The organism is Rhizobium sp. N324, assembly GCF_001664485.1.
Taxonomy (GTDB): domain Bacteria; phylum Pseudomonadota; class Alphaproteobacteria; order Rhizobiales; family Rhizobiaceae; genus Rhizobium.
Window position 1 is genome coordinate 2,826,402 of the sequence record NZ_CP013630.1, and the last position, 56,490, is coordinate 2,882,891.

Sequence of the window (56,490 nt, forward strand, 5' to 3'; positions counted from 1 at the left end):
GTCCGACCAGTACGATCTCGGCCTGCAGGTGGCGGGACTGCCGCAGCCCACCCATCGAACCGTTCAACGTTCGGCCGCGGAAGGCGAGCTCGAATTTTACTTCGATGACCGGCGCCTCGTGGCAGCAGCGGGCCTTGGCATCGGCAATGGCCTGGCCAGGGACATCAAGCTCGCCGAGATGCTGATTGCCGCAGGCATCAGCCCCAGCCCCGCAGAACTGGCAGACCCGGGCGTAAACCTCAAAATGCTTCTGAAGAGCGCGCGGGCCGCATGACACAGAAGCTGCTGATCTTCCAGTCGCTCTGGGCCATGGAGCGCCGGCACACGGATGGGCTCGAGCGGACACCCGACGAGAACATCGCGATGATCTTAGAGGCGGGCTTCGACGGCATCAGCGCGCATTACACCAACCGCGGCGATGTCGTTGCCCTCAACAAGGCCATCCAGGGCAGCGGCTTGAAGATCGAAGGGGTCTGCTTCCCGCGCTCTGTCGACGATCTGCGTCTGCCACTGGAACTGGCCACGGAGTTTCCGGTCAGCCACATCAACCTGCAACCCGATATCCGCCCGCGCCGCGTCGATGCCTGCCTGCCGCTTCTCGATGGCTGGATGCGGCTCGCTGAAGATGCCGGCATTCCGGTGTTCATCGAAACACATCGCGACAGGATGACCGCGGACCTGTTCTTTACGCTGGATCTGCTCGATCAGCGCCCCGACCTGCCGCTGCTGGCCGACCTGTCGCATTTCCTGGTCGGCCGCGAGTTCGCCTTTCCGGTCGATGAAGAAAACCACGCCCTCATCCGACGCATCCTAGAGAACGCCCACGCATTTCACGGCCGGATTGCCTCACGTGAACAGGTGCAGATCGAGATCTCCTTTCCGCACCACCGGCCCTGGGTCGATCTCTTCCTCGAGTGGTGGGAGTATGGTTTTCGCCGCTGGCGATCCCGCGCCGCCGAGAACGCGGAACTGATTTTTACCTGCGAGCTGGGTCCCAAACCCTATGCGATCACCGGGAGAGACGGCAACGACTCGACCGATAGGTGGGCTGAGGCCCTGACGCTGCGGCAGCTTGTGCATCAACTCTGGCCTGCCACCGGCTGACATCAGCGTCCCGATCTGCAAATCCCCTGTTGGATCAGTGCAGTGTGCCCAAAATCGTAAGCCTGTCGGCAGAGGTTTGGGATTGTTAATCAGGGGTGCCTAATGTAAATCTTGACGTGCACAAGTTGTGCGACAGTTGATTTGCTACGATATCTGGTTAGGACACTCGACTCGGAGAGGCCCGAAGATGCGGAAAATTCGTGCGGCCAGCTCGGCCCTCGGACAAACACAGGCAGAAGCTTCGACTTCGATCGACCGGCTTTTGTTCTTTGACCGCGACTTCAATCCCGTCGAGAATTTGCTGGGCAATGAGCTGCCTGCATCCGTCAAACCGGCCACGTCCCTTTGGGAGCATTTTCCACAGCTGGACAAATCGGCGATTACGCTCGCTTTCCGCTCCTTGGATGACAGTGCCCAGCCGTTGCGAATATCGGGCGATCTGGGCGGGCCGGGCGCGCACGGGCTGACGATTTATCGGATCGGAGAGCTGTTTGCCGTCGTTCGCTCCGATGAGCTTGTCGACGATGAGCGGGCAACCCTTCTGCATCTGGCGACCCACGATCCGCTGACGGGACTGCCGAACCGACGCCAGTTCAGCGACGATCTTGCTGTGCTGCTGCAGGAGACCGCAGGCTCGGACGAGACCCTGTCTCTGATGCAGCTCGACCTTGACGATTTCAAGCCCGTCAACGACACGCTTGGGCATCCAGCCGGTGACAAGCTTCTTCAATTTGCCGCAAGGCGTATTCAAGACTGCCTGACCAGCGATGACAGAGCCTACCGACTGGCCGGCGACGAATTCACCGTCATTTCCAGGGGCTCGGGACATCCGGCCAAAGCGCATCGGTTGGCGGAAGCTTTGGTTGCCGCATTCAAGAAGCCTTTCACGATCGATGGCATCGCGGTGTTTGTCGGCACCAGCATCGGCATATCCACAGCTCCTCCGGATGGAACCAATCCGGAGCAGTTGATGAAGGCGTCCGACCTTGCGCTTTATGCCGCCAAGCAGGAGGGGCGCGGCCGGGCAAAAGCCTTCGATCCCACAATGCTTGAGTTGCTGGAGCAACGCGAATTGCTGCGCCGCAGCCTGCGTATGGCTTTGGATCAACAGCAATTCTTCGTCGAGTATCAACCCCTTGCCGAAGGCGGTCGCATCGTCGGGTTCGAAGCGCTGCTGAGATGGCACCACCCGCTGCTTGGAAAAATTCCACCGGCGGCATTCATTCCGATGGCCGAGGCCGATGGAATGATGCCTGACATCGGCGCATGGGTTTTGGAGCAGGCATGCCGCGAAGCGATGAAGTGGCCTGAGAATTACATCGTCGCCGTCAATGTCTCGGCGGCGGAATTCTTGACGAGCGGCCTCACGGATCGCATATCGCAGACGCTGGACCTGGTCGGACTTCCGCCCGAGCGTCTGGAGCTTGAGATCACCGAAAGCGTGCTGCTTGAGCGCACCGTCAATAACATCGACACCCTGAATACGCTCAACGTGCTGGGGATACGGATCTCGCTGGATGATTTCGGGACCGAATATTCTTCCCTCAGCTATCTCAAGACATTCCCTTTCGACACGATCAAAATCGACAAATACTTCATCACCGATCTGGAAACCGATCCGAAAAGCCAGACGATCGTCCGCTGCGTCGTCAACCTTGCGCATGGCCTCGACATGCAGGTGACGGCCGAAGGGGTCGAGACGCCGGCTCAGGCGGAATGGCTGCACAGTGTGGGCTGTGACAGGCTTCAGGGTTATCTGGTGAGCAGGCCGCTTCCGGTCGAGGCGATCGGCGAATTCATCGACCGGGCTGAAACATCCGTGAGCCACGCGCTGGTATAGCAAACGAGAGATTTTTGGCCGTGCTTTTTTGAGGGCATCTGACGCTCCAGACGAACTGATGGAGGCTGTATTGGAAGAGCAAGCATCTGGCTTCGATGACCATGCATTGGCGCCGATGGTATCACTGGAACTGAATGTTGCGACGTTCAAATCTCAGTGGCAGTTTTGCGACAGGATTACCGAATATCTCTCCGACATCCTCGGCCAAGGTCACAGCGACCCGGCTCGATATTCGAATTTTCTTTCCGTCGCGGCCAACGAACTCGTTGAACTTGCCTTCCGCTCGACGGGTGAGCCGGGAAGGATAAGTTTCAGTCTCTATCGCGGCGCGACGTCCAACCGGCTGAGAATTGCCTTTGCCCGCGAGGACCGTGAAAGCACTGGCATGAGGCCAAGTGAACGCCAGCCTCTCCCGGGCGCCGGGCCTGAGCTGAAGTCCGACGCGACGATTTTGCTCCAAGATCTGGCCACCATATTCCGCGCCGCTATCCGAATTGAGCAAGACGGTGCTGACGGGATGCAGATCATCGCGGATTTCCCCTCGGCCGAGGATTTCCAATGAACCTGCTTGCCCGCCCCTTCACCGTCCATTTCGATCCGACAAATCAGGAACTGCTGCTGTCCGGCAAGATGCGGCCCGAAAGCCCGAACGAGATTGCCGATGCTCTCAGGCTGGTGCGGCAAAGCTTGGAACAATACAGCGGCGTCATTTACCTGAACGTCAAACGTCTGACGCACATCAACATGACCGCCTTTACAGCCCTTTCCGATATTCTGACGGCACACTGCCGGACCAGGCCGGAACGGAAGATCGTCATCATTACGTCGAGCGTGGTGGCCTGGTCGACCTCATTGTTCCAGACATTGACCGCATCACAGCCGAACCTGTCGGTTGAAGTCTACGATTCGGCGTTTTATCCGGGCCAGACCTTTGTCGAGGATGAGAGCTTTATTCCCATTCTGCGCACCCAGACGAAGATGACATGGAGGCACGAACGCGAGCTGCTGCCGCGCCACGGCCTGCGCAACGGTCTCGTCATGGCGGATATCTGTTGCGGAATTGGTGATTTCGCCGCCCTCGTTCAACGGGAATTCAAGCCGGAAAGGCTGGTGGCGCTCGATCATTCCGTACGCAGCCTCGACTATGCCCGCAGGGTCGCTGCCGACTTCGATCTGCAGGGGATCGAGTATACCTATGGCGACGCCTCTCAGATGCTGCTTCGGGACAATCAGTTCGACTTTGTGACCTGCCGGCATTCGCTGCAGATTTTCAACCGTCCCGAGATGCTGCTGCGCGAGCTTTACCGCATCTGCAAGCCCGGCGGCCGTGTCTACATCACCAACGAGAAAAATTCGCATTGCCTGGGCGAGCCGCATGCGGAAACGATCAAATGGACGTACGAGGAAGTCGCCAAGCTGTTCAGGCACTTCGACATGGATGTCGAGATGGGGCCGAAAAGCCGGCATCTCCTTGCCGATGCGGGCTTCGATGCCATCAAGGTCGATTGCTTCATGGTGACGAACCTCGACGGGGATCCTCAGGACTTCGCCGACATCATCGAAGCCTGGGAAAATGTCTATGCCGGCGAGATGGCGGTCCGGCGCGGCGACTCGGTGGATTTTATCCGCAGGTTCCGGCAAGGGTTCAAGGATCACGTCTTTGCCGCCCTTCACCCCAAAGGTTATGCAGGCTGGCCGATCTGGGCGGCTTCCGGGCGAAAGCCACTGTGATGGGGGGACGATCACTGAAAAGACCGGCAGGAATAGGCTTTCGGGCAAAGTTCATCCTGGTCGTCGGCGGCGCCGTCCTCTTCGACCTGCTGGTCAGCGGCGGGCTGGCGCTTTGGAACGTTCAGAGGCTGTCGCGCGACGCAACGCTCGAGGTCGGCCAGGGTCTCGAAGCGGCAAGCCAGGAGTACATCCGCACCTATGCCGATTCGACCGCGTCCCAGGTGAGTTTGCTGCTGCGGCAGGTTCATAGCGACGTCAGTACGCTTGCCGGCGTGCTGCAGGCGCAGATCGACGATCCCGCGCGCAATGCGGACGTCGGCGCGGCAATCGCCCGCACATCTCCCGGCAGCGTCAGCCTTTCCTACGATCCGCAGGGGAAGTGGTCTCAGAACGCTCCGGGCTCGGTCTCGGTCGTCAGCGTTTGGGGGTACCTGCTCGGACAAGACCGGCAGCCAAGACCCGACGTCGAGAGCGATATCCGCACGAGCGCGGTTCTGGATCTTGTTGCGCCGAGCCTGCTGCAGCACGGTGCTTCGAAGCTGCAGATGTATTACATCGGCTCGAAAGAACGGCCGATCTTCAGAACGGCGCCCTATACCGACCAGGCCCAGACATTCGACCGCCTTTATCCCGGCCATAACGAGGCCAATTTCTGGGACTTCTTTTTCCCCGGACTTTACGAATCCTGGCAGGGCTGGGCCAAGGATATGAAGACGCGGCCGGTCGCCGACGACATCACCCAGACAGCGCCCTATACGGACGCCATTACCGGCAAGCTGATCGTCAGTTTCTTTCATCCCTTATGGACAGCCGACAGGCAAGATGTCGCAGGCACCGCCGGCGCCGATATCACGCTCGACCAGCTGGCGCAGACGGTTGAAAATGTCAAAGTCGCCCAATCCGGCTTCGGCTTTCTCGCCATGTCCGACGGCAATGTCGTCGCGATCAACAGCACGGGCGAAAAAACCCTCGGCCTGCGTTCCGCAAGCGATGCCAGCGGAACCGGCGTGACCGGCCTGGAGCGCTCGCTGAAGGGCAGCTCCCAGCCGGCGATCGCCAAACTGGCCCTCGACCGCGAACAGGGCATCCAGCACCTGCTGTTGCAGCAGGACGGCAACGAGGTTCCCTATATCGCCATCGTGAAGAAACTGCCTGCGACCAATCTCTGGGTCAGTGGCCCGGTTCGCCAAGAGGCGATGCTGCTTGGGGTGGTCGTACCCGAGCGCGAAATCGATGCCTCGCTTTATGCCGCCCAGGCCAAGATTTCCGAAGCGACGAACCGGATCGTCCTCTACCAAATTCTGGCGATCCTGATGTCGCTGCTGATCGTGACGATCGCGGTCTTTGCCGCATCGAAACGAATAACCAGCGGGATCAGCGCGCTGGCAGGTGCTGCCAAACGGATCCAGGCGAAGGATTATTCGGTCAGGGTGGCCATCTCGAGCAAGGATGAAGTCGGCGAGGCGGGTGAAGCCTTCAATCGCATGGCCGAAGAGATCAGCTATCACACCGAAAATCTCGAGCAGCTCGTCGAAGAGCGCACCGCTCAAATCGAAGATGCCAAGGAAGAGATTTCGACGCTGAACGCACAGCTGCAGCGAGAAAACAGACGTCTTGGAACCGAGCTCGCCGTCGCCGAAAGAATCCAGCTGATGGTGCTTCCGCTGGATCAGGAGCTCGAGGACTTTCAGGCGCTCGAGATCGCCGCCTATATGAGACCTGCGGAAGAGGTCGGCGGCGATTATTACGACGTCTTGAAGAACGGCAGCCGGCTGAAGATCGGCATCGGCGACGTCACCGGACACGGGCTGGAAAGCGGCGTGTTGATGCTGATGGTTCAGTCCGTCGCCCGCGCCCTGCAGGAAGCCGGCAACACCGATGCCGTGGAATTTCTGACAAATCTGAACAGCGCCCTGTTTAAGAACATCGTCAGGACGAAAATCGATAAGCACCTCACCCTGGCGTTTCTTGACTACGACGGAAAAGAGATGATCCTGTCGGGACAACACGAGGAAGTTGTCGTCGTCAGGGCGAATGGCGAGGTCGAACGCATAGACACCATGGATCTGGGCATACCGATTGGGCTGGAGGCCGATATCTCAGCCTTCATCAAAACCCGTGAAATCGCGTTCGAAAAGGGGGATCTCATACTCTTGCATACGGATGGCGTCACGGAAGCCGAAAACGACGCCGGAGAATTGTTCGGCATGGACCGGCTGTGCTGCGAAGCCGTTCGCCTGAGGAATCTGAGCGCTGAGAAAGTCGTTTCCGAAATCGTCGCGACACTCATGCTCTTTATCGGATCGCAGAAAATCTACGACGACATCACGCTTCTCGCAGTACGGCATAGGTGAGACATGGCGCCAACGGTATTCGGCATCGAATCTCTGACTGACATAAGCTTGGATTCGGGCACGCGCCTCACCTTAACCGATGGACCGCTTCAGCTTGGATGGAAGCACTCGGGCATGACGGCCGACTTCATCGCCGAGGTCATGGCGCTACCCTTTTCACGGTCGAGAAAAGACTACATGCAGGCGCATCATGATATCGGCTACCTCAGCAACGAGCTGATCGAAAACGCCGTCAAGTTTCGTCAGCCCGGCGAGATCCTCATTGAAGCCGGCATATCCGAAGGAAGCTTCCTGATACGAGTGCAGAACACCATCGACGGCGCGACAGCCTCGCGCTTTCAGCAACTGCTGCATCGCCTGCAATCGAAAGATCCCGGGGAACTTCTCCTTGAGCAAATCGAAACCAACGCCATATCGTCTGCAAGCGGTTCGGGCTTGGGTTTGCTGACCCTTCTCAGCGACTACGACGCAAAAATGGCATGGGCATTCGACGAAAATAATGGTGAACATATCATACTGACGACGACCGCAGCCGTGGCGATGCCGCCCTCCTCCAATCCGTGAGCGACGAATGGAAATCAGCGACGAAAACTTCCGTGTATGGGCGGAACAAAACGAAGTCTATTTCGACGGCGTCTTCCGTCTGGCAGGACCGGACGCCTATGCGCCGATCTATTCGTTGATCTCAGCTCTGCTCCACGACGGGCACAAACAGGTGACGTTCAATCTGACCGGCCTCGAATTCCTCAATTCCTCCGGCATAAATCTCCTGGCCAAATTGACCATCGAAGCCAGAAAAATGGGTGACCTGCTGCTCGTCGTCAAAGGCACGCATCAATACCCCTGGCAAGCCAAATCCCTTCCAAACCTGAAGAAGCTGCATCCGCTTCTCGATTTGCGCCTGGCGTGAGTTGAGGAGCCTCTTCGGCTCTGCGGCGTGAATAGCTGCTTTTGCCCGCTGTCATGCTCGGCCTTTGAGCCGGCATCCACATGGCGCCCGCCGGCGTCGTGGCATGGATCCTCGGCTCAAGGGCCTGGGATGACGGAGAGTGGGGTCGGCCTCTCACCAAACCTCGCCGGCGCACGAGGCATGCCGCATCTCGGATGCTAACCGGTGCTCCGCTGCCACGTTATCCTCGCCGCCCCAATCTGTGATCGCCTTTCGGTGGATCAGGAGCTTTTCCATGGAACGGCATGCTGCATCGCCGGCACGATCCCTCACCCAACCGGATGATTGCAATCACTGGTCCGGACTATAGTTTAGAGCAAGTTTCCGGCGACTCCACCCGAGAATGTCGCCGATTGGAGCTCGATCTTCGCGACGAACTCTTTGTTCAAAGAGCATGCCCGAGCAAGCAAATGTGGCTGGTGTAAAGGAACGTTCATGGCTGGCAGCCCTGATCGGTCCACAGGCTCATCGGACGATGTTCCAAGGGTAGCGACATGCGCAAAACGGTAGCAGTCGGCCTGGCCGCCTTGATCGCATTATATTTTGTCGGCGGCGTGAGCGCGAGACATGAGGTCTTTCCCTGGCCGCAGCTTTCGGCGCTGAGGAAAATGGTTGTCGCAGAGAAGGCAGCGGCTCCAAGCCGGTATACTTTCGACGACAAGGAGCGACTCATCGGGGATGAATCAAAAACGCCTGTGGCCTGCCCGGCTCAAACGGATCGCACGGCTGTCTTGCTGCTTCTTGGCCAATCGAACGCGGCCAACGACGGTGGACAACGGCACCGGTCAAATTATGGCGCTCGCGTCGTAAACGCTTTTGACCAACGGTGCTTCATCGCGGCGTCGCCGCTTCTTGGATCGACCGATACCAAGGGAGAGTACTGGACGCTTCTCGGGAACGAATTGATCGCGTCGGGACAAAATGACAGGGTCATCCTCGCACCGCTCGCATATTCCGGATCCGAGGTCGCCCGATGGGCGGCAGGCGGCGACCTCAATTCCGTGCTGGTCGAAACCATGAAACAGCTTCAGGACTCCGGCTATCGGGTAACAAGCGTCCTCTGGGTGCAAGGAGAGAAAGACCTCGTTATCGGCACGACTGCGGAGGCCTATCGGGAATATTTCCTGTCGATGGTCGACACATTGCGTCAGCACGGCGTCGAGGCACCCGTTTACATTTCGATCGCATCGAAATGCCTCGAACCGAGCAACGGCGGCTTCAAGGAGCATATTGCAGACAATGCGATCGTACGGGCGCAACTGGCCCTGTCAAAAAGCGGCCATGGTATTCAAGAGGGCGTAAATTCCGACGCGCTGCTCGATGGCGACGACCGCTACGACGATTGCCATATCGGGGGCAATGGCGCGGAGAAATTGTCGCGGGCTTGGCTGAACCTTCTGCGCGGCGATCACCTGGCAACCTCGCGATAGCCTGCCCCGAACCGGTTTTCGCGCCCACCAGATCGGCCAGCCCGCACGCCGGCGGCCCGGAGCGACCGGGGGGGACAAGGCCGAAGCCCGCGGTGCACAGCGGCACCTCTAAGACCATAGGCCGGGGCCTCTCACCGGACCTCAGTCCGATGTGCGATGCGCGATCCGCGTCTACTCTTTCAAAACTGCTTACGCCGTGCCGTGCACGACGCCTATTGATCTCATTCGGAGGAAATTATGCGGATAGCAACCTTAGCGTCCCTGGCCGCACTCTCGCTGGCTCTTGCCGCAGGCCCGGTCACGATTGCCGGTCTCGATATGGCCGCACTGGCGAAGGACGGCGGAAACGGTGGTGGCAATGGCGGCGGCAACGGTGGCGGCAATGGAGGCGGAAACGGTGGTGGCAATGGAGGCGGCAATGGAAACAGCGGCAGCCATGGCGGCGGCAACCACGTCAGCGGCAACCACGGCAGCGGTTCGGCCAACAGCGGCTCCAAATCGACAGGCTTGAAAGGCAAATCCTCCGAGGCGGCAGGCAAGTCCAAGTCGGCAAAAGCAGACCGGCTGGCCGCCGCGCCAAAAGAGAAAAACCTGTCGGCGCAGCTTGCGGGCCTGAACTCCTTGAAGCGAAATTACAGGGCGTTGATGCATACGTCGGACCCACGCATGGCCGCCATCTCGGCCTATGCCGTGGCCTACGCCCAATATGAAATCGACAACGGTATCGAGCCTGCGGCGACCGACCCTCTGCTGGGGGATGCGGCGCTGGAGGAGGCATTGTCTTCCGCAACGAAATCCGGTCAGGTAAGCCCGGCGGTCCTGGCAGAAGCCAAAAACATTCTCGGAGTGGGCGAAGCGAACGGCAAGATCGATCAGATCCGCACCTCACTTGAGGACGCCGCGCCGGCGACGTCAGACGAATAGCCACGAGTGGGTTGCGTGAGGTGCGCCGCCGTTTCGGTTACAGCTGCGCACCAGACTATGAGAGCATTTCCGTCTCTGTTTGAGTGACGGAATGCTCTCTTTTTTTGAGCAATTTTCGGGCGCAAGACGTGCTCTGAGAGATCGGCAGGGATGCCCCTCATCCACCTGCCGGCACCGACCGGAGTCGAGCCACCGGCCTCGACTCCGGTCGGGTTAGGGTAACGGGCAGTTACCTGACGCACCGTTCGGCGCACAGGCGGGGTGGCGTCTCAAGCCGCCTTGCTCGACGGAGACGTCCGCTACGACGATTGTCATATCGGGGCCACAGGCGCGGAAAAATTGGCGTGGGCCTGGCTGAACCCGCTGCGCGGCGATCGCCGCCTGGAAACCTCGCGATAGTCTTCCCTCAACCGGTTTTTCGCGCCTTCGCGAGTTTCGGCCTCGGGCTTGCGCGAGAAGCCAGGCGGTTTACGTGCCGCCTGGCTACGAAAATCAAAATAGCAGCTATTCCACCGTAAGCGTTCCGCCCCCCTTGGAGTATTTCTTCCCTCCAAGCGAATTGATCGTTGCGCATTTTTCCTTATCGAACTTCTCGCACATCTTGTTGCCTTTGATGCTCCATGTGCCCTTGTAAGTGGCCTTGCCCCCGTCGACAGTCGCTTCAATCGTTCCGTCTGGTTTATAAGTTGTGATGCCCGATTGCGTCTTTGACTTCCAGTGGATTGGGTGGCCTACCAACTCGCCTTTCAACTGCTCCCCGGTCAAGGTTGCGGCATATGCACCAGGTGCGAAGGCTAGCATAATGAGGCCAGAAACCGTGATCGCTTTCATCGTCCACTTCCTTCTTCCTAAGCCGCGTCTGCCGAAACCGCGATAGAGCACGGCGAACTCCCCGAGCGCGGTGAGCGTTGGACAAGGGTCGTTACTCGCACCAGTGATTCCTATGGTTAGGTCGCGTGAAGCCTTCCTGCGGTACGGGAGACCCGTAAGGAAATGCCCCGCCAGGACGGGGCATTTCGTATTACCTGATGCCGCTTTAATCAGCGATACCGCACGGAGGGGCGCGGCAGGTCGAAGGATGACAGAGTTCGGAAAATCTTCAATTTACCTGAACTTACTAATCCTGCTGCGGAGCCCGTTACCTTAGCCATGGCCGGATTGACGGGTCAACACAGAGGCGGCGCTCTCCGTAAATCCTTCTTTTTTAGCCGGAGAGATCGACCGAGACGATCGCCGCAGCGCGCTGGCGGTCAGGAGCGGCTGCGTAGCCTGGGACCATAGCCGAGGCCCCGAACCCGACCTCAGCCCGATGTGCAATGCGCGACAGCAATCTATCTTTCATCAGCTTAAAATGGCATGCACTTTGGGCGCCAAGGCAGCCGCCGACCAAGATCTTACATTTCGCCAAGATTATCTGAAATCGCTTAAAGAGACCGGCCGAGAGTTCGCATCTCGGCAAACACGTGAAAGAATTGCTCTCTCATGCTGTCAAAGCTGGACGGTAAATCGTCGCCGACCCTTGCCTCAAACTGATAGCCATCGGACGTATCCCTGGTGTGTCGCGTGAGCGAGCCCGAGATTTTCCTTCCACCGCTTTCAGCAGTGTAACTGCTTGACTGTTTATCGTCTGGGCTCGTGAAACGGTTTTTGATGAACTCGCATTGAAGTCCGATGAGTGCTGCCGGCACGAATTTTCGTCCCAAGAAAATTGCGACCTTGGTTCCGGCGACGGTCTGAATGAGCACCTCGTTGCTGCTTGGATGGACAAATATCTTGTATTCGAGACGCGGGGGCAGTGCGTTCATAGGTTCCGCCCATGCTCCGTAAACGGAGCGAATCCGTTTAAGACGCCGCATCCGGGATTCCCGGTCGTAACCTGGAATTTCGTGCTCATAGAAGCCAACATTGAAACGATGAACCGCCCTGGTGAACTCGATCCTATCGGCAAGGTCCGGGCTTCGCGTCTGCTGCCAACCATCGAACTTAAGATGGTTCTCGGCCGCACCTAGCGCTGACAACAAGATCTCCATTGCGCTTTCGAACACCTTTATCTCAGGTTCCGAGAGACCGTTATAGTCGGGGCGCTCGACAGAGGCCGGCCGATATCGCAGCACCGGTTCGAACGGCTTTCGACGCCTTTCCAGCTCACTCAAGCGCTGCAACAGCCTGTAGCCTTCTTGCCTATCTATCGGCACCTCCGCCTTTTATAGAACCGGCTTCGGTCAAGCCGCCTTCTCAACCACCGGCTCGCTCATCGCCTGCGGCTTGCCGAGCAGGTAGCCCTGCGCCTCGTCGCACTGTTCTTCGGACAGCGTATCGAGCTGCGCCTGGGTTTCCACGCCCTCCGCCAGCACCGGCACCTCCAGGCTGCGGCCGAGCGCCAGGATGGCGCGGACGATCGCCTTGGATTGGGGGCTGGTCTCGACCTCTGACATAAAGCTCTTGTCGAGCTTGATCTTGTCGAAGGGGAAGGAACGCAGCGTCTCCAGCGACGAGTAACCGGTGCCGAAGTCGTCGATCGCGATCGAGACGCCGAGCGCCTTGATCTCTCGCATCGTCCGCAGGGCCTTGTCCTTGTCGACGATGATCGAGCTTTCGGTGATCTCGATTTCGAGGCGACGCGGGCTCAGACCGGTTTCCAACAGGATGCCAGCGATGACGGTCGCCATGTCGGCGTGACCGAGCTGGATGGGCGACAGGTTGACGGCGATCTTGTGGCTGTTGTTCCAGCTCGCCGCCTCCCGGCACGCTTCTCGGAGCACCCATTCGCCGATCGGCAGGATCGCGCCGCACTCCTCGGCAAGACCGATGAAATCCATGGGCGGGATGTTGCCGCGTTCGTGATGCCGCCAGCGCAGCAGGACTTCGTAGCCGGTGATCTCGCCCGTCCGCACCGATTTCTGCACCTGATAGTGCAGATGAAGCTGGCTGCGGTCGATCGAGGCCCAGAGGTCCTTGGCAAGCGCGCGGCGGCGGCGCGCATGCTCGTCCATGGCAGCCTCGTAAAAGCAGACCTTCTGCAGCAAGGAATGTTTGGCGCGGTACATCGCAAGGTCGGCATTGGCGAGAAGCCCGTCGACGCTTGCCGCGTCGCTCGGATAGACCGCAACACCGAGGCTGGCGCCGGTCTTGATCTCGAAGCCATCGATGGCGACCGTCCCGGTGAGAGCGCTTTCCAACCGCGCGATGAAATCGTGCAGGCTGCTCAGTTCATCGAAGCGCTTGGTCGCGGCAAACTCGTCCCCGCCGAACCGGGCGATGAACTCGCCCTCCTGCCGCGCCTCGTCGAGCCGCCGGGCGAGCTCGACAAGCACCTTGTCGCCGGTCCCGTGGCCGTGCTGGTCGTTGATCTCCTTGAACTTATCGAGATCGATGCCGATGACGGCGACATTGCCCCTCACCCGGTCGGCGATCATCATTTCCTCCGAGACGCTTTCGCCGAACTGCAGCCGGTTCGGCATGCCGGTGAGGCCGTCATGCTTGGCAAGGAAGGCCACCTGCTCCTCGGATTTCAGGCGATCGGTGATGTCTTCGAAGGTGACGACCCAGCCGCCATCGGCGAGTATGTTGACATTCTGCTGGATGCATATGCCGCTCGGATATTTGTGAACCGCGGTGCCGGCGCCTGATCGGATCAGCGCCATGTTCCTGAGATAATGCGCCTCGGCCTGCGCGGCCGCCTCGGCCACGTCTTCCGCATGGGCGGCATAGCCGACGTCGACGATCTGCCGGTAGCCCATGCCGGGACGCACCGACCCTTCCGCAAATTTGAAGATTTCGAGATAGCGCTTGTTGCAAAGCAACAGGCGCTCATCCCTGTCGAACATGCAGATGCCCTGGCCGATATTTTGCAGCGCGACGTCGAGATTGCGGGTGACCTCGTCGATCCGGTCGGCATCCGCCTTCTGCTTGCTGTTGTCCTTGGTGATCTTGGCATAGCCGATCAGCGCGCCGGGTTCGTCATAGATCGGATCGATGACGACATAGGCCCAGAAGGAGGAGCCGTCCTTGCGGTAACGCCACCCCTGCGCTTCGAACTTGCCCTCGGTGTGCGGCGATCTTCCTCAGAATAGAACAGCGAGAAATCCTTGCCGACGATCTCATCGGCGCTATAGCCCTTGGCGCGCTCGGCGCCGGCATTCCAGTTGCTGACCTTGCCATCCGGATCGAGCATGTAGATCGCGTAGTCGGTCACCCCCTGCACCAGGAGCTTGAAGTTGCGCTCCGCCCCGGCGGTCCTGGCCTGCGAGCGCACGGCGAAGATGGCGGCCGCAAAACCGGCCGCCAGCAGCGAAAAGGTGACGGCGGCGATCGTCACCGCCATCAGCGCCGGCGAAAGCAGCATGTCGGGGTCGAGCGCGGTGATGCCGGGAATGACCGTCACCCCCGCCGTCGCGGTGAAATGCAGGGCGACGACGCCTGATGTCAGCAGAAGCGTCGGCACCAGCTTGGCCAAAATCGACCGGCCGCTCCTGTCGGCAAATCGAAAGGCGGCGATCGAAAGGGCGACGCCGAGAGCGACGGAGGCCATGATGTAGCCCGCGTCCCACGAAATCTCACCCGGGAATTCGATGGCCAGCATGCCGCTGAAATGCATCAGACCGATGCCGGCGCCGAAAAACACGCCGGCCAACATATTGGCCACCCACCTGCTATAGCCAATCTTGGCGGCGACCGCCACCGTCGTGGCCACGATCGCGACCAGCAGCGAGACCAGCGTCAAGCCGGCATGATACCCGACGACGACACCGGGGTCGTAGGCCAGCATGGAGATGAAATGCGTGGCCCAGATGCCGAAACCACCCGCCGCCCCCGCCGTCATCAGCCACACCCACCGAACCGCGCCATCGGACAACGTCGCCCGATCGAGCAGAACCATCGCGCAATGGCTGGCGAGAAAGCAGATCAAACCCGCAAGGCCGACCAGCGTGAGATCATGCTGCTCGGTGATGCACGTCAGGACGGTGAACATGGAAGAAGCCCTCGATTTGAGGGGCACGCTAATCAGCGGTCGCTTAAGGAAGGTTGAAATGGGTGGGGCGGCCGGGTGGGAAACGGGGCTGTTCGCGTGGGTTGTTCGGTGGGTTGTGAGATTAGGGTTTATGGTGGGTGTTTTGGTATGGTGAATGGATTTTCGACTGACGCGGAGGGCGAGGCCCCGCGAAATAGGACTTCCCTGTGGGCGAGCCCGAGCCGGCGACTTCGATCTCCCCAATTTCACCCAAGCACGGTGGTAGCGCCCTTGAATGAGGGGAATCTGGGATGTCGATCTTGCTAAGAAGTTTGTCGCTACTGGTTGGAATAACATTGGCGGTGCCGGCCTTCGGCAATTGCGTAACCGCCAATGAGACCAAACAGGGCGTGCTGCTGACCAGAGAAGCGCCTTTCTATTCCGTATTCTACAAGCCGGACGGCCCGGGTCTCGCCGAACAACGGCTGATGGAGCGCGACGGCTCACTGCAGCCGGTGTCGGCTGTCTATGTGCACCCCTTGCTCGTCGAAAAGAGAGTGAGTGCCAGCGGAACGCATGAGCTGAAATACGCGAATGCGATTGCGTTAGACGATCTGCCACAGAAGAAGAACTGGAAATCAGACACCACGCTTTTCATCAATGGCAAAAAATCCGTTTCGGGCACGACTTTTATGAGGTTCGACGGCTTGGGAGAGGAAAGGATTGCATCTTGTTCCTACAAAGTCTGGGCCATCAACAGCCGCCTGGAACTGACGGAATTGCCGCCGATCATTTTCGAACAATACTATTCCCCCGAGCTTCATCTCGTTCTTCGTTCGGTACGGCTGAGCACCGCCAACCGGCCGTTGAGCGAGGTTCGATTTGATCGGTTCCAAATTGGCTGGGGCAACTAGGCGGACGTCCCTCTATCATCCCAGAAAACCCGTTCTCTAAGGGCTTCTAAAGGGGTAGCGCGACTGGACAAAGACCACCGAAGGTGCCTCTGAGACTCAGAGGCTAGCCCCTTGGACAGACTGACCTGACGCAGAGCAATTCGAACGCCTTCTGGAGCAAAGCACACGTTCCACTTGCTGCCGCTGTCTAACGCGTTATTGCCTCAATGTCACAGCCGAAGGAACCTCTCAGCCGAGGCCTTCTCCAATCCCGCATTCACGCCAGAGCGACTGTTCGCTGCAAATCTACGATGTTGCCTCATCAATCACACGCCCCATGGCATATGACGGCTGGTAACCTGGCAACACATTGCCGGTGGGTCTGATGGAACGCATCAACGCGTCTCGGGACTTGCCTACGATTGCACCTGCTTTTCGCAAGCCAAAAACGTAAGGACCCACGTCAACAGGCAGTGAATTGAGCGTCAATCCCAACTCTTTGTCGGAAAGATGGGCGACAGATGCTGCCAGTTCAGCGACCTTCCTTTCCATCGCCGCGTATTCCTTCGTCAGCAGGAGTACGATGTTGTCAAAATCGCTCCAAAACTCTTCCGGCAAATCACGACGAATCGCGGCCATGTCGTCCCCAGCGGCCATTGCTTCCCACAGTGCCAATGGCGTGCAGCGTGAGATCAATGCATGGATACGCCGGTACTCGGAGCCTTTGAGTTTGAGGCGCAAGCCATCTGTGAATCTAACGACAAATCCCTCGTTGTCGCGTGGGAGCGTTGCAGTATGGAGCATCATGTCCGCCATATTCCCGAACTCATGGCGTTCGGCCGCACGCCATCCTAACGCTTGGCTGGTCTTTCGAACCTCGTCGTAGGTTACTTCAAGACCTGAAGCGTGGTAGGCCGCCAACATCACCATGGCAGGCTCCGCATATCGCACGACCATTCTGTTTTCCGGATATACCGCCTCGAACAGATATGTCGTATCCGGCGACAGACCGGAGAGATCGTGGGCATCCAAGCGTGCTTGAGCCCATAGGGCCTGCTCGGAGTCGAACGCGCCTTTGGTGGCTGCGTGCCATCGGCCAGCATCATTGAACACGATTATCAGACTACCATCGAGCTTTTCGAACGCCTCAAACGGCAGATCTGGTACTTCGCCATGCCGCTCGCCGACATTGAAAAACTTCGGAAACGGCGTGGCAACGACTCGACCAGCGCCCTCGTCCACAATGAGACCGCGAGCGATCAGCGCAAACTGATCCCAACCATCCTCATATACGCACCGGGGCGTATAGATGTAGAGCTGCAAAGTATTAGTTGCGTTCGGACGGCGATGGACATGGCCGAGCCCCTGGGCTCGCTTCAAGCCAGCGATAAGGTCGGGAAACGGGATTTGGCGTGCAGGGTGTATCGGGTCGTTCATCTTTTCACTTTTATCGCCTTCAGAATTAATTTTGGCCAATTTATCAATTGTTCAGCCATTCCACGCCGTCAAACGCGATTTACTAATAGATTTGATCGTCCGCTCTGATGGCTGCAACGCCTATCGGGTTCGGACCCAGCACAGCCTTTGCCAATGATTTCGCTACTGGCGTTCGCGATCCCCGCCATCATCAGCTTTCTATGTCGCCGCCTGAACCTCGCCCACGACCCAGTTCCGGAATGCTTTGACTTTCGGGTGGTCCCCATTTCCCGTTCGATAGACGAGATCATAGCCCCACTCGACGTCCAGCCTGGCTTTCGGGAACAGGGCAACGAGGCGCCCTTGGGCAAGGTCTTCGGCGACCAACACGCTTCGTCCGAGTGCGACGCCTTCGCCTCGAATGGCAGCTTCGATGGACATGCTGCCGTGGCTGTATCCCGGGCCGCGTGTTTTTGAATAGGGCAATCCCACCAACGCGAACCACCGCTCCCAAGTCGTGGTCATGCCGATCTCATGAATGAGCTGGCATTTGGCTAGATCGGCGGGATCGGAAAGCCCGCCCACCCGATCGAGATATGACGGGGCGCATACCGGCGACACCGTCTCGTTCATGATGCGCTCGGCCGTCGCTGCGGGATAAACGCCCGCTCCATAGCGGAGAGCAACATCGACCTGGCTCTTTGTGAAATCCACCCAGGTGTCCGTCACTTCCAGATGCACATCTAAATCAGGGTATTGCGCCATCAGCCTGTGAAGACGGGGCGTCAGCCACTTGCTGGCGAAAGAGATGCCGGAACTGACCACGAGACGCGTTGTATCGCTGCGGCTTCGGATAGACTCCGCCTCGCGGGCAAGCTCGGACAGTAGCCGCGTCACGGTGCTGAAGAAGGACGCGCCGGCTTCGGTCAACTCGATCTTTCGAGTCAGACGGCGGAAGAGCGGAACCCCCAGATGGACTTCCAGCGCCTTGATCTGTCGGCTGACTGCCCCGTGCGTCAGGTGCAGCTCATCGGCCGCTCCTGTCATGGAAAGCCGTCGCGCCGTCGCCTCGAAGGCGCGAAGGGTTTGTAATGGAGGGAGTTGATCGGCCATAGCATCCATGCGTGAACCAGGATCACGCATCCTGTGAGGAACAATCGTTTGTCAGCGGCAATTGAGCCGCGCATATGGATGATAGCTTTGCACGCTTCTTCCAACGATTGAAACCGCTTTATGACCCAAGACGTCGCCATTGCCTTCAAAGCGTCTGCTTCCACCAGAAGCATTTCAGCGATGCTGCTGCTTGCCGTGATGTGGGGGCTTTCGATCCCGATAACGAAGCTCGGCCTGGAAACGGTCCCACCATTGATGTTTACGGCGATGCGCTTCCTCGTCGCTGTTCCCTTGCTGCTCATCCTGGCAAGCGGTCGCCTTCGGGTGCCGCTCCGGGCCGTGCCAAGCATCATCGCTCTTGGGGTGATGGGCATCACGCTCGGCAATGTCGCCCAGTCGTTCGGGGTGCAGGGAACGTCGGCGTCCGTCGGCACCATCGTCTCGGCGACGATACCCATCTTCATCGTGATCTTTGCCGCATTCCGGCTTGGTCAGCCTGTCGCCGGCAGGCACTGGGTCGGACTTCTCGCTGCCTTCGGGGGCATTGCTCTGGTAGCCGTCGGAAGCGGCTCGGGCGTCGACGATCTGTCGAAGACAACGGTGACAGGGGTCGCCTGGATGCTGGCTTCGGCGGTCGCAATTGCCTTCTACTACATTTGGAGCGCGGAACTGACGGACAGGTACGGCATCTTGCCGGTTGCGGCTTGGAACGCGCTGGCGGGGCTCGTCACGATCCTGCCCCTAGCGGCTATCGAGATGGCAAACTCGCCATACCAGCTCACCGTTCAGGCGCTTTGGACAGCCGTCTATCTTGGTGTCATGGTGACGGTCGCGGGGCTGTTGCTGTGGCTCTACATTCTTCGCGTTGTCCCTGCCCGCGTCGCGGCAAGTGTCCAATATCTTCAACCCGTATTCGGGATCGCCGCTGCGTCGCTCATGTTCGGCGATCGACTGGGCGTTTTGTTCGTTGCAGGCGTGATCGTGATTCTGGTTGGCTTGGCTCTCGCGGTGTCGAACAAGCGGTCCGTTCCGGAAGGAGTGGTCACGCACGCGTAATCCCAGTTCCCCTCGCTCTGTTATTCCAGGAGCGAATTGGCCTGCCCTTCGGGGCGGGCCTTTTTCATGCAGTTTTGCTTCGAGAGCCTCACTTGGGTGCTCCGAGGGGCTTAACAGGACAGGCCGCCGGAACAGGCGTCAGCCGTCACGCGCCCTCACCGCCCATGAGCCGGCATCGTGATCGGGGTGCTGGTTGTTGCTCTGCTTGATGGCCGCGGCCCAGTCGGCGCCGTTGGTTTCGGTCGCGCCGGTATTTTCGATGCTCGTGATCGTATCGAACCATGCCACCATGTTCTCGGTGCAGGTATTGGCATGCGGCGGGAAGAGGTTTGGGTCGTCGAGCGAGCCGATCATCAGGTTGGTGCGGCCATTTTCGAGGTGGTGGAAAAACAAGGGCGTGCCGCAATCGGCGCAGAAGCCGCGCTCGACAAGCTCCGAACTCTTCCAGATGCCCGGCTTGCCGCGAGTCCAGGTGAGCACATCATCGGGCGCAGCGACGAGCGCGGCAAAGAGGTTGCCCGAGGCTTTCTGGCACATGCGGCAATGGCAGAGATGCGAATTGTCGAACATCGCGGTTGCGTGATAGCGCACGGCACCGCACTGGCAGCCGCCGCTCACCTCCATCTCGATGCGCTCCATTTTTCTTCTCCTTCAAGAGGCGGGTGGGCTTCATCTCTTTTAGGTTGTAGTTTTTTGATCGTCCAGCCTGGCCTCCCACGAGAGCCTCATTCTGAGAGCCTGTGAATGTTTGGTAGCGGAGGCGATTGGATTGTGATTCTGTTGGGTCGTTGATTTGCTTGGGGGATGATGGTGGGCGACGACCTGTTCGAAGGATTGCCGGTGCATGGAGCGCGGCGAAGTGCTCAGGTGGGACGCGGAGCGGCGCGCATGCGTGAGCCGGTGCGCGATCAGATCGAGTTGCGTGCCGTCGATATCGACAGCTTGATCGGCCAGGATCATGCGGTGCGGGTCATTTGGAACTATGTCGAGGGACTGGATCTGAGCACGCTCGAAGATCGGATCAAGGCGCGTGAGCACCGGCCAGGCCATCCACCGATTTCGCCACGGCTTTTGCTGGCGCTGTGGCTCTATGCCAGCAGCGACGGCGTCGGCAGCGCGCGGGCGCTGGAACGGCAGTGCGGGAGCCACGACGTCTATCGCTGGCTGTGCGGCGGTGTCTCGGTGAACTATCACACACTGTCGGATTTTCGGGTTGGTTGCGCCGATTTGCTCGACCGGCTGCTTGCCGAGCATCTGGCGGCGCTTGCCGGTGCCGGCCTCGTCACTCTCGATTGTCTGGCGCAGGATGGCGTGCGGGTCCGGGCAAGCGCGGGTGCGGCCTCGTTCGGCCGCAAAGCGACGCTTGATCGGCATCTTTCCATTGCCGAGGCGGTTGTGGATCAGCTCAAGCACGAGGTCGATGCGCGTTCGGATGCCAGCACTCGGCGCATCGAGGCGGCCAGGGAGCGGGCGGCGCGCGAGCGCGGCGAGCGGCTCAGAGCAGCCCAGGTCGCTCTTGACGAGATCGAGCGCCATCGCCAGGCGCGCGAAGAAAAGCGCGGCAATGGCAAAAAGCCGAAGGAGCCGCGCGCCTCCAGCACGGATGCACAGGCGCGGGTGATGAAGATGGCCGACGGCGGCTTCCGCCCGGGTTATAATGTGCAGGTTGCGAGCACGGCCGGTGAGCAGTTCGTGGTCGGGCTCGAGGTGACCAATGCCGGCTCCGATCGCGGCCTCATGCGGCCGATGCTGGAGCGGTTGCGCGCGCTAAGCGGCCATCTGCCGCGGCGCTATCTCGCCGATGGCGGCTTTGGCAGCGCTGAAGATATCGAGTGGGCGCACGGCGAAGGGGTTGAGGTCTTTTGTCCGCCCACTCAGTCCAAGCACGGAACCGATCCCTTCTTGCCGCGCCGCGGCGACGGTCCGGGTGTGTCGGCCTGGCGGGCCCGCATGGCAAGCGAGGCGGGCAAGGCTCAGTACAAACCCCGATCGATCTGCGAATGCGTCCATGCCCGCTGGCGCAACTGGAATCTGCGACAATTGACGGTGCGCGGCATCGAAAAGGTCCAGGCCGTCGTGCTCTGCTACGCACTCACCAACAATATCTTGCAAGGCCATCGGCTTGCCAAGGGCTGAGCCACTGTCACCACCCAGACACCAACACGCGACCATCCGAACGCAGCGCGCAATCGCCTGACGCTCGACTGCATCGGCCAGCCAAGATCGGCCAAAAACGCGCCGGATTCAAAAGCTTCACAAGCTCTGAGGCGCCCCGCAGGGGCCTCGAGGACGAAGCGGGCGCGCTGGTGGTGGATGGTGGAGCCCGTTTGTGTTGAGTGCTGCGGCGATGGCGGGATCGGCGGTGACGACGGTTGGTGTGACGCGGGGGGGTGAGACGTGAGGCGGTGGCCGCCTCCATTGTCACTGCTTGATGACGGGAGGCTGGCGGCGATATCGGTCGGACTTATAAGCGCCGGCGCGCCGTGTGGCCCCCTCATCCGACCCTTCTGGCCACCTTCTCCCCGCTGGGAAGAAGAGAAGAGAATGCCGCTTCGCCATCGACCCAATTGGATGAAGTGCTTATGCGCGGGCGGGTTCGTTTGCCGGTTTCGGAGCGACTTGCTCCCTCTTCTCCCCAGCGGGGAGAAGGTGGCCCGAAGGGTCGGATGAGGGGGCTGCACGGCACAACTTACACCATCACTGTTCTATGCGCCTCACCCCTCCAACTCGACAATCGCACAGCCGTACCCTTCAAGCTCCAACCTCCCCTTCACCGGCTTTTCCCCATCGAGCAGATCCCGCCCGGCCGGCACACCGCCGATTGTCGCGGGCTGGTCGGTATAGTTCTGCACGAAGAGCAGCAGCCGCTCCGCGTTCATCCGCATCGTCACCTCCACGCCCTCCGGCAGCCCACCGACCAGCGGCTCGATGCCGGCCTGGGGGAAGAGGCGTTCGGTGAGCGCTTCGGTCAGTTCAGGCGTGAGGTAGGTGCCGAGATAGACCACCTGCCCCTTGCCGACCTTACGGGAGGTAGCCATCGCCTGGCCCTCGGCATAGCGGTTCGACCAGGCGGCGATCACTTCGACGTCGGGCTCGACGGTCAGGTTTTCGTAGAAATGGCCGCCGGTCAGTTCGCGGTTGCCGATCTTGAAGCGGCGCTGGCGGCGCTGGGATTCGGCCGGTTTGTTCGGCGGGATGACGAGGCCGCCCGAGCGCTCCATCACGTCGAACAGGCCGTTGGCGCCGGGCGCGGTCAGACGGCCGAACTCCTCGACGCGCACGCCGGTCAGCTTCGAAAGTGCTGCGCCCGGGGCGGTCTCGCGGATGACGTGGTTGTCTTCATTGCGGGTGCCCGTGCGGGCGCCGATGACGACGGTGCCGCCCGAGGCGGCGAAGGCTTCGAGCTTTGCCGTCCATTCGTCCTTCCACATCACCCAATGGGGGACATAAAAGAGCTTCAGCTTCGAGAGATCGTCCTCGGGATGGATGAAGCCGCAGGCGATGCCGCGGTCATAGCAATATTGATGCATGAGGATCGCATCGTCCTGCGGGCTCGGCAGGCCGATCGGATAGGTCTTGTGGGCTTCCTGATTGTCGAAATCGGAGCCGGCAATGCCCACATCCATGCGCACATAGGTGCCGAGAATCCTGGGCTGCAGCGCGATCATCTCGGTCGCGAAGCGCTTGGCCTCCTCATAGCGGTGACGGCCGATATCGTCATGGTCGATGATGCCCATCCAGTAGATTTCGGCGCCGAAATGGGCAGGCCGCCAGCGGAAGAACATCAGGCCGTCAGCGCCATGCGCGACCGAGGAAAGCGCCATGCGGCGCAGTTCCCCCGGCTCCGGCGTCAGCGTGCAGAAGCCCGGCTGGCTGCCGAAGCCGGATTGCTGCTCGGGCACGATGTAATTGCCGGAGAAGCCGCGGCAGATATCGAGGTGCAGCGCCTGCACCTTGGCGTGGTTGCCGAGCCGCTGGAACTCGTCATAAAGCATCGGATAGATGTCGTAGCCGACGAAATCGAGATCCTTGCTGAACTGGCCGCGGAAATCGATATCCCTCAAGCCGCCGAGATTGTGGAAGACGAACCAGGAAGGCTTCACCGCGCGCAAAATCTCCACCTGGTCGTGCTGGAAGCGGGCCGTCGAGAAGGCGAGGAAGCGGTGGTAATCCTGCAGGTGGCCGGGGCTCGGAAAGGTCGGGCCGAACTCGATCGGCAGCACCACCTGATCGAAGCTGTCATAGGCCGTCGCCCAGAAATCACCGCCCCAGGCGTGGTTGAGTTTGGCGATCTCGCCGTATTTATCGGCAAGGAAGGCCTGGAATTCGGTGAGCGTCGCCTGGGAAAAGCTCTCCGGCATGCTGGTGTTCAGCTCATTGTCGGTCTGCCAGCCGACGACGTGCGGATTGTCGCGGTAGTGCTCGGCCATCGCCCGGGTGATGCGCTTGCTGTGCTCGCGCAAGACCGGGCTTGCCGTATCGCAATGCTGGCGTGAGCCGTGGCTCATTGGCCGGCCCTTGCCGTCGACCCTTAGAATTTCAGGGTGGGCTGCCGTCAGCGATCGCGGCGGTGTGGCCGTCGGCGTGCACATGATCGTATCGATGCCGTGGCGCCCGAGGATCGCTATGGCGCGGTCGAAGAGATCGAAATTGTAGGTGCCGAGCCTGGGTTCCAGAATGTGCCAGGCGAATTCGGCCATGCGCACGACATTGAAGCCGGCTTTCGCCATGCGCTCGGCATCGCGCTCCCAATAGCTTTCATCGACATGCTCGGGATAATGCGGCACGCCGACCAGGAAGCGGTCTGTTTTGACGGGGTTCCATACGGAGAGGGTCTTGTCGGACACGGGCGTGGTCTTTCCTGATTACTTGTCGAGGATGGTTTTGCGGGCGCTGATCGTGCGGCCGCCATCGGATGAAAAGAGATAGAGTTCGCGGGCATCGAGCTTCAGCGCCACCTTCTGCTCGGGGCCAAAGGGCGCGACGTAGCTGAGCTGCACGGTGATGTTGCCGGTGCCGCTTTCGGACGCGATGGTCTGGAGATTGCCGGCATCGACATAGAGAATGGTCTCGCGGCCGAGATGCTCGACGAGCCGCACGTCACCCTCGATCGCCGCGCCCTGCCCGCCGTCGGCGACCATCGATATGTTCTCCGGGCGAACACCGAGCGCCAGCCCGGCGCCCTTGGAAAGCGCCGTCGGTTCCGCCAATTCCACCGTCACCGGCACGAGACCGGGCGCCGAGACGGTGATGTTGCGGCCGGATACCTCATCGACGCTGACGCCGAGGAAATTCATGCGGGGCGCGCCGAGGAAACCGGCGACGAAGAGATTGTCGGGGTTGCGGTAGAGCTCCAGCGGCGAACCGACCTGCTCGATGATCCCGTGGTTGAGGACGACGATGCGGCTGGCCATGGTCATCGCCTCCACCTGATCGTGGGTGACATAGACCATGGTGGCGCCGAGTTCGGCATGCAGGCTGCTCAATTCGACGCGCATCTGGGTTCTGAGCGCCGCATCGAGGTTCGACAGCGGCTCGTCGAACAGGAAGACCTCCGGCGAGCGGGTGATCGCCCGGCCGATCGCCACGCGCTGGCGCTGGCCGCCGGAGAGTTGCTTCGGCCGCTTGTCGAGCTGATCGGTGATCCGGAGGATCTTGGCGGCGCGGGCCACCGCCGCCTCGATCTCGGCCTTCGGGCGCTTGGCCATCCTGAGGCCGAAGCCCATGTTCTCCGCCACCGTCATATGCGGATAGAGCGCATAGGACTGGAAGACCATGGCGATGCCGCGATCGCCCGGCTCCTGGCTGCTGACGTCGCGGCCATTGATCAGGATCTGGCCCGACGAGATCGTCTCCAGGCCGGCGATCGACTTCAGAAGCGTGGACTTGCCGCAGCCCGACGGCCCGACCATGACGATGAACTCGCCTTGCGCCACGGAAAGGTCGATGCCGCGCAGCGCATGATAGGCGCCGTAGTTCTTGTTGATCTCACGAAGTTCGAGACTGGTCATGCCCTGGCCCTCTCTGGTTGAAACGAAAGACGCAGCACTCATCCCTTCACCGCTCCCATGGTGAGGCCGGCGATGAAGTGCCGCTGCATCAGGAAGAACATCACCACCGGCGGCACGGCGACGACGATCGTGCCCGCGGAAATCAGATTCCAGGCGGAGACCCATTCGCCGCGCAGATTGGCAAGGCCGGCCGTCACCGGCTTGACGCTGTCGCTGACGGTCAGCACCACGGCCCAGAAATAGTCGTTCCAGATGAAGGTGAAGATCAGGATGGCAAGGGCGGCGAGCGCCGGCCGCACCAGCGGGATCGCCACATGCACCAGCGTCTGGAAAGGCGAGGCGCCTTCGGCGCGGGCCGCCTGGAACAGTTCGTCCGGAAGGGCGGCGATGAAATTGCGCATAAACAGCGTCGCAAAGCCAGTCTGGAAGGCGACGTGGAAGATGATCAGCGCCGCGGTGGTGTCGATCAGGTCGAGCCGCACCATCAGATCGCGCACCGGGATCATCATGATCTGATGCGGCAGGAAATTGCCGCCGACGAAGAGCGCAAAGATCAGCATATTGCCGCGGAAGCGGTAGCGCGACAGCACGTAGCCGGCGAGCGTCGACAGCGCCAGCACGCCGATCACCGCGGGAATGGTGATGATCAGGCTGTTGAGGAAATAGCGCGCCATCGGCGTCTGGGTGAAAACGGCGGTGTAATTGTCGATCACGCCGATGCCGGTCGGCCAGCCCCACAGATTGCCGCCCATGACATCCTCGGTCGAGCGGAAGGAGGTGAGGATGATGGCAAACAGCGGGCAGAGCCAGAGCAGCAGCACGATGACGACGGCGAACACATAGAGGCGGCGCTGCCAGACGGCGGTCTCGGGAATGGGACGAGGATACATCAGCCTCCCCTCTCTTCGGTGCGGATGATGCGGGAGAGATACCAGACGATGAAGACGGCCATGATCACGAACAGCACCGAGGCGATCGCCGCGCCGTAGCCGAAGCGGTAGGAGAAGATCGACTGCTCGAACATCTGGTAGGCGAGGACCGAGGACGAGCCGAACGGCCCGCCCGAGGTCATCACCGACACCATGTCGAAGGAGCGGAGCGCGCCTACGACGGTGACGGCAATGGCGATGAAGGTCACCTGGGTCAGCTGCGGCAGCACGATGTGCCACAGCATGTTCCAGCCCCTCGCCCCGTCGACCCGGCCGGCGCCGATCAGCTCTTCGCTCAGATTGTTGAGGCCGGCGAGATAAAGCACCATGCAGAAGGTGACCTGCGGCCAAAGTGCTGCGATGACGATGGCGAAGGTGACGAAATGCTCATCGGACAGTACCGCTGGCGCCACCGCCCCGAAGGCTTTGAAGATCAGCGCCAGCAACCCGAATTCCGGCGTATAGACCCAAGTGAAGACGACGCCGACGGTGACCGACGCCAGCACCAGCGGGATGAAGAACAGCGACTTCAGGAAACGCATGCCGCGGATTTTCTGGTTGACCAAGAGCGCGATGGCGAGCCCGATCGGCGGCGCCGCCATGAACATGACGAGCCAGATCAGATTGTTCTTCAGCGACACATAGAATTGCGGATCGTTGTAGAGCTCGACGTAATTGCCGAGCCCGATCCAGACCATCTCGCCGAAACCGTCCCATTCGTGAAAGCTGATCCACACGCTCCGCACCGCCGACAAGAGGATGACGGTGAAGAACAGCACGATCGCCGGCGCGATAAGCAAAGTCGGGGTAAGCCACCAACGCTGGCGGCGCCATAATGTCTGCATCTTGAGAACCTTGTTTAAGGATAGAAGCGAGCGGCCCTCGTGGGGCTGCCCCTCATCAGGCTGCCGCCACCTTCTCCCCGTAAACGGGGCGAAGGAGATATGCCGCAACCTCTCCGTCCCTCGCCAACGTCTCGCGGGGCACGTCCCCTCTCCCCGTTTTTACGGGGAGAGGGTTAGGGTGAGGGGCAAACGACAGATACGGCGCAGCCTCAGATCTTGTAGATCCGCTTCCGCGTCCCCTCGAGGCGCGTGAGGATCGCCTTGCGCCGGTCGGGCTTGGCCATGAACTCCTGGAAGCCGACGAGGCCGGCCTGCGCCATATCCGGGTCGCTGTCGCGGTCGTAATATTGCGACGTGCCCTGCACCGTTTTCATCGTTTCCACGGCGACGTTGACGAGGTCGTCCTTGCTCGGCGGCAGGTCGTTGCGCGGCGGCACGTTGCCGCCGGGCTCCAGATAGGCGGCCAGGTTTTCCGGCCTGTAGAAATAGGCGAGGAAGTCGCGCGCGCCCTGCTTGTTCTTGGCCTTGGCGGGAATGTGGATCGAATTGACCGAGAATTCCTCGAAATGGCCGACCTTGGCGTCGAGCACCGGGAAGGTCGCGTAAGCAAGCTGCGGCAGATCCTCGGCAGTGAAAGCCGAGCGCAGGAAGGCGCCGAGGTTCATCATGCCGGCCTTCTTCTGCGCCAGCAGGGCCGCCGCCTCCTGCCAGCCGAAGGATGTGTGGTTCGGGGTGAAGAAGCCCTTTGATATCATTGCTTCCCACTGGTCGAAGACAGGGGTCAACGATGGGTCGAGGTAGCTCATCTCGCCGTTCATCAGCGCCATGTGCTTGTCGAGACCGCTGATGCGCAGGTTCATCTGGTCGAACCAGCCGGCCGCCGGCCAAAGCTCCTTGGTGCCCATCGCCACCGGCGTGATGCCGGCCACCTTGCATTTTTCGCCATAGGCCATGAACTCTTCGGCCGTCGTCGGCACGGTCAGCCCATGCTCGGCAAACACGTCCTTGCGGTAGAACATGCCCCAGAGCGTGCCGCCTGTCGGCAGGCCATATTGCTTGCCATTGTCAGTGACGGCATTTGCCGTCGCACCGAGCACGTCCTTGTACTTTTCCTTTTCGAAGAGATCGGAAATATCGTCGAACAGGCCGCGCTTGACGAAGGCGCGCATGCGGTTGCCGGAAAACCAGGAGCAGACATCGGGGGCGCCGGCGACGAGATAGTTGCGGATCGCCGTCTTATGGGCCTCGTGATCCATATTGTTGATGACGACCTTGACGCCGGCTTCCTTGCTGAAGCCCGCAGCGATCGCCCTGAGCGCGTCGAGCGCGGCACCATTGTTTTCATCGGAGATCATCGTGACCTCCTGCGCCTGCGCGATCGCCGGGATCGGGAAGCTGCCGGTGACGGCCGCGGCGGAGACCAGGCCCGCGCCCTTCAGGAAGCGTCTGCGGGTGGTCGACGGAAATTGCTTCAAAAATGCCATTGAATTCCTCCCAGTTGATCGATCAAAACCGCCCGGCCCAAGCCGCCCCCTCCTTGGAACGCGCTCGATCAGGCATCGACGCCGATCCCTCCATGATCCCAAGCGTATAATCGGCCCGGCCTCGGTTGATCAGCGGCCGAACTTATGCATAGATTATTCCAGCCCGCAATAATTAATTTACAAAATTAAGGAATGTATCGTGAAGCTCAAAGGCGACCAGACAACGGCGAGAGCCATGAACCGACGCCTCATTCTCAACCTTCTCCGGCGCGAAGGGCCGAGGAGCCGTGCCGATATCGCGACGGTGATCGGCCTCAGCCCGGCCGCCGTCACCTTCGTTATTTCAGACCTGCTGGAGGAAGGCATCGTCATCGAAGGCCAGGCCGTGCCGGGCCTCGCCGGCCGCCGGCCGATCCCGGTCGAGATCAATTACCAGCATGCGCTCGCCGTCGGCTTCAAGCTGATGGTCAATTCGGTGGAATGCGTGGCGACCGACCTTGCCACCAACCCGGTCGCCGCCATGCGGGTCAATCTCGACGGCCACGATCCGGACGATGTCGCCGACCTCCTGGCCGGCACCGTCCCCGAGCTGGTGAAGCTCGCCGGCCGCCCGGATGCGAAGCTTGCCGGCATCGGCATCTCCATGCCCGGCGTCATCAATCACGAGCAGACCGCCTGCGTGCGCAGCCACCGCTTCCAATGGGATAACGTGCCGCTGGCCTCGCTGCTGGCGGCCCGCGTCCACGTGCCGGTCTGGCTGGAAGACGACACCAACGCCTATGCCATCGCCCAGCAGCTCTTCGGCCTCGGCCGCCAGCACCGCAACATGGCGGTGCTGGCCGTCGGCGTCGGCATCAGCTGCGCCCTCGTCATCGACGGCAAGCTCTATCGCGGCGCCAATGGCGCTGCCGGCAAATTCGGCCATACGCTGTTCGAAGAAGGCGGCCGCGTCTGCGAATGCGGCAAACGCGGCTGCCTGATGGCCTACCACTCCGAACTGTCGATGCTGCGCCGCTGGCGCGAAGCGACCGGCCGCGGCGAGGAGCTCGGCCTGCCCGAACTCTGCGAGGCGCTCGCCTCAGGCGATGCCACCGCCCTCACCCTCGTCGGCGATGCCGGCCGCGGCATCGGCACCGCCCTCGCCAACCTCGTCAACATCACCGACCCCGAAGTCATCGTCGCCGGCGGCGAAGCCGTTTCCCTCGGCGACCCTTTCCTGACGCCGCTGCGCGAGGCACTCGCCGCCCGCACCTTCCGCACCGCTCCGCCGCTTTTGCCCGATTGGGAAGACAATTCCTGGGCTCGGGGCGCGGCTGCCTTGGTGACCCAAAAGATCTTCGACTTCGAGTCCTCGGGCGGAGTGACGGATATTGCGACGCTGGCAGGGGTTAGAGGCTCGACGTCGGCGGCTTGAGCGGCGGGAGATAGGCCGGATAAGTCATTCCGTGCAAGCCCCGCTCTGCCCTGCCGGGCATCTCCCCACAGGTGGGGAGATCGGCTGGGCGTAAGGTCTTCGTAAAACAACAAACGTCACGAATGCCGAAACGGTTGAAGGGCGGGAAGGTTTAGCCACTTGCCGATCTCCCCACCTGTGGGGGAGATGGCCGGCAGGCCAGAGGGGGCTTGCACGGCACAACAGAGGGACAGCCCAAGCAACCCGCCGTATCCTGGATACATTCGCTTACAAAAATGCCGGTTTCCCGACACATCCCTGGTTCAATCATCGACTGAAATGCCAGTGCGGCCAACGAGCCGGCAATGGTCAATTCAGGAAGGACGACACGATGAAAATGATCCAGGCTATGGCGCTCGCCCTCGCTCTCGGTGCTGCCGCGACGGCGCATGCGGACCAGCCGCTCCAGCGCACCGATCTGATCAAGAGCGATATCGACGTGCCCGGCCACGAGGCCGTTCAGGTGCGCGTGGATTTCGCCCCAGGCGTTCTCGCCCCGAAGCATTCACATCCCGGCGAAGAAATCGCCTTCGTTCTCGAGGGCACGCTGGAATACCGGCTCGAAGGCAGGGAGCCGGTGACGCTCACGGCCGGCCAATCCCTGTTCATTCCCTCCGGCGTGGTACACTCGGCCAAGAACGTCGGCAACGGCAAGGCTTCGGAGCTGGCGACCTATATCGTGCGCAAGGGCGAGGCGCTGGTCGTGCCCGCCAAGTGAGGCTGCGTCAGGATTGGGGCGGGCGCGGGCAGCGCTCGCCGCAGACGTCTAGCCCGCCCGCCCCGTCGTTCAAGTTTAAAGCCTACTGCTGCGGCTGCGCCGGCGGTGGCGTGCCGATCTTTTCCAGAACCTTCTTGGCCAGCGCCGGGTCGCTCTGGGCGGCCGTCAGGATCGAGGAATATTCCTCGACGGAGATATCTTTGGAGGCTTCGACGGTATCGACCATCTGCTTCTTGGCTTCTTCCTGCAGCTTTTGCTTGCCAGCCTCGTCCTTCGTCGCGCCGATCTTGGCCGAATATTCCTGCCTGACCTTGTCGACCTGCAGATAGGCGACGGCAAAGGCCTCGAGTTTCTGATCGCTGACGGCCGCCGGCGCAGCCGTGCCGCCGCTCTGGCCCTGCATCGGCGCCTGACCTTGTGCAGCCGGCTGCTGCTGCGCCTGGGCCATTTCCGCAGCCGATGCCGGGCTGAAAGCCAGCAGGCTGAACATAGCAGCGGTCATCATTGCCAGGGATGTGTCACGAGTGATCATATTCGTTCCTTTTCACGTGCATGATTGATCGGCAGCAAAACCGCCTCGGTCGATCGCTCAGCCGCTAAAGGGCCGGCGAGGTCGCGACCATGGAGCCCTTAAGAGGGCACGGTGCGGCGGTAACGGGGCGATTTGCTGACGATTGAGCGGCGGCTTTGTGACGGGATTTGCCCGACCGCGCCGCCGCCCGACGGCGTGTGCATCTTCTGACAACGGCATTCTGGCTGTTGTGAAAGGCGGAGTTGTTGGACCCGGGCGCCAATCGTATGGTCGTGTCCTAGGCCAAACGGAGGAGCCCAAATGTCCATCGCCGCTTTACCCGAACCGCCCTATTACATGGTCAGTTTTTCCTCTCAACGAACCAAGGTCGACGATGGCTATGGCGAGATGGGATATGCGATGACGGAACTCGCAAAACTGCAGCCCGGATATCTCGGCTTCGAAAGCGCGCGCGGCGCGGACGGTTTCGGCATACTCATTTCCTATTGGAAGGATGAGGAGAGCATTCGAGCCTGGAAATCCATCGTCGACCATATCGAGGCACAAAATCGTGGTCGGTCGGATTGGTACACCCGCTACGAAATTCGCGTTGGGCTCGTCGAGCGAGCCTATGGCTTCAACATTGAAGAGGCGTGAGCGGGCTTGGTGAAGACACTCCGCGACCGGCCTCCCCGTCAGCGGATCCTTTCCTACCGCGCAAACCTCTTTGCACCGGCGACACACAGAATAACGGCAACCGTCACCACAAGCATGCTCCACGTCACAGACTCGTGCAGCAGCGTGGCGGCGAGCGCCAGGCCGAAGAACGGCTGGAGCAGCTGCAGCTGACCGACGGCGGCGATGCCGCCTTGCGAGAGGCCGCGATACCAGAAGATGAAGCCGATCAGCATGGAAAACAGCGAGACATAGGCAAGGCCGATCAGCGCCGGCGTCTCGACGCCGGAGAATGTCGCCGGCCGATGGAAAAACGCGACGGCGACCATAAGCGGCAGCGACAGAACCAGCGCCCAGGAAATCACCTGCCAGCCGCCGAGCGTGCGCGAAAGCCGGCCGCCCTCGGCATAACCGAGGCCGCAGACGACGATCGCCGCCAGCATCAGAAGGTCACCGCCCGGTGACGCTGTCAGGTCCTGCATCAATGCGAAGCCCGCCACCAATGCGCTACCAAGAATGGAGAACAACCAGAAAGCCGGCTTCGGCCGTTCTCCGCCGCGGATCACGCCGAAGATCGCCGTCGAGAGCGGCAGCAGGCCGATGAAGACGATGGAATGCGCCGAGGTGACGTGCTGCAGCGCCAGCGCCGTCAGCAGCGGGAAACCGACCACGACCCCGAGGGCAACGACGGCAAGGGAAAGGATATCGCGCCGGCTCGGCCGCTTCTCTCTGAAAACGATCAGCAGGCCGAGCGCCAGAATGCCGGCAATCGCCGCGCGCGCAACGGTCAAGAAGACGGGATCGAACTGCATCACCGCCACGCGGGTGGCCGGCAGCGATCCGCTGAAGATCACCACCCCGATAAAGCCATTGATCCATCCCGATGCCATGCGGTCCATGATGCCTTGCACTCCCTAATTGCCGTCCCCTTATCGGTCAACACGGATGGTCAGAACAGTGACAGTCTGATACGGTTTTGCGAAACTGTTATGGTTCAGGAAGCAGTACAGATGGACGAAGCACGTACACGCGTGGAGACGGTCATTGCAACGATCCGGCAGCGCATCGCCGGCCGCAGCTTGACGCCCGGCGCAAAGCTGCCCTCTGTGCGGGGTCTGGCGGCGACATTGAAGCTGTCGACCTCGACCGTGGTCGACGCCTATGAGCGCCTCGTCGCCGAAGGCGCGATCCTGGCAAGGCCGGGCTCGGGATTCTACGTCGCCAACCAGGCAGCCCCCTTTGCCCTTGCCGAGGCCGGGCCGAAGCTCGACCGCGCCGTCGATCCGTTCTGGATATCGCGGCAATCGCTGGAGGCCGGCGAGAATGACCTGAAGCCCGGCTGCGGCTGGCTGCCGCCCTCCTGGCTTCCTGCGGAAGGCATGCGCCGTGGCCTGAGGACGCTTGCCCGCGCCGATGGGCCGGCGCTCGCCGACTACGGTTCCCCCCTTGGACTGCCGCCGCTGCGCCAGCTGATTTCGCGGCGCATGGGCGAACGGGGGATCGAAGCCTCCCCCGACCAGATCATGCTGGCCGATTCCGGCACCCAGGCAATCGATCTGCTCTGTCGTTTCCTGCTGGAGCCTGGCGACACGGTGCTGGTCGACGACCCCTGCTATTTCAATTTTCACGCGCTGCTGCGCGCCCATCGGGCAAAGATCGTTGGTGTCCCCTACACCCCGTCCGGTCCCGATATCGAGCTGTTTGCCCAAGTCGTCGCCGAACACCGGCCGCGGCTCTACATCACCAACTCCGCCATCCATAATCCGACGGGCGCCACGCTTTCCCCGGTGACGGCCCACCGGCTTTTGAAGCTTGCCGATCAGCACGATCTGACCATCATCGAGGACGATATCTTCGCCGATTTCGAATATGCGCCGGCGCCGCGCCTCGCCGCCTTCGACGGGCTCGAGCGGGTCATCCACATCGGCAGCTTCTCGAAAACCCTGTCGGCCTCGGCCCGCTGCGGTTTCGTCGCCGCCAAACCGGAATGGATCGATGGCCTGATCGATCTCAAGATCGCCACCTCCTTCGGCGGCGGCCGGTTGACCGCGGAATTGGTGCTGAACGTCTTGAGCGACGGCAGCTACCGCAAACACGTGGAGACACTGAGACAGCGGCTCGCCCGGGCGATGGGCGAGGTGTCGGCTCGGCTGAAGAGTCTCGGGATCGTGCCCTGGTTGGAACCGCATGCCGGCATGTTCCTCTGGTGCCGCCTGCCCGACGCCATCGATGCGGCCGACGTGGCGCGCGCCGCGCTGGAAAGGAAGATCGTGCTGGCCCCCGGCAACGCCTTCAGCCTGTCGCAAACGGCGACGAATTTCATGCGCTTCAATGTGTCGCAGACGGTGGATGCGCGGGTGTTCGAGGTGCTGGGGGATGTGTTGGGGAGGCGGGGGACTTGAGGTGGGGATTGAGCCGAGACGCTGCGGGCAACGGCTTGCGGCATCCGCGGTCACCTTGCACTAACCTCTCCTCCGTCATTCCTGTGCTTGTCACAGGAATGACGGAGGAGAGGTTAGGCGCCAGTCGATGCTGCCGGGCCAGGGCCTCGCGCGGCACGCCCCTTCATCATCCCCCACACTTCAAAACGACCGATTGACCGCCTTGTCGTTCTCCAGCCGCGTCACGCAGCCTTCGAGCTTGGCGAGCAGCAGATCGAAGTCGAGCGGCTTGGTCAGGTAGTCCGCCGCCCCGGCGCGAAGGCCGGCGAGTGTGTTTTCCCGGTCGGTCAGGGCCGTCAGCAGGATGAAGGGGATGTTTGAGAGTTCGGGGTGGTTGATCTGAATTTCGGCCAGCAGCTGGTGGCCGTCCATGACCGGCATCGAAATATCGCTGATGACGATGTCGGGCCATTTCGACAGGATCATCTCCAGCCCTTCGGCGCCGTTCGAAGCCTCGAGCGTCCTGTAGCCGGCTTCGTTCAACTCTTCGACGAGGAGGTTCCTGATCTCGACTTCATCTTCTATGCACAGGACTGTAACCATAAACTTTTTCCTAAGCTGCAACGTGTTTGTCTGCCGATAGAAACTCTATTGGCAGAAGAATGGTAAATGATGTGCCCTTGCCGAGTTCGCTCGTAAGCCCGACGGTGCCGCCATGCAGTTCCACGACCTGCTTGACGACGTTGAGGCCGATGCCGGTTCCGGCAATGCCCGTGGCGCTGCGGGCGCGATAATAGGGCTGGAAGAGCTTCGGCAGATCGTCCGCATCCATGCCGATGCCGCTGTCGGCGATCGAGATCTCCACCGTCTTTTCATCAACCCGGGCGCGAACATGGATATCAGGCGCATTGGGCGAATATTTGACGGCATTCGAAATCAGGTTGGTGAAGACCTGTTCCATCGCGCTGCGATCGAAGGTCAAACGATCGGGTATGGGCTCGAGATCGAGATGGAACATATGCGAGCGGCTGAGTTGGCGCTGTCTGTCGCAGCACGTCACCAGCAAGGCTTTCAGATCACCTTCGCTCCGCTTCAGCGTAATCTGTCCGGTTTCGAGCCGGCCACTGGCGAGGATGCTCTCCATCAGATCGACCATGCGCACCACCGCGCTGCGGATCACGCCGGCCTTTTCGTGAACATAATCGCCGCTGACATTGGTGGTCGAGCGGCAGAGCCGCTGGGCGGCGGCGTCGATGATTGCGAGCGGCGTGCGAAACTCGTGCGACGCCATGGCGACGAACTGGCGCTGCAGCGCATTCACCTGGCGTTCGTGCGCCAGCAGCCGGTCGAGTTCCTCCCGCTGCCGTTCGATCTCGGCCGTGCGATCGGCCACCATTTCTTCCAGATGATTGCGGTGGTGGGTAAGCTCAGCCTGGCTGCCCAGCAGGGTCAGCGAGGTGCGATGCAGACCGCGCCCGAGCCAGAAGACGACAGCGATCAGCAGCGCCAGGCAGCCAAGTCCCGCCGGCGCGATCTGTTGAAGCAGCATGAATCCGGGCAGGATCGGCGGCCATACGAGATAGCCGATCGTGCCGCCATCATGGGACAAGACCGGCACTTGGGCCCGCACGTCCTCGCCTTTCGTCGGCGCGAAATGCAACCCTTCGAGCCGTGCATGATGGGCGATGCTTTCGGCGGCCTTTCCATCGATGAACTTGACCGAGACGGCGATGAACTCCTGGCCCGGCTCGACCTGCATTCTGGCCGAGCTCGGCAGAATGGGCCGCGCGCTGGCGATCGCCGGCCTGTTGCCGATTATGATCGTGCGCACCGTCGCCAGCTGGCCAAGCGGTTTAGTGCCGGTCCTTTGAGCCTGCTCGACAAGAACTGCGCGCATCTCTCCGGCGAGAGCGGTCATTTCCTGGCCGTCGTCGCTGCCAAGCCGCGGCGGCATGGCATCCGCTCCGTCGCGAAACGCAAACATCAGGCGATTGCTGTCGTCGAAGATATAGGTCCGGTCATGCCCGAAATACCGGCTGGTCCATTGGCCGACATTGTCGAGCAGCCATTCATGGTTCCGCTGCTTGGCATAAAGGAAGGCGTCGTCCCATTTGGCAACGCTTTCCTGTTCCCGGGGAAGCGCTGCGATCTGCTCTTCCAATCCTTGGGCGACAAAGTCTGCCTGCCGGCGCAACGAGAGATCGTCGACCTTCACGGCGGCGAGCCAGGCAAATCCGCACAGCAACACAGCCGCAGCACTGGTGAGCGTCACCAACACGAATGTAATGTGGGATGTTAGCCTGACCTTCAATATTTGCAACCTTTTGACGGCGCCCGCTGCCGAGAAATTGACACGCAAAGGTTGACGGACCGTGAATTATGCGCTCCCCTCAAGTATGCGGGATGTCTCTGATAGGCATTCGCGATCTTCAAGGGGAAACGTAGGGACGCTGCAGCATCGCCGGATATGTCAGGCATCAGGATCGAACCGATCGCTGCTGCCCATATCGACAGTTTTCATCGTGCGCTCGATGTGGTCGCACGGGAGAAAAAATACCTGTCCATGCTGGAAGCAACACCGCTGCCGCAGACGCACGAGTTCGTCATGGGCATGATTGCCAAAGGCAATCCGCAATTCGTTGCTATCGCGCAAAACGAGGTTGTCGGCTGGTGCGACATCAGCCGGCATTTCTTTCCTTCGCACGCCCATCGCGGAAAACTCGGAATGGGGATCATTCCCGCCTACCGCGGCCAGGTCTCGGTCGAAAGCTCATCGAAACGACATCGAGAGCCGCGTGGGAAACCGGCTTTATCAGGATCGAACTTGATGTTTACGAGGACAACACCCGTGCAATCGCACTCTATGAAAAACTCGGTTTCGTGCGCGAGGGTATGATCCGCCGCGCCGCGCGTATCGACGGCCGGTTCATCGATGCAATCGGCATGGCGCTTTTGTTCGATGAGCGCGGCTCGAGGTGGAGCCTTCGTCGGCGATGTGGGGTCGACGCATGGTAGCAGACGTATGCGCGTAGCCTTCAAGAGAGCCGCATCCTAGGTGCCCCGCAGGGGCCTCGAAGGACGAGGTGGGTGTGCCGACGTCAGACAAATGCAAGAAGCACCGTTGCGGCGTGCTTCGAGGCTCCGCCCTGCGGGCTGCGCACCTCAGCATGAGGGAGGTTGGAGGATGCCGCGCCCCAATCAAGAGGCAGTGGAATACCGTGATTTTGCTCCCACCCACTGTTAGGTCGCCGCTCGCGCCGGCGCCCAAGCGAGCCTCATCCTGAGGTGCCCCGCAGGGGCCTCGAAGGACGAGGCGGGTAGCCGACATCAGACGAATGCAAGAAGCACCGTTGCGGCGTGCGTCGAGGCTCCGCCCTGCGGGCTGCGCTCCTCAGCATGAGGGAGGTTGGAGGATGCCGCGCCCTCGATAAGAAAGTGTTGGAGGGTGGCGCTCCGCCCTACCACGCCGGCACCACCCTCACTCCGGCCGGCGCACCGCGCGGATCTTGCCGCTGCCGCCGCCTCCGCAGAAGAAGCGGTCGGCGCCGTCGGATTCAAGGCCGGAGACGCCGGTGCCTTCGGGCATGTCGAGTCGCTCCAGCACCTCCCCTGTTTCGGGGTCGATGCGCCTGACGTCGCTGTCGTCGCCCTCCCAGGTGCCGTGCCAGAGCTGGCCGTCGATCCAGGTGACGCCTGTCACGACGCGGTTGGATTCGATGGTGCGCAGGATCTTGCCGGTTTCCGGGTCGATCTGATGGATCCTGCGGCCGCGGTGCTGGCCGACCCAGAGCGTGCCCTCGGCCCAGGCAAGGCCGGAATCGCCGCCATTGCCGGGTGCGGGAATGGTGGAAAGGATACGGCCAGTCTTCGGGTCGATCTTGTGAATGACATCCTCGGCGATCTGATAAAGGAATTCGCCGTCGAAAGCCGTCCCCGCGTGCGACGCGACCTCGATCGAGCGTACCACCTCGCCGCTTGCGGGATCGAGCGCGTTCAACCGGTCGCCTGAGGCAAACCAGACGTGCTCGCCGTCGAAGGTGACACCGTTGACGCGCTCGGCGCCGGGAAAGGGTCCATATTCACGCAGGATATTCGCAGCCGATTTCTTCATCTTTTCCATCCCTGTGGTTCGAGCATCACGATCAGTCAGCCCACATTAATCGCTCGGCAGCGGCCCGGGGAGTAACAAGATCGTCGGGAAACCTGGCAGCGGCGGGCTCATCCAGCGCCGTGCCCGCCCGCGCCCCAGCGATTGCACCTTGCCTTCTCCAGCCAGGGAATCCAGCGCCCGCTGCACGGTGCGGGGGCTGGCGGCAAGCGCGATCGCCAGCGCCGAACTCGACCACGCCTCCCCGTCGGCCAGAAATGCGAGCACCGCCCCGTGAGGACCTTCGACGAGCGGCGAAAGCACGGCAATCTCCCGGGCACCGAGCGGCGAAAGCGCAAAGCCGCGCTTCGTCGCCGAAACTTCCGCCAGCCCCCGCAGTTCGACGCGCAGCCGGCCGATCTCGACCCGCAGCCGGGCGCGATGCGATTCATCGGCGTGTTTGCCGCGGAAGGCACGCGCAATCAGCGTGCCCCTTGCCACATCCCCCGGCCAGGCTTCGGCCAGCGTACGGGCAAGTGCAAACAGCACCGGTCGCGTCGCCAGCGACACGGCGGTGCCCGCGTTCCACACAACATGACGGCAGGCATCGACGACGAGCGTGCCGGAGGAAAGCAGCGCTTCCACCTCGGCCAGCAGCAGCGGCCGTTCCCGCCCGCGCGACATCAGCCGCGCCGCCGGAGTGTCGAGCACCAGCGCGGCGGCTTCGACCTCCGCCGTCAAAGCGGGGATAGCGGCCGCGCGCGCCGCCAGCCCTGCCCGATCGAGGGCGGCGCGAGCGGCCTGCGTCTGCAGCCGCCGGACGGCGATGCCGGCCGCCACCAGTTCGTGGGCAGCCCGCAGAGCCGGCGGCAGCGGCGTCGGATCGAGCGCTGCGAGCGCGCGTTCAGCCTCGTCGAGGCGGCCGATCAGCACCAGCCGGCGGATCGTGACATTGCCCGCATGGGCGGCATTGACCCTGTCTCCATGCGCTTCCAGCACCCTGCGCGCAGTTTCCAACGCCTTCGGCGGCCAGATGAGATCGCGCGAAACGAGCGCGATCTCGGCCTCGGCGACCACGCAACGCGCCCGCGCCACCGCCTCCCGCGGGCCAAAGGCCCGAGCCGCACTCTTCAAGAGCGCCTTGGCGCGGACGAGATCGCCGAGCTGGGCCATTGCGATGCCGCGCAGCGCCAGCGCCGGCGCATCGTCGCGCAATGCCACCCGCTTCAGCGCGCCGAGTGCATCGCCCGTCGCCAGCGCTCGCGCCGCGGCCGTGATCAGCGAGTCCATTCAAATCCCGTCACACTTGTCACTCCCGCCATTTCTCCGCCCGGCCGTAATCTGCGTGAGACCGGCAGGCAACACTGCGCCGGATGCTACGACGATAGACAGGCAAAGGAGAAGACCCCATGACGGCACAGCTCAACGCAACACGCCAGCAATGGCTGGCAGCCAGGCTCGATCTGCTCGAGGAGGAGAAGGAATTGACGCGGCGGAGCGACGCGCTGGCGGTCAAGCGCCAGCAATTGCCGCGTGTCGGGATCGATAAGGAATACAGCTTCGACACTGAAGGCGGCAACATCTCGCTGAAAGACCTCTTCGGCGGCCGTTCACAGCTTCTCGTCTATCACTTCATGTTCGGGCCTGATTATACCGCCGGATGCCCGTCCTGCTCCTCGATCGCCGACGGTTTCAACGGCGTCTTCGTTCATCTCGAAAACCACGATGTCGCCTTTTGGGCGGTGTCGCGCGCGCCGCTCGCGAAGCTTCAGACTTTCAAACAGCGCATGGGCTGGAGCTTCCCCTGGGCCTCGTCCTTCGGCAGCGATTTCAACGGCGATTTCAGCGTCTGGTTCAGCGCCGAAGATCAGCGCCGGGGCGATATAGAATACAACTACCGGCGTGAGCCGCCCGCCCCTGAACCGCTTGCTGGTAAAACAGTGCAGGAATGGCAGTCGAGCGGCGGCGAAGGTCCGGTCGGCCAAATCGCATCCATGACCGGCACCGACGTCATGACTTATACCCGCGACCGGCCCGGAGTCAGCGCCTTCGAGCTTATCGACGACGCCGTCTACCACAGTTATTCCAGCTATGCCCGCGGGCTCGACGGGCTCTGGGGCATGTACCAATGGCTCGACCGCGCACCCAAGGGCCGCAACGAAACCGGCATCTGGTGGCGCCATCACGACCGCTACGGCAAGGAGTAACGGCGATGCTGCGTTCGGCCCACACTCCAAAGAGAGGCGACGGCAACGCTTCGCTCAACAGCGCCGAATGGCTCTCGCTGGCCGCCGCAGCAGACGGATCAGCTGCTAAGTCGAGCGCTGCTCGCCCAGGCGGCGGGATCGTCACCCATGCTGCGAATTGGCTATCACTCGCCGCCGCCCCAACCTTCGCGCTTATGGCGCTGCTGACGGCCGCCACCGGCAGCGCCGACATGATCTGCACCACGACGCGGAATGCCTTCCCGATCGACGGAATGGTTGCGATGTACCTGTTGATGAGCAGCTTCCACCTGACGCCCTGGCTACGTCTGGCTGCCGGCTGGCGAGGTTTGAGCGGGCGGTGATTGCGCCAAGCGCCGCCACATCCTCCTCCGTCATTCCTGTCCTCGGGCTTCGACCCGAGGAGTGTCACAGCAGTGACGGAGATTGCGTGTGCTTGCCAAACCTTCTTCTGGCGGGCCAGGGCGGGGCGATAGATTCCTCGTTCCACACTGCTCCACTCCGCCGTCTCTGGCTCTCCACCTTACCGACGCGCCGCATTCATGCCTTCACCTCGATGAAGTCGATCGGCCCGCCGGCAACGTCATCATTAAAGACCGCGCATGATAGCTTGCCGCCGAAGACGCAGCCGCTGTCGATGTTGGTGCGGCTTCCTGTCGTCACCGGATTGGACAGTGAGGGAGTATGGCCGTGGACCAGATGTTTGCCCCAATAGTCGCTGGACCCACCGGGAGGGAACCGTAGCCAGAGAAGATCGCGCTTGGTCTGCCGTTCCAGCGGAAATTCCGGAACAAGGCCGGCATGGACAAAGATGCGATATCGATCAACATGCATGAGGGGACGATCGTCAGCCCATTGCAAATGCTGAGGCGAAACCCTGCCATCATAGGACATTTCGGTTTCAAGTCCGCCGTTGCTGATCCACACGTCTCTGCTGTCGCTGTCGGCATAAGCGGCAACCATCATGTCCTCATGATTGCCTTTGAGGCAGATCCATCGCCACCGGTCGGACGCACCGGCAATGACCCGATCGACGACACTTTTGCTGTCTGGCCCGCGATCGATATAATCGCCAAGGAAGACGACCGTGCCTTCGGACGCATAAGCCTCGATACGATCGATCATCCTTTTCAGTGGATCGATACAGCCGTGGATATCACCGATGGCGAACGTGTAGCGCATGCTTCGTTTTTAGAACCTGTTGGGAGCCAGGTGAAGTCCGGATCGCCGTGGCGGATCTCAATACTGCCGACAGAAAATCCGACTCATTTCCTGGCACTTACAGCGATTGCCTCGCCTTTGGCTTGAGTTCACATATTGATCGCCGCATCGGCCATGCCTAGTCCGTGGATGGGTACGGCATTGCTAGCCAGCCCTCTTCAACAACTGGCTGGCCAGCTCGATGCAATCAACCGGCCAATATAGTTCAGGCCTTGGATGCGTGACCTTTGGGTTTCCCTCGTGCGGTCGGCAGGAAAGTATCGTTTCACGCCACCGGCTGGGAATTGCGCACTCCCCATGAATCGCACCGAGCAGCGCTCCGGCAATCGCCGCGTTCGTATCCGTATCGCCACCGTTTGAGACGGTGCTCACGACGCCGTCCTCCAAGGAATTCGAATGCAGCAATTGAAAAATGGCATTCTGAAATGCGATCAGGACCCAGCCCTGTTGATTCACGAAGTCCTTTGGCGGTTCCTTTTCGGCGGCGGTGATTGCATCACGAATGCTGGGATCGACACCAAGCTCATCGGACCATTTTCTGATCGCCTGATAAACATCTCGAGGCGTCGGGCCTTCGGCAATCGAGTAGGATAGCGCGCGAGTAAAGAGATTGTTGATCTGCCGGCACACAGGATTCGGATGTGTGATGATGGCGTCCTGTTCCGCCCACAACCCAACCTGTTCGGTTGAAAACTGAGATCCAAATATGCCGAGAGGTGACACACGCATGAGCGCACCGTTGGCTTGGCTTTGGTGATCAGGCTCATAGCGAATTCCATTATATACCGTCCGGCCAATGTCGAAAGGCTTGGATGCCAGCCAGTCTTCATAGGCACGTCGGGCTGCGTCCTGAGCATATATTCCTTCTGCGACAATCGATCTGGCCAAAGCCAGCGCCATCTCGGAGTCATCGGTTGGTTGACCGGCAATGGTGTTCCAAGCGCCACCATCATGAATTTCGCGAACGCCATGGGGATATTTTTGGCGTATTTCTTGAGGCGTCTGAAATTCCACCAGCGAGCCAAGTGCATCCCCTGCCAGTTGACCGAGAATACACCCGATTGCCCGGGACACCGTTGTATTATTTATGATTCTCATGCAGCCTCTGGCAAGTAGTGAAGCGCTTTGATGCAATCGCGCTGTGATGCGAGTGGCGCAACCCGCTAAGCAACGATACTAATCCGCGCAGGTTTCCGCTAGTCGTGGCGATGTTCGAGCGGCCGCAATCGGCGCAAAACAAAAGCCCTCATCCCCGACTGTCTTCAAGGCCGGAATTGTGTCATGACCCATCGACCACAGGCACAACAGCTCCAGGTGCGGCATTAACATGAAGAAGATCGGTTTCCTCTCGTTCGGGCATTGGACGCCCTCGCCTCAATCGCAGACGCGCTCGGCAGGCGACGCGCTGCTGCAATCGATCGACCTTGCCGTCGCGGCCGAGGAACTCGGTGCCGACGGGGCGTATTTTCGGGTGCATCATTTCGCCCGCCAGTTGGCCGCGCCCTTCCCGCTGCTATCAGCGGTCGGCGCAAGAACCAGCCGGATCGAGATCGGCACCGCCGTCATCGACATGCGCTACGAAAACCCGCTCTACATGGCCGAGGATGCCGGTGCCGCCGATCTCATCGCCGGCGGCAGGCTGCAGCTCGGCATCAGCCGCGGCTCGCCCGAGCAGGTGATCGATGGCTGGCGCCATTTCGGCTATGGCCCGCCCGAAGGCCAGAGCGAGGCCGACATGGCGCGGCGCCACGCCGAAGTCTTCCTCGAAGTGCTGCGCGGCGAAGGTTTTGCCAAACCCAATCCGCGGCCGATGTTTCCCAATCCGCCCGGCCTGCTGCGCCTCGAGCCGCATTCCGAGGGCTTGCGCGAGCGGATTTGGTGGGGCGCAAGCTCCAATGCCACCGCCGTCTGGGCGGCCAAGCTCGGCATGAACCTGCAGAGCTCGACCCTGAAGGACGACGAGACGGGAGAGCCGTTCCACGTCCAGCAGGCCGACCAGATCCGCGCCTACCGCGAGGCCTGGAAGGCAGCCGGTCACACGCGCCAGCCGCGCGTCTCGGTCAGCCGCAGCATCTTCGCACTGGTCGACGACCGCGACCGCGCCTATTTCGGCTACGGCAACGACGAGGGCGACAAGATCGGCTTCATCGACGAGAAGACCCGGGCGATCTTCGGCCGCAGCTATGCCGCAGAGCCCGATGCGCTGATCAAGCAGCTCGCCGAAGACGAGGCGATTGCCGAGGCCGACACGCTGCTGCTCACCGTCCCCAACCAACTCGGCGTCGCCTATAACGCCCATGTCATCGAGGCGATCCTGACCCACGTCGCCCCGGCGCTCGGCTGGCGCTGACGCCCGCCATGTCAAACCCGCGGATATCGCGCACGGAACTCACGGGGACTGCAGCCCTCGCGTTCGTGAAAGATACGCGAAAAATAAAATGGATCGTCCAGGCCGATCATGGCGGCAATCGTTTCGATCTTTTCGTCGGTCGTTGCCAACAGCTGTTTGGCATGATCCATGCGCGCCCGGAGCTGAAATGCTTTGGGAGACAATCCGGTTTGAAGCGTGAACCGCCGGCGCAACGTGGCCGGCGACATGTCGTGCTCGGCGGCAAAGGCAGCGAGATCGAGCGGCTGCATCGCCCGCCGCCTGAGCGTTTCGACGATATCGGCCATGTCAGGCCCTACCTGGCGCCGATCGGTCGCGCCGCTTGCCTGTCTGGCCGCTGCGATGACGATGTGATGCAGCGTCAGTGCCGCCGAAGCCTGCCCAAGATTGGTATCGTCAAGCAGACCGGCATGAAGCTTGCCGAAGAGCCGCGCCAGCTCATCGAGATGATGCAGCGCCACGACAGGATGGCGCTCGGCAATGATCCTCAGCCTCACGAAATCCCGCGTGAAGGATCCTTCGAAAAGCGCCCAGCGCTCGTCCCAGCCGCCTTCGTCGGGAGCGTAGGAATGCACACGGTTGGGAAACAGCCAGAACAGAGCAGGCCCACTCAGGCTGAGGTGGCCGCTGGCCTGGGTTTCCAGCCAGCCCTGCCCGCGCTCGACCAGCACGACGGCGAAACTCGGGAGTTTTCGGTCGGTCACCGCATGGCGGGCATGCTGCCTGCCGCTGCCTGTGACCGCCAGTCCGCCGGCCGCGTCGAGCGGCGTTCTATAAATTGCCTCGGCGTCTCTCATGGTGAGCGAAAAGTCCAGCTATCCATTTCATCCATGTCGGTTATGCCTGCAGATCAGCTAATTAATCGCAAATCAACTCAGACCGGGGAAGGCTGAAATGTCGGTTGCCGCCAAAACCACGCAGTCAGGAAGGCCGGATTTTCCCCTTGCCGCCCACGGCAGGACCTTGCCTGCGGAACGGACGGGCTGGCTCAGGCCGACCGACTCCGCCATCGGTGTCGACGCCATCCGCCGCCGTTACCAGAATGATGGCTATGTCTGGCTGAAAGGTCTTCTGCCGCGGACCGACGTCATCGACTTCCGCGGCTGGGTGTTCGAACGCCTCGCAGTGACGGGACTGGTCGAGCCCGGCAGCGATTTTTCAGAAGGGATCGCGTCGGCCACCGGCCTCGACTGGAGCCTGGCGAACCGCCGCCTGATGTCGCTTGTCCGCTCCGCCGCCTATGAAGGCTTTTGCGCGCAACCGCCGCTCACCCGCTTCATGGACGAATTTCTGCAGGGCATCTCCTATCTGCACAAGCGCAAGATCATGCGTTTCACCCAGCCGGCATCGGCGACGGCCACACCTGCCCATTACGATCTCGTCTATCTCCGCGGCGGCACCAGCCGCCTGGTGACGGCCTGGATCCCGATCGGCGATATCCCGGCCGAGATGGGCGGCCTCGTCTACCTCGAAGGCTCGCACGCGCTGGGCGTCAAGATGGAGGCCGAGTTCCAGGCCGCAAGCGGCGATCTTTCGCCTGAAGAGCGGATCAGCGCCTATAACAGCCATATGACCGAAGGCGGCTGGGTCTCAAAGGATCTCCCCGATATGGCGGAGCGTTTCGACACCCGCTGGCTCGCCGCCGATTATGAGGCCGGTGACGTGGTGCTCCACTCGCCCTACATGATCCACGCTTCGACCACCAACCAGGACCGCGGCCGGCGGCTCCGCCTCTCCACCGACATCAGATATCAGAATGTCGACGACGAGATCGACGCCCGATGGAACAACCATTGGAGCCTCGGCGATATGCTGTAGCCTGTTCCAACACCTCAGTTGCGAAGTGTCGGGACCTTACTGGCGCGGTGAGCGTTGATGGTCCGAGCCTTGAATCGGTTGCATGACTGACCGACTTATGGCTGGGACCGAAACGCTCGAGTTGCCTGATGCCGCGCACGAACCTGAACGATATCCTGATCTTCATGGCCGTCGTCGATGCCGGAAGCTTTATTGCCGGCGGCCAGGCCATGGGCCTGTCCCGCTCGGCGGCGGGAAAGGCCGTCATCCGCCTGGAAGAGCGGCTCGGCACACGTCTGCTCAACCGCACGACGAGAACGCTGGGCCTGACCGATGAGGGACGGGTCTTCTACGAGCGCGGCCTGCAGATCCTCGCATCGGTCGACGAGGCGGAAGCGAGCGTGGGAGGCCAGAGCGGCATGCCGCGCGGCGTTCTCAGGCTCACCCTCCCCGATGCCTTCGGACGGCTCGTCGTCCTGCCGCTGCTGGAAAAATATCTTCGGACCTGGCCCGACATCCAGGTGGAGATGAGCTTCACCGATCGTCTCGCCGACATCATCGAGGAAGGCTTCGATCTGGCGATCCGGATCGGCGCAGCGGCGTCGGACTCCCGGCTGGTCTCGCGCGTGATTGCCTCCTACAGGACGCGCCTCTGCGCCTCGCCCTCCTATCTCGCCGCGCGCGGCGAGCCGCGCGATATCGATGATCTCGCAGCCCACGACTGCCTGATTTTCACCAGCCGCAACCAGAGGCAGGGCTGGCGTTTTCGCGGGAAGGGCAGTTCCTGGATCAAGGCGCAGGGGCGCAGCCGCCTGAGGCTTGACAGCGGCGAGGCGATCCGCGACGCTGCCCGGGCGGGATTGGGCATCGCGCTCCTGCCCGATTTCCTCATCGCCGGCGATCTCGCCGCCGGGCATCTTCGGCAGGTCCTGCCCGAGCTGGAAGCCGATGACACCAAGATCGTCACGCTTTATCCCGACAAGCGCCTGCTGGAACCGCGCATCCACCGTTTTATCGATCTGTTGGTCGAGGCGCTGGGGCAAGAGAGATCGGGCGCGCGCTCATCGCCTTGATACGGAAGCACCGGCATCGGCAACCGATCTGTCGAAACCGCGGAAACTTTTCAGGCCAAGGGGAAGGAGGGTTGCGGCGAGATAGGCAAACCCGGTGAGCAGCAGCGCCGCGGCAAGACCGATGGTGCTGATCAGCGCGCCGCCGACGAGGCCGCCGAAAGGAATGAGGGCGAAGCAAAGAGCGGCGTTCATTGAGGTGACGCGGCCGGTCAGCGGCTTGGGGATGCGCTCGAAGATCACCGCCGAGAGGATTGGGTTGAGGAAGCCCGAGGCGAATCCCGCGATGGCCAGGGTCGTAAAGACAAGGCCCAGCGGCGCATCCAGCGCAGCAACGAGAAAACGCGGAAAACCGGTCAACAGAAACGCCACGGTATAGACCATCAGGCGCGGCATGCGTTCGCCGATTGCTGCGGCAATCGCCGCACCTACGATCGATGCGCCGGCGAATGCCGCAAACATCGCCCCCAGCAATTCCGGACCATGGCCGGAATCGCGTGTCCAGACAGGCAGCAGCACGGCATGATAGGCCTGGTCCAGCAGATTGGTGATCGCCACCATGGCGACGATGCTGACGAGCACCGTATCGCCGCGAAGAAAGCGCCAGCCTTCCCGGAGATCGCCGAGATAGGAAGTCTTTTTAGCCGGTCGGGCGCCGGGTGCGCCGGATAGCTCGGGCGCGCGCATCATCCCGGGGATGCCGACTGCGACGATCAGCGCGGCGGCGACAAAGGTGGCGGCATTGACGAGCAGCGCCTGGCCCGGGCCGATCAGCCCGATCAGCGCGCCGGCGCCGGCGGCACCCGCCGTCGAGGCCAGCCGCTCGATGGCGCTGGCGACGCCGGTCACCCGTTCGAGCGGCACGTTCGCGAGCCTGGCGATATTGGGAACCATTGCCTGCTTGGCGGCGTCGGAAGGCCCACGCAGCACGCCCATGGCAAAGACAACGGGCAGCAGCACCGGCATGCCGAGCAGGCCGAAAAAGTCGAGCAGCGGCACCAGCCCTACCACGGCCACCGACGCGGTATCGCAGATGATGGCGATGCGCCTGGCGCCGACGCGGTCGATCAGCGGCCCGCCGAGCGCCTTGGCGACGACATAGGGCAGCATCTCCATCATCGCCGTCAGCCCTGTCAGGACGGGGCTGCCCGTCGTGCTCAGCACCAGCCAGGGAATAGCGATCGTCGATAGCCGCGTGCCGGAAAGCGAACACGTCTCGGCAGCGGCGAGCGCCAGGAAAGGCCCGCCCCTCCTCACGGCTCATCCTCCCCCTCGCGATGCGGAAGACGGCCCGGATAGGGAAAGGCGTGCAGCATCACACAGAACGGAACCATGCCGGGACCGAGAGACGCCGCCTCGCCCAGCGGCGGGGCGGCCCGCATCGCCTCCAGGATCACGTCGGTCAGCCGCTTCGTCAGAGCCTCGGCCTGATCAGCCGTCATCGGAATAATGATGTCGTCGGCTGCCGTCGCCTTGCGCCACTCGGCCGGCAGTTCGGCATATTCCTCCAGCGCCTGCTGCATCTGGCCGACCTGCAGCGAAAGTGCCGCCTGATTGAAGGCGAGGTCGAGATCGAGCCCCTCCCCTTCGGCTTCGCTTGGCGGCACCGAGGTCAGCTCATGGCTGGCGCGCCACCAGCGGTCGCGACGCGAGGCATGCGGCGCCTCCTCGATGAAGCCGTATTGGGCAAGCTGGCGCAGATGATAGCTCGTCGCGCCGCTGTTCAGGCCGAGCCGCGCGGCGAGCTGCGTTGCCGTGGCAGGCCCGTCGATCCTGAGCATGCCGAGCATGCGCAACCGGACGGGATGGGCCAGCGCCTTCAGCGCGGTCGGGTCGGGCACGACCCGGCTGACGGTACGGGAGGCGGCGGCATCTGGTTTCGGCTGCGGATGTTTCATGAGCTAAGCATATAATCGCAAACATATCTTTGCAAAGATTTATTTGCGAAGATAGTGGAGCGCCGAAAGACGCTTGAAAACCAGGCTTATGATCTAGCCAAGCAGGATCACGCCCCCCTAAGACCGTCACCGAATCCGCATGAAAAGGAGGGCAAGGGATGGCTGAGGAAGCGCAAAAAAAATCGGCACGTGGTATATCGACCCCGACGCCGAAGACAGGATGGCCGATGGCCATGCGCCGATCTGGCGCCACCTGATCGACCTCATGCTCGAGCGAGACCTGACCGACAAGAGCGTGCTCGATTTCGGCTGCAATCAAGGCGGCCTGCTGCGGCATCTCTATGCGATCCGCCCCTTCCGCAAGGCGCTCGGCATCGACATCGCCGAAACCTCGATCGCCAAAGCCGAGACGCTGAAAGGCAATCTGCCGATCCAGCATCAGGTCGGCGGCAGGCTGGACGGCTGGAGCGAAGAATTCGATCTCGCCCTCAGCCACGAGGTCATCTACCTCGTCCCCGATATCGACGCCCACGCCGCCGATATCAGGCGGGCGCTGAAATCCGGCGGCGTCTATTATGCGGTGACGGGATGCCATACGGACAACCCGCTCTGGCCGAAATGGCGCGAACTGGTCGCCAACCGCACCAACACCGTCGTTCAGGACCGGTCGATCTCCGACTACGGCCGCGCCTTCGAAAAAGCCGGCTTCGAGGTCTCTGCCCGCAAGCTCGAATATGGCGGCTTCATCCCCTTCGTGGCGGACGGCTGGACGCCGGATTTTGCCGATGCGCTGAACTATTATACCCAGACGAAAATCGTCTTCAGGCTGGTAAAGCGCTGAGTTCCGGTGTCGCCCAAGGCTGAAGCTTCGTCAGCTCGACGTCAAAATGCGGCGGACTATCAGGCGCAACCTGGACAAAGCGGCCCCTGACGCGGAAGATCTCCTGGATCAGCCCGCGTTCGGCAAGCTCGCGCGGGACGCCGTCAAATCTCAGCTGGCCTTTTTCCAGTAGCGAGATGCGGTCGCTGACGGCGATGGCCTGGTTGATGTCATGGATCGCCATGACGACGGTCACGCCCTTTTCCCGGCTCAGCCGATGCACCAGGTCGAGCACTTCGACCTGGTAGCCGATATCGAGGAAGGAGGTCGGCTCGTCGAGCAGCAGGATCTCCGCTTCCTGGGCGAGAGCCGCCGAAATCCAGGCCCTTTGCCGCTCACCGCCGGACAATTCGCTGAGGCTGCGATCGGCAAGCCCGGCAAGGCCGGTGCTTTCGAGCGCCCATTCGATGGCTTTCTCGTCGCCGCTGCCATAAGAGCGGAACAGGCCGACGTGTGGATAACGGCCCTGCCGGACGAGCTGGGCGACGGTCATTTCATCCGGGGCAGCCGGCTGCTGCGGCAGGAAGGCGAGCTGCTTTGCCAGCATCCGGCGCGACATCGAGGCGACGGCAACACCGCCCAGTGACGTCGTGCCCGTCGAAGGCTTGATCAGGCCCGCCAGCGCATGCAGCGCCGTGCTTTTGCCCGAGCCGTTCGGGCCGATCAGCGCCCGGATCTCGCCTTTTTCGAGCGAAAGCCTGAAACCATCGAGGGCCTTTCGCTGGCCGTACATCACCGAGAGGTCGGAGCAGGACAATGGCATTTCGGCCTCACATGGTTTTGCGCAGCAGCGCGAGCAGAAGCGGCACGCCGAAAACCGCCGTGACCACGCCGATCGGGATTTCCTCGGCCTGCCCGAGCAGCCGGCCGATGAGATCGCCAAGCGTGACGATGACGGCGCCGAGCACGATCGTTAGAACAAGCGACAGCGTGAAATTCGGCCCCGCCAGGAAACGGGCGAGATGCGGCACGATGAGGCCGACGAAAACAACAGGCCCGACAGCGCCGACGGCGCTCGCCGCAAGCGCTGAGGACACGATCAGCACGAGCGAGAACTGTCTTTTATAGGCAAGACCGAAGGATCGGGCGACGGGCGCATCGAACTGCAGCAGCATCAGCGGCCGGTAGAGGACCGGCAGCGTGACGAGCCCCGCGATCGTGAATGGCAGCAGGAAGAGCGCGTGATCCCAGCTGCGGGCGTAAAGGCTGCCCGACAGCCATTCGAGAATGATCTCGATACGGGCCGATCCCCATCCGGCGATGAGGCCGATCGCCACCGCATGCAGCACCGCACCGACAGCGACGCCGCAAAGCGTAATGCGCAGGGCGCTGAGGCCGAGACGGAAGGCCAGCAGATAGATGACGCCGCCGGCAAGCAGGCCGCCGGCAAGCCCCGCTGTCGGCAGCCAGGCGACCGGCAGTTCGGCCAGCGTGTTCGAACCGGGCTCGAAGATATAGACGGTGAACAGCAGGAAGATCGTCACCGACAGCGTCGCCCCCTGCGACACGCCCATCAGCGACGGATCGGCCAGCGGATTGCGGGTGATGGTCTGCAGCAGATATCCCGCCAGCGAAAAATGGATGCCGGCCAGAATGCCGGTGGCGATGCGCGGCAGCCGGATATCGAGAATGATCAGTCGCGCTTCCACCGAGCCGCCGCCGGTCAAAACGGCTACGACATCGGCCATCGGAATATCAGCAACGCCGAGGAAGATCGCTGCCGCAAGCGACAGAACGCCCAATACGGCCAGCGCCGCCGCCATCCAGGGCGTTGCCGCGCGCGTCGGTAGCGATGCCGGAGCGTTCATCGCGTCTCACCCGCAAGGCTCAGCCGCCCGCGCTGGACGAGGTAGATGAAGACGGGACCGCCGATAAGCGCGGTGACGATGCCGACCGGCAGCTCGCGCGGGATGGCGATGCTGCGCGCGAGAAGATCGCTGACCGTGACGATCAGCGCGCCGAGCGCAGCGCTCAATCCGATCTCCCATCCGGTGCCGCGCGGCTTGAGCAGCCGGGCGATGTGGGGAGCGGCGAGACCGACGAAGGCGACCGGTCCGGCCACCGGCGCAACGCCTGCGACCGGGATGACGGCGAGAATGAGGATCAGCGGCTTCCACAGGCTAAGCTGCAGGCCCATGCCGGCCGCCGCATGGTCGCTCAGCATGAACATGCCGATGATGCGCCGGAGCAGGAGCGCGCCGACGACGCCGGCGATCGTCCAGGGCAGCATATAGAAGAGATGCGACCAGCTGCGCCCCTGGAAACCACCCGCCAGCCAGAACAGCAGCGATGCCGATTGCGGGCCGGTCCGCAGCAGCACATAGGTGGTGATCGCACCGAGGAACAGCGAGACGCTGACGCCGCCGAGCGCAAGCTGCAGCGGCCGCCCCTGCCCGCCGCGCGACACCCAGAATGTCACCGCGGCTGCCGCAAGCCCGCCCGCAAGGCCGATAAAGGGATAATAAGCTGGCGATATCAACGGCATGAAGACGAAACAGCAGACGATCGGCGCAACCGCCCCTGAAGTCACGCCAGTGATGCCGGGATCGGCCAGCGGATTGCGTGTCAGCGTCTGCAGCACATAACCGGAGACCGCTAGCCCCGCCCCGCCAGCTGCCGCCGTCAGGCTGCGCGGCAGGCGCAGCGTCCAGACGAGGATGGAGTCGATCTTGCCGTCGGGCGACAGCAGCACGCGCATGGCCGTCTCGATCGACAGCGTCTTGGCGCCGACCAGCAATCCGAGCATCACCGCCAGCAGGGCGGCGATGATGATGAGCCGTATGGCCAGGGACGATTGCCGGGGGCTCATCGCAGGGCTTGTCCTGAGCTTAATTCTGCAGGTCGGCCGGGATCAGCTTGGCGGCTTCCGCCTTGACGTCTACGGCCGGGAACGTGTCGGGATAGAGATAGTGCGCGGCCTCGCGCAGCACGATTTCGCGGGCGATCGGGCCGTTGGTTTCGACCCACTGGTCGCCGACATAGAAGACCCGGTCGTTCTTGACAGCCGACAGCTGCGACCAGATCGGATTGCTCTCATGCGGGCGATCCGGGCCGGAATCGTAGACGAAAATGACCTCGGGGTCCTTTTCCAGCATGGTTTCGAGGCTGAGATCGATGCCGAACTCGCCGCCCGGGCTCTTCGGCCCCGGAATATTGTCGCCGCCGATCGCGGCGACGATCGAGGCCGAGGTGTTTTCCGTATGGAAAGCGAAAGGGGTCGCTCCGCCCCACATGATCAGGAAGCGCGGATGAACATCCCTGGGCGCATTGGCGGCGAACTCCGCCAGATGCTTGCGGAAATCGGCATTCAGCTGCTCACCGCGCTCGGGCTTGCCGAGCAGCTTCGAAAGGGCGGCGGTTTCGCTGTAGCTCTCTTCGAGCAGCTCCATATTGTAGGCGACATAGGGCGCGATGTTCTGAAGTTGCGCCGCGTTGCCGACGGTATAGCGGCGGATCGCGATGATCAGGTCCGGCTTGGCTTCGGAGAGAAGTTCGAGATTGGGCTTGGCACGCTGGCCGATCTGCTTCATCCCGGCCGTCAAGCCGAGCAGGAAGTCCGGCTCGCGGCCAGCCGTCATATAGGTGCTGGCAACCGGCTTGATGCCGAGCGCCAGCGCGACGTCATCGGCGAAATAGGAAATCGAGGCAATGCGCTTCGGCTGCGCCGGGACGTCGACGATGACGCCGCGGTCGTCGACGATCGAGACCTTTTTGTCTTCAGCATGCGCCGCCCCCGCTGCCAGCATGGCGGACAGCCCCAGGACGGAGAAAAATCTACGTGCGTATCGAGTCATGTCTGAAAACTCCCCTCTCATGCGCAGAGGCTTTAGCCAAAAAAGCGGAGTTTCACAATCATGATTCTTTTGCGCGTTTTCTGAGAAGCACCCTCTTGGGCTCAATCCTCCCGCAAGGTGAAGACCGCGCAAGGATCGGCAATGCCACGCAGGCTGTGCTCTCCGAGCTGCGTCAGCGTCGTCGCCGTGTTCGCCGCCACCGCGCCGGAGATCAGCACAGTTCGGCCGAGCGGTTTGCAGAGCCCTTCCAGGCGGCTGACCAGATTGACCGCCGGGCCGATGGCGGTGAAATCCAGCCGGTCGGCCGCGCCGATATTGCCCCAGAGGATCTCGCCGAAATGCAGCGCCGCCCCGAACGGCAGCGCCGCCAGCCCCTGCGCCTGGCGCAGCTGATCAAGATGAACCATGCCGGCACGGCTGGCGGCGACCGCCCGCAATGCTGCCTCACAGGCCTCACGGTCCCCCTGTGCCCCGGCCGCCGCAGCCGTGACCGGAAAGATCGCCAGCACACCGTCGCCGATGAATTTCAGCACCTCGCCGCCGAAGGCATGCACGGCGCCGGCGACGCGGTCGAAATAGGCGTCGAGGGTCGCGATCATCGCGTGCGGTTCGGTCGTCTCGGACAGCGCGGTGAAGTCGCGCAGATCGGCACAGAGAAGAGCGGCGCGGATGGTCTCGCCGGTGCCGCGGGCAAGAACGCCGGCCTGCACCCGGGCCGCACTGCGCCGGCCGAGATAGGCCTCGAGCAGCGCGGACCGCGCCTCCCGCGCAGCGAGCGCGGCGAGCGGTGCTGCAGCAAAACGCGCGACCTCGCGCAGCAGGCCGATTTCGGCCGGGCCGAATGCGCTACGCCCTGCCCCGCCGGCTCCCCCCGCCCAGCCGAGCAGCGGGCCGTCCGACGCCTGATTATCCCTTGCAGGCCCGATCCTCTCCTCCCACACCGGCCCGAGCCCGGCCAGCCACTCGCGCCCGGCCTCGTTCTGCGGAGCCGCAGCAAAGGCCAGCGCCTCCATGACGGCCCCGGTCTCGGCCCGCCACAGCCAGGTGCGCCGCGCGATGATCGGATGCGGCACCGAGAGCGTCAGCGCGCCGCCCGAAAGCGGCAGGCCGTTCGCCAGCAGCCGTCGCCCGAGCTCGGCCAGAAACCGTTCGGGACCGGGCGAGGCCGCGGCCTCGTCAACCAGCCAGGCAAGGGGAGACGGCAGATCCATGCCCTAACATGACATCGCTCCGGGACATCAGCAAGAACGCCTCCCGCGGCCCTCTTTAGGTCGGGAATTCCATCACGGCGCAAAACAGAAAATAACACTTTAAACTTGCGCAGTTTTGCTTTCATTATGCGCCGTTCATCATCGTGTGATTGAGGGGTACGATGGGCACGATATTCTGGCCGAAAGATCCGCTGGATGGCAATGACATGACGCTGCTGACGTCGATCCTTCGGCGGTGGTGCGAAAGATATCAGGTCGAGCTGACCGCAGAGGAGAGCAGCCGCAAGGCGAAGGAACTCGTCGAATGGTATGAATTCGGCGTCAAGGATCCTGTCGAACTCGAAGAACTGATCGACAGCCAACACTGGCGCGTCAGCACGGTCTGACGCCAAGGCGCCGAAGAAACGTCGATAAAAAGGGCCGGCGAAGATTGCGCCGGCCCCATCGATCTGTCTCTGACTGCGAGCTTAATAGTCATCCCGCCAGCGGCGGCGATACTCGCCGCGCCGCTCATCGCGCCAGCGCGGACCATCCCAATCCCGGTGGCGCCGCTCCCAGCCCCAGCGGGGCGGACCGCCGTAGAAGGCCACCGGCGGCGGGCGTCGCCAGTTTCGCCGGCATTCGCCCCAGCGGGTCAGATGCCAGCCGCGGCCGCACGCATAGTCGACCTTTGTAACATCGCTTGTGACATTGCTCTGGACATTGATTGTCCCCATCGGCATCGCCTCAGCTGTGCCGATCGAAAGGCTGCCAGCGAGCAAGGCAGCCGCGATAGAAAGTGCCTTCATCGGAAACTCCATTTCATCCAGCCGCCCTCACCCTAGGGCGGCCAAATTGAACTGGAGATGAACTGCGCGTTCATGTTTGCGGGCAAAAAAGAAGCGCTTTCGGACGGCCGATCGGAGCGCCGGCCAGCCGTTTTCCCGCAACGGCAACCGCTTCGGGACAAGCCTCCGGCCGGCAAAAACCGTTCATGTCCTGCCGGAAAATGAGTCGGGACCCGGGTCACGCCCGGCGGCGACCTCGATCAGCCGCCCGAGGTAATGCGCCCAGCCTTCCGCATGGCCGGCGCATTGATCGGCGCTCGGCAGGCCGCTATGGGTGAGCCGCAGCAGTGTTCCGCCTCCCTGCTCGATCAGGTCAATCTCGA

The 56,490-nt window shown here is 61.9% G+C and carries 52 protein-coding genes and 3 pseudogenes (2 of these 55 running past the window's edge); 26 read left to right on the forward strand and 29 right to left on the reverse strand.

Features of this window, described 5'->3' with window-relative positions; all coding sequences use genetic code 11:
* The 11 genes and pseudogenes from AMK05_RS13675 to AMK05_RS36210 all read left to right on the forward strand — a co-directional run.
* Positions 1–274, forward strand: the 3' portion of a protein-coding gene (locus tag AMK05_RS13675; RefSeq protein ID WP_064839230.1) for an NAD(P)/FAD-dependent oxidoreductase. 932 nt of this gene lie to the left of the window's left edge; 274 of the gene's 1,206 nt are visible here — the last part of the coding sequence; its start codon lies off the left edge, out of view; the stop codon is at positions 272–274.
* Positions 271–1,104, forward strand: a complete 834-nt coding sequence (locus AMK05_RS13680; RefSeq protein WP_064839232.1) for a sugar phosphate isomerase/epimerase family protein — start codon at positions 271–273, stop codon at positions 1,102–1,104. Before AMK05_RS13675 ends, AMK05_RS13680 begins: the two co-directional genes overlap by 4 nt.
* Positions 1,105–1,291: 187 nt before the next feature.
* On the forward strand, positions 1,292–2,944 hold the full coding sequence (locus tag AMK05_RS13685) for a putative bifunctional diguanylate cyclase/phosphodiesterase (protein WP_064839234.1): 1,653 nt from the start codon (positions 1,292–1,294) through the stop codon (positions 2,942–2,944).
* A 58-nt stretch (positions 2,945–3,002) separates the two neighbouring features.
* Positions 3,003–3,506 (forward strand): hypothetical protein, encoded by a 504-nt coding sequence (locus AMK05_RS13690; protein WP_442966230.1) that lies wholly within the window; start codon positions 3,003–3,005, stop codon positions 3,504–3,506.
* A complete protein-coding gene (locus AMK05_RS13695) occupies positions 3,503–4,675 on the forward strand; it encodes a class I SAM-dependent methyltransferase (RefSeq protein ID WP_064839236.1) in 1,173 nt (390 codons plus the stop codon). The genes AMK05_RS13690 and AMK05_RS13695 overlap by 4 nt, the downstream gene beginning before the upstream one ends.
* Complete coding sequence (locus AMK05_RS13700; protein ID WP_094447803.1) at positions 4,675–7,029, forward strand: SpoIIE family protein phosphatase; 2,355 nt, start codon at positions 4,675–4,677, stop codon at positions 7,027–7,029. The genes AMK05_RS13695 and AMK05_RS13700 overlap by 1 nt, the downstream gene beginning before the upstream one ends.
* Positions 7,030–7,032: 3 nt before the next feature.
* Positions 7,033–7,593 carry a slr1658 superfamily regulator gene (locus tag AMK05_RS13705; protein ID WP_064839241.1) on the forward strand — a complete coding sequence of 187 codons (561 nt, stop codon included), beginning with the start codon at positions 7,033–7,035 and terminating at the stop codon, positions 7,591–7,593.
* A gap of 7 nt (positions 7,594–7,600) precedes the next feature.
* Positions 7,601–7,939 (forward strand): slr1659 superfamily regulator, encoded by a 339-nt coding sequence (locus AMK05_RS13710; protein ID WP_064839243.1) that lies wholly within the window; start codon positions 7,601–7,603, stop codon positions 7,937–7,939.
* Between the two features lie 533 nt (positions 7,940–8,472).
* Positions 8,473–9,408, forward strand: a complete 936-nt coding sequence (locus tag AMK05_RS13715) for a sialate O-acetylesterase (protein WP_064839246.1) — start codon at positions 8,473–8,475, stop codon at positions 9,406–9,408.
* 237 nt (positions 9,409–9,645) lie between these two features.
* Positions 9,646–10,332, forward strand: coding sequence for a hypothetical protein (locus tag AMK05_RS13720; RefSeq protein WP_064839248.1), 687 nt, complete (start codon positions 9,646–9,648; stop codon positions 10,330–10,332).
* Positions 10,333–10,608: 276 nt separating this feature from the next.
* A pseudogene (locus AMK05_RS36210) lies at positions 10,609–10,731 on the forward strand (sialate O-acetylesterase); the annotation flags it as partial.
* 105 nt (positions 10,732–10,836) lie between these two features.
* On the opposite strand, the gene AMK05_RS13725 reads toward AMK05_RS36210, so the two are convergent.
* The 3 genes and pseudogenes from AMK05_RS13725 to AMK05_RS13735 all read right to left on the reverse strand — a co-directional run bounded on the left by AMK05_RS13725 (position 10,837) and on the right by AMK05_RS13735 (position 15,304).
* On the reverse strand, positions 10,837–11,163 hold the full coding sequence (locus AMK05_RS13725; RefSeq protein WP_064839250.1) for a hypothetical protein: 327 nt from the start codon (positions 11,161–11,163) through the stop codon (positions 10,837–10,839).
* 593 nt (positions 11,164–11,756) lie between these two features.
* The gene (locus AMK05_RS13730; protein ID WP_237352101.1) at positions 11,757–12,485 is read right to left on the reverse strand and encodes a hypothetical protein; all 729 of its coding nucleotides are present in this window, start codon (positions 12,483–12,485) and stop codon (positions 11,757–11,759) included.
* A 69-nt stretch (positions 12,486–12,554) separates the two neighbouring features.
* Positions 12,555–15,304, reverse strand: a pseudogene (locus AMK05_RS13735) (bifunctional diguanylate cyclase/phosphodiesterase).
* A gap of 290 nt (positions 15,305–15,594) precedes the next feature.
* Between AMK05_RS13735 and AMK05_RS13740 the strand changes: the two are divergent.
* Entirely contained in the window at positions 15,595–16,197 is a 603-nt protein-coding gene (locus tag AMK05_RS13740; RefSeq protein ID WP_064839251.1) for a hypothetical protein, read from the forward strand.
* 285 nt (positions 16,198–16,482) lie between these two features.
* Here the strand turns inward: AMK05_RS13740 and AMK05_RS13745 are convergent, their stop codons facing one another.
* Together AMK05_RS13745 and gcvA are read right to left on the reverse strand one after the other, a co-directional pair.
* Complete coding sequence (locus AMK05_RS13745) at positions 16,483–17,652, reverse strand: RNA ligase (RefSeq protein ID WP_237352103.1); 1,170 nt, start codon at positions 17,650–17,652, stop codon at positions 16,483–16,485.
* A gap of 159 nt (positions 17,653–17,811) precedes the next feature.
* A complete protein-coding gene (gcvA, locus tag AMK05_RS13750; RefSeq protein ID WP_064841377.1) occupies positions 17,812–18,705 on the reverse strand; it encodes a transcriptional regulator GcvA in 894 nt (297 codons plus the stop codon).
* 180 nt (positions 18,706–18,885) lie between these two features.
* Here gcvA and AMK05_RS13755 point away from each other — a divergent pair, with 180 nt between their 5' ends.
* A complete protein-coding gene (locus tag AMK05_RS13755) occupies positions 18,886–19,761 on the forward strand; it encodes a DMT family transporter (RefSeq protein ID WP_064841378.1) in 876 nt (291 codons plus the stop codon).
* Positions 19,762–19,899: 138 nt separating this feature from the next.
* Here the strand turns inward: AMK05_RS13755 and AMK05_RS13760 are convergent, their stop codons facing one another.
* Positions 19,900–20,400, reverse strand: a complete 501-nt coding sequence (locus tag AMK05_RS13760; protein WP_064839255.1) for a GFA family protein — start codon at positions 20,398–20,400, stop codon at positions 19,900–19,902.
* A 165-nt stretch (positions 20,401–20,565) separates the two neighbouring features.
* On the opposite strand from AMK05_RS13760, the gene AMK05_RS13765 reads away from it, so the two are divergent.
* Positions 20,566–21,897: an IS1182 family transposase gene (locus AMK05_RS13765; RefSeq protein ID WP_082935607.1), complete on the forward strand. Its 1,332-nt coding sequence runs from the start codon at positions 20,566–20,568 to the stop codon at positions 21,895–21,897.
* Between the two features lie 578 nt (positions 21,898–22,475).
* Here AMK05_RS13765 and AMK05_RS13770 read toward each other — a convergent pair.
* From AMK05_RS13770 to AMK05_RS13790, 5 genes are all read right to left on the reverse strand, one after another.
* Positions 22,476–24,608 carry a beta-galactosidase gene (locus tag AMK05_RS13770; protein WP_064839257.1) on the reverse strand — a complete coding sequence of 711 codons (2,133 nt, stop codon included), beginning with the start codon at positions 24,606–24,608 and terminating at the stop codon, positions 22,476–22,478.
* Between the two features lie 18 nt (positions 24,609–24,626).
* The gene (locus AMK05_RS13775; RefSeq protein ID WP_064839259.1) at positions 24,627–25,772 is read right to left on the reverse strand and encodes an ABC transporter ATP-binding protein; all 1,146 of its coding nucleotides are present in this window, start codon (positions 25,770–25,772) and stop codon (positions 24,627–24,629) included.
* Positions 25,773–25,810: 38 nt separating this feature from the next.
* Positions 25,811–26,662, reverse strand: a complete 852-nt coding sequence (locus tag AMK05_RS13780) for a carbohydrate ABC transporter permease (protein ID WP_064839261.1) — start codon at positions 26,660–26,662, stop codon at positions 25,811–25,813.
* Positions 26,662–27,546 (reverse strand): carbohydrate ABC transporter permease, encoded by an 885-nt coding sequence (locus AMK05_RS13785; RefSeq protein WP_064839262.1) that lies wholly within the window; start codon positions 27,544–27,546, stop codon positions 26,662–26,664. The genes AMK05_RS13780 and AMK05_RS13785 overlap by 1 nt, the downstream gene beginning before the upstream one ends.
* A 209-nt stretch (positions 27,547–27,755) precedes the next feature.
* Positions 27,756–29,030: an ABC transporter substrate-binding protein gene (locus AMK05_RS13790; protein ID WP_064839263.1), complete on the reverse strand. Its 1,275-nt coding sequence runs from the start codon at positions 29,028–29,030 to the stop codon at positions 27,756–27,758.
* Positions 29,031–29,229: 199 nt separating this feature from the next.
* Between AMK05_RS13790 and AMK05_RS13795 the strand changes: the two genes are divergently transcribed.
* A complete protein-coding gene (locus AMK05_RS13795; protein ID WP_064839264.1) occupies positions 29,230–30,444 on the forward strand; it encodes an ROK family protein in 1,215 nt (404 codons plus the stop codon).
* Between the two features lie 370 nt (positions 30,445–30,814).
* Positions 30,815–31,201 (forward strand): cupin domain-containing protein, encoded by a 387-nt coding sequence (locus AMK05_RS13800; protein WP_064839265.1) that lies wholly within the window; start codon positions 30,815–30,817, stop codon positions 31,199–31,201.
* Positions 31,202–31,283: 82 nt separating this feature from the next.
* Here AMK05_RS13800 and AMK05_RS13805 read toward each other — a convergent pair whose 3' ends face one another.
* On the reverse strand, positions 31,284–31,733 hold the full coding sequence (locus tag AMK05_RS13805) for a DUF4168 domain-containing protein (RefSeq protein ID WP_064839267.1): 450 nt from the start codon (positions 31,731–31,733) through the stop codon (positions 31,284–31,286).
* Positions 31,734–32,033: 300 nt separating this feature from the next.
* Here AMK05_RS13805 and AMK05_RS13810 point away from each other — a divergent pair, with 300 nt between their 5' ends.
* Positions 32,034–32,369: an antibiotic biosynthesis monooxygenase family protein gene (locus AMK05_RS13810; protein ID WP_064839268.1), complete on the forward strand. Its 336-nt coding sequence runs from the start codon at positions 32,034–32,036 to the stop codon at positions 32,367–32,369.
* 53 nt (positions 32,370–32,422) lie between these two features.
* On the opposite strand, the gene AMK05_RS13815 is transcribed toward AMK05_RS13810, so the two are convergent.
* Positions 32,423–33,286 (reverse strand): DMT family transporter, encoded by an 864-nt coding sequence (locus AMK05_RS13815; protein WP_064839269.1) that lies wholly within the window; start codon positions 33,284–33,286, stop codon positions 32,423–32,425.
* A gap of 90 nt (positions 33,287–33,376) precedes the next feature.
* On the opposite strand from AMK05_RS13815, the gene AMK05_RS13820 reads away from it, so the two are divergent.
* Positions 33,377–34,789 carry an aminotransferase-like domain-containing protein gene (locus AMK05_RS13820; RefSeq protein ID WP_064839270.1) on the forward strand — a complete coding sequence of 471 codons (1,413 nt, stop codon included), beginning with the start codon at positions 33,377–33,379 and terminating at the stop codon, positions 34,787–34,789.
* A 180-nt stretch (positions 34,790–34,969) separates the two neighbouring features.
* Here AMK05_RS13820 and AMK05_RS13825 read toward each other — a convergent pair whose 3' ends face one another.
* The gene (locus AMK05_RS13825; RefSeq protein ID WP_049735160.1) at positions 34,970–35,371 is read right to left on the reverse strand and encodes a response regulator; all 402 of its coding nucleotides are present in this window, start codon (positions 35,369–35,371) and stop codon (positions 34,970–34,972) included.
* Positions 35,372–35,381: 10 nt separating this feature from the next.
* Positions 35,382–37,127 (reverse strand): sensor histidine kinase, encoded by a 1,746-nt coding sequence (locus AMK05_RS13830; RefSeq protein WP_064839273.1) that lies wholly within the window; start codon positions 37,125–37,127, stop codon positions 35,382–35,384.
* A gap of 108 nt (positions 37,128–37,235) precedes the next feature.
* On the opposite strand from AMK05_RS13830, the pseudogene AMK05_RS13835 reads away from it, so the two are divergent.
* Positions 37,236–37,783: pseudogene (locus AMK05_RS13835) on the forward strand (GNAT family N-acetyltransferase).
* Positions 37,784–38,246: 463 nt separating this feature from the next.
* Here AMK05_RS13835 and AMK05_RS13840 read toward each other — a convergent pair.
* Together AMK05_RS13840 and AMK05_RS13845 are read right to left on the reverse strand one after the other, a co-directional pair.
* Positions 38,247–38,879, reverse strand: a complete 633-nt coding sequence (locus AMK05_RS13840) for a Vgb family protein (RefSeq protein ID WP_064839275.1) — start codon at positions 38,877–38,879, stop codon at positions 38,247–38,249.
* A gap of 45 nt (positions 38,880–38,924) precedes the next feature.
* Positions 38,925–40,145 (reverse strand): hypothetical protein, encoded by a 1,221-nt coding sequence (locus AMK05_RS13845; protein ID WP_064839276.1) that lies wholly within the window; start codon positions 40,143–40,145, stop codon positions 38,925–38,927.
* Positions 40,146–40,264: 119 nt separating this feature from the next.
* Here AMK05_RS13845 and AMK05_RS13850 point away from each other — a divergent pair, with 119 nt between their 5' ends.
* Together AMK05_RS13850 and AMK05_RS13855 are read left to right on the forward strand one after the other, a co-directional pair.
* Positions 40,265–41,062: a DUF899 domain-containing protein gene (locus AMK05_RS13850; RefSeq protein WP_064839277.1), complete on the forward strand. Its 798-nt coding sequence runs from the start codon at positions 40,265–40,267 to the stop codon at positions 41,060–41,062.
* Positions 41,063–41,067: 5 nt separating this feature from the next.
* Entirely contained in the window at positions 41,068–41,424 is a 357-nt protein-coding gene (locus tag AMK05_RS13855; RefSeq protein ID WP_064839278.1) for a hypothetical protein, read from the forward strand.
* Between the two features lie 196 nt (positions 41,425–41,620).
* Here the strand turns inward: AMK05_RS13855 and AMK05_RS13860 are convergent, their stop codons facing one another.
* Both AMK05_RS13860 and AMK05_RS13865 read right to left on the reverse strand, forming a co-directional pair.
* Entirely contained in the window at positions 41,621–42,262 is a 642-nt protein-coding gene (locus tag AMK05_RS13860; RefSeq protein WP_064839279.1) for a metallophosphoesterase family protein, read from the reverse strand.
* Positions 42,263–42,445: 183 nt separating this feature from the next.
* Complete coding sequence (locus tag AMK05_RS13865; protein WP_064839280.1) at positions 42,446–43,399, reverse strand: ADP-ribosylglycohydrolase family protein; 954 nt, start codon at positions 43,397–43,399, stop codon at positions 42,446–42,448.
* A gap of 229 nt (positions 43,400–43,628) precedes the next feature.
* On the opposite strand from AMK05_RS13865, the gene AMK05_RS13870 reads away from it, so the two are divergent.
* Positions 43,629–44,651: an LLM class flavin-dependent oxidoreductase gene (locus AMK05_RS13870; protein ID WP_064839282.1), complete on the forward strand. Its 1,023-nt coding sequence runs from the start codon at positions 43,629–43,631 to the stop codon at positions 44,649–44,651.
* An 11-nt stretch (positions 44,652–44,662) separates the two neighbouring features.
* On the opposite strand, the gene AMK05_RS13875 is transcribed toward AMK05_RS13870, so the two are convergent.
* On the reverse strand, positions 44,663–45,487 hold the full coding sequence (locus AMK05_RS13875; RefSeq protein ID WP_064839283.1) for a helix-turn-helix transcriptional regulator: 825 nt from the start codon (positions 45,485–45,487) through the stop codon (positions 44,663–44,665).
* Positions 45,488–45,584: 97 nt separating this feature from the next.
* Between AMK05_RS13875 and AMK05_RS13880 the strand changes: the two genes are divergently transcribed.
* The gene (locus AMK05_RS13880; protein ID WP_064839285.1) at positions 45,585–46,508 is read left to right on the forward strand and encodes a phytanoyl-CoA dioxygenase family protein; all 924 of its coding nucleotides are present in this window, start codon (positions 45,585–45,587) and stop codon (positions 46,506–46,508) included.
* A gap of 128 nt (positions 46,509–46,636) precedes the next feature.
* Entirely contained in the window at positions 46,637–47,560 is a 924-nt protein-coding gene (locus AMK05_RS13885) for a LysR family transcriptional regulator (RefSeq protein WP_064839287.1), read from the forward strand.
* On the opposite strand, the gene AMK05_RS13890 is transcribed toward AMK05_RS13885, so the two are convergent.
* Together AMK05_RS13890 and AMK05_RS13895 are read right to left on the reverse strand one after the other, a co-directional pair.
* Complete coding sequence (locus tag AMK05_RS13890; RefSeq protein WP_064839289.1) at positions 47,549–48,814, reverse strand: MFS transporter; 1,266 nt, start codon at positions 48,812–48,814, stop codon at positions 47,549–47,551. The genes AMK05_RS13885 and AMK05_RS13890 overlap by 12 nt on opposite strands.
* Complete coding sequence (locus AMK05_RS13895; protein ID WP_064839291.1) at positions 48,811–49,455, reverse strand: ArsR/SmtB family transcription factor; 645 nt, start codon at positions 49,453–49,455, stop codon at positions 48,811–48,813. The genes AMK05_RS13890 and AMK05_RS13895 overlap by 4 nt, the downstream gene beginning before the upstream one ends.
* Positions 49,456–49,675: 220 nt before the next feature.
* Here AMK05_RS13895 and AMK05_RS13900 point away from each other — a divergent pair, with 220 nt between their 5' ends.
* A complete protein-coding gene (locus AMK05_RS13900; RefSeq protein ID WP_143535834.1) occupies positions 49,676–50,296 on the forward strand; it encodes a class I SAM-dependent methyltransferase in 621 nt (206 codons plus the stop codon).
* Here the strand turns inward: AMK05_RS13900 and AMK05_RS13905 are convergent.
* From AMK05_RS13905 to AMK05_RS13925, 5 genes are all read right to left on the reverse strand, one after another.
* Entirely contained in the window at positions 50,277–51,098 is an 822-nt protein-coding gene (locus AMK05_RS13905; RefSeq protein WP_064839294.1) for an ABC transporter ATP-binding protein, read from the reverse strand. The two genes, AMK05_RS13900 and AMK05_RS13905, sit on opposite strands and share 20 nt — an antisense overlap.
* Before the next feature lie 7 nt (positions 51,099–51,105).
* Positions 51,106–52,098: a FecCD family ABC transporter permease gene (locus AMK05_RS13910; RefSeq protein WP_442966264.1), complete on the reverse strand. Its 993-nt coding sequence runs from the start codon at positions 52,096–52,098 to the stop codon at positions 51,106–51,108.
* 41 nt (positions 52,099–52,139) lie between these two features.
* Positions 52,140–53,144 carry a FecCD family ABC transporter permease gene (locus AMK05_RS13915; RefSeq protein WP_064839297.1) on the reverse strand — a complete coding sequence of 335 codons (1,005 nt, stop codon included), beginning with the start codon at positions 53,142–53,144 and terminating at the stop codon, positions 52,140–52,142.
* A 19-nt stretch (positions 53,145–53,163) separates the two neighbouring features.
* Positions 53,164–54,129: an ABC transporter substrate-binding protein gene (locus AMK05_RS13920; protein ID WP_064839299.1), complete on the reverse strand. Its 966-nt coding sequence runs from the start codon at positions 54,127–54,129 to the stop codon at positions 53,164–53,166.
* A 101-nt stretch (positions 54,130–54,230) separates the two neighbouring features.
* Positions 54,231–55,340, reverse strand: coding sequence for an adenylate/guanylate cyclase domain-containing protein (locus tag AMK05_RS13925; RefSeq protein WP_064839300.1), 1,110 nt, complete (start codon positions 55,338–55,340; stop codon positions 54,231–54,233).
* A gap of 161 nt (positions 55,341–55,501) precedes the next feature.
* Between AMK05_RS13925 and AMK05_RS13930 the strand changes: the two genes are divergently transcribed.
* The gene (locus AMK05_RS13930) at positions 55,502–55,726 is read left to right on the forward strand and encodes a hypothetical protein (protein ID WP_064839301.1); all 225 of its coding nucleotides are present in this window, start codon (positions 55,502–55,504) and stop codon (positions 55,724–55,726) included.
* Positions 55,727–55,807: 81 nt separating this feature from the next.
* Here the strand turns inward: AMK05_RS13930 and AMK05_RS13935 are convergent, their stop codons facing one another.
* Together AMK05_RS13935 and AMK05_RS13940 are read right to left on the reverse strand one after the other, a co-directional pair.
* Complete coding sequence (locus tag AMK05_RS13935; protein WP_049735192.1) at positions 55,808–56,128, reverse strand: GCG_CRPN prefix-to-repeats domain-containing protein; 321 nt, start codon at positions 56,126–56,128, stop codon at positions 55,808–55,810.
* Between the two features lie 183 nt (positions 56,129–56,311).
* Positions 56,312–56,490, reverse strand: the 3' portion of a protein-coding gene (locus tag AMK05_RS13940; protein ID WP_064839302.1) for an SRPBCC family protein. 268 nt of this gene lie beyond the right edge of the window; 179 of the gene's 447 nt are visible here — the last part of the coding sequence; its start codon lies beyond the right edge, outside the window; the stop codon is at positions 56,312–56,314.

Bases quoted from the DNA above. Each gene is read 5' to 3' on its own strand.
- AMK05_RS13680 (WP_064839232.1), top strand. From the start codon at position 271: ATGACACAGAAGCTGCTGATCTTCCAGTCGCTCTGGGCCATGGAGCGC.
- AMK05_RS13685 (WP_064839234.1), top strand. From the start codon at position 1,292: ATGCGGAAAATTCGTGCGGCCAGCTCGGCCCTCGGACAAACACAGGCA.
- AMK05_RS13690 (WP_442966230.1), top strand. From the start codon at position 3,003: ATGGAGGCTGTATTGGAAGAGCAAGCATCTGGCTTCGATGACCATGCA.
- AMK05_RS13695 (WP_064839236.1), top strand. From the start codon at position 3,503: ATGAACCTGCTTGCCCGCCCCTTCACCGTCCATTTCGATCCGACAAAT.
- AMK05_RS13700 (WP_094447803.1), top strand. From the start codon at position 4,675: ATGGGGGGACGATCACTGAAAAGACCGGCAGGAATAGGCTTTCGGGCA.
- AMK05_RS13705 (WP_064839241.1), top strand. From the start codon at position 7,033: ATGGCGCCAACGGTATTCGGCATCGAATCTCTGACTGACATAAGCTTG.
- AMK05_RS13710 (WP_064839243.1), top strand. From the start codon at position 7,601: ATGGAAATCAGCGACGAAAACTTCCGTGTATGGGCGGAACAAAACGAA.
- AMK05_RS13715 (WP_064839246.1), top strand. From the start codon at position 8,473: ATGCGCAAAACGGTAGCAGTCGGCCTGGCCGCCTTGATCGCATTATAT.
- AMK05_RS13720 (WP_064839248.1), top strand. From the start codon at position 9,646: ATGCGGATAGCAACCTTAGCGTCCCTGGCCGCACTCTCGCTGGCTCTT.
- AMK05_RS13725 (WP_064839250.1), bottom strand. From the start codon at position 11,163: ATGAAAGCGATCACGGTTTCTGGCCTCATTATGCTAGCCTTCGCACCT.
- AMK05_RS13740 (WP_064839251.1), top strand. From the start codon at position 15,595: ATGTCGATCTTGCTAAGAAGTTTGTCGCTACTGGTTGGAATAACATTG.
- gcvA (WP_064841377.1), bottom strand. From the start codon at position 18,705: ATGGCCGATCAACTCCCTCCATTACAAACCCTTCGCGCCTTCGAGGCG.
- AMK05_RS13755 (WP_064841378.1), top strand. From the start codon at position 18,886: ATGCTGCTGCTTGCCGTGATGTGGGGGCTTTCGATCCCGATAACGAAG.
- AMK05_RS13760 (WP_064839255.1), bottom strand. From the start codon at position 20,400: ATGGAGCGCATCGAGATGGAGGTGAGCGGCGGCTGCCAGTGCGGTGCC.
- AMK05_RS13765 (WP_082935607.1), top strand. From the start codon at position 20,566: ATGATGGTGGGCGACGACCTGTTCGAAGGATTGCCGGTGCATGGAGCG.
- AMK05_RS13775 (WP_064839259.1), bottom strand. From the start codon at position 25,772: ATGACCAGTCTCGAACTTCGTGAGATCAACAAGAACTACGGCGCCTAT.
- AMK05_RS13780 (WP_064839261.1), bottom strand. From the start codon at position 26,662: ATGTATCCTCGTCCCATTCCCGAGACCGCCGTCTGGCAGCGCCGCCTC.
- AMK05_RS13785 (WP_064839262.1), bottom strand. From the start codon at position 27,546: ATGCAGACATTATGGCGCCGCCAGCGTTGGTGGCTTACCCCGACTTTG.
- AMK05_RS13790 (WP_064839263.1), bottom strand. From the start codon at position 29,030: ATGGCATTTTTGAAGCAATTTCCGTCGACCACCCGCAGACGCTTCCTG.
- AMK05_RS13800 (WP_064839265.1), top strand. From the start codon at position 30,815: ATGAAAATGATCCAGGCTATGGCGCTCGCCCTCGCTCTCGGTGCTGCC.
- AMK05_RS13805 (WP_064839267.1), bottom strand. From the start codon at position 31,733: ATGATCACTCGTGACACATCCCTGGCAATGATGACCGCTGCTATGTTC.
- AMK05_RS13810 (WP_064839268.1), top strand. From the start codon at position 32,034: ATGTCCATCGCCGCTTTACCCGAACCGCCCTATTACATGGTCAGTTTT.
- AMK05_RS13815 (WP_064839269.1), bottom strand. From the start codon at position 33,286: ATGGACCGCATGGCATCGGGATGGATCAATGGCTTTATCGGGGTGGTG.
- AMK05_RS13820 (WP_064839270.1), top strand. From the start codon at position 33,377: ATGGTTCAGGAAGCAGTACAGATGGACGAAGCACGTACACGCGTGGAG.
- AMK05_RS13825 (WP_049735160.1), bottom strand. From the start codon at position 35,371: ATGGTTACAGTCCTGTGCATAGAAGATGAAGTCGAGATCAGGAACCTC.
- AMK05_RS13840 (WP_064839275.1), bottom strand. From the start codon at position 38,879: ATGAAGAAATCGGCTGCGAATATCCTGCGTGAATATGGACCCTTTCCC.
- AMK05_RS13845 (WP_064839276.1), bottom strand. From the start codon at position 40,145: ATGGACTCGCTGATCACGGCCGCGGCGCGAGCGCTGGCGACGGGCGAT.
- AMK05_RS13850 (WP_064839277.1), top strand. From the start codon at position 40,265: ATGACGGCACAGCTCAACGCAACACGCCAGCAATGGCTGGCAGCCAGG.
- AMK05_RS13855 (WP_064839278.1), top strand. From the start codon at position 41,068: ATGCTGCGTTCGGCCCACACTCCAAAGAGAGGCGACGGCAACGCTTCG.
- AMK05_RS13860 (WP_064839279.1), bottom strand. From the start codon at position 42,262: ATGCGCTACACGTTCGCCATCGGTGATATCCACGGCTGTATCGATCCA.
- AMK05_RS13865 (WP_064839280.1), bottom strand. From the start codon at position 43,399: ATGAGAATCATAAATAATACAACGGTGTCCCGGGCAATCGGGTGTATT.
- AMK05_RS13870 (WP_064839282.1), top strand. From the start codon at position 43,629: ATGAAGAAGATCGGTTTCCTCTCGTTCGGGCATTGGACGCCCTCGCCT.
- AMK05_RS13875 (WP_064839283.1), bottom strand. From the start codon at position 45,487: ATGAGAGACGCCGAGGCAATTTATAGAACGCCGCTCGACGCGGCCGGC.
- AMK05_RS13880 (WP_064839285.1), top strand. From the start codon at position 45,585: ATGTCGGTTGCCGCCAAAACCACGCAGTCAGGAAGGCCGGATTTTCCC.
- AMK05_RS13885 (WP_064839287.1), top strand. From the start codon at position 46,637: ATGCCGCGCACGAACCTGAACGATATCCTGATCTTCATGGCCGTCGTC.
- AMK05_RS13895 (WP_064839291.1), bottom strand. From the start codon at position 49,455: ATGAAACATCCGCAGCCGAAACCAGATGCCGCCGCCTCCCGTACCGTC.
- AMK05_RS13900 (WP_143535834.1), top strand. From the start codon at position 49,676: ATGGCCGATGGCCATGCGCCGATCTGGCGCCACCTGATCGACCTCATG.
- AMK05_RS13905 (WP_064839294.1), bottom strand. From the start codon at position 51,098: ATGCCATTGTCCTGCTCCGACCTCTCGGTGATGTACGGCCAGCGAAAG.
- AMK05_RS13910 (WP_442966264.1), bottom strand. From the start codon at position 52,098: ATGGCGGCGGCGCTGGCCGTATTGGGCGTTCTGTCGCTTGCGGCAGCG.
- AMK05_RS13915 (WP_064839297.1), bottom strand. From the start codon at position 53,144: ATGAGCCCCCGGCAATCGTCCCTGGCCATACGGCTCATCATCATCGCC.
- AMK05_RS13920 (WP_064839299.1), bottom strand. From the start codon at position 54,129: ATGACTCGATACGCACGTAGATTTTTCTCCGTCCTGGGGCTGTCCGCC.
- AMK05_RS13925 (WP_064839300.1), bottom strand. From the start codon at position 55,340: ATGGATCTGCCGTCTCCCCTTGCCTGGCTGGTTGACGAGGCCGCGGCC.
- AMK05_RS13930 (WP_064839301.1), top strand. From the start codon at position 55,502: ATGGGCACGATATTCTGGCCGAAAGATCCGCTGGATGGCAATGACATG.
- AMK05_RS13935 (WP_049735192.1), bottom strand. From the start codon at position 56,128: ATGAAGGCACTTTCTATCGCGGCTGCCTTGCTCGCTGGCAGCCTTTCG.